49 protein-coding genes and 2 pseudogenes (2 of these 51 running past the window's edge) are annotated in these 57,154 nt (G+C 63.4%); 25 read left to right on the forward strand and 26 right to left on the reverse strand.

Annotated features, from left to right (window positions below; genetic code table 11):
* On the reverse strand, positions 1-1,703 hold the 5' portion of the coding sequence (locus AC0L2D_RS06750) for an ABC transporter ATP-binding protein (RefSeq protein ID WP_064995774.1). The gene continues 52 nt to the left of window position 1, outside the view; 1,703 of the gene's 1,755 nt are visible here — the first part of the coding sequence; it begins with the start codon at positions 1,701-1,703; its stop codon lies beyond the left edge, outside the window.
* A gap of 169 nt (positions 1,704-1,872) precedes the next feature.
* On the opposite strand from AC0L2D_RS06750, the gene AC0L2D_RS06755 reads away from it, so the two are divergent.
* Both AC0L2D_RS06755 and AC0L2D_RS06760 read left to right on the forward strand, forming a co-directional pair.
* Entirely contained in the window at positions 1,873-3,153 is a 1,281-nt protein-coding gene (locus AC0L2D_RS06755; protein ID WP_027161838.1) for an amidohydrolase family protein, read from the forward strand.
* A gap of 106 nt (positions 3,154-3,259) precedes the next feature.
* A complete protein-coding gene (locus tag AC0L2D_RS06760) occupies positions 3,260-4,183 on the forward strand; it encodes a DMT family transporter (protein WP_013528034.1) in 924 nt (307 codons plus the stop codon).
* 7 nt (positions 4,184-4,190) lie between these two features.
* Here AC0L2D_RS06760 and AC0L2D_RS06765 read toward each other — a convergent pair whose 3' ends face one another.
* Positions 4,191-5,093 (reverse strand): phosphotransferase family protein, encoded by a 903-nt coding sequence (locus tag AC0L2D_RS06765; protein ID WP_064995773.1) that lies wholly within the window; start codon positions 5,091-5,093, stop codon positions 4,191-4,193.
* A gap of 103 nt (positions 5,094-5,196) precedes the next feature.
* Between AC0L2D_RS06765 and AC0L2D_RS06770 the strand changes: the two genes are divergently transcribed.
* A complete protein-coding gene (locus AC0L2D_RS06770; RefSeq protein ID WP_064995790.1) occupies positions 5,197-5,829 on the forward strand; it encodes a class I SAM-dependent DNA methyltransferase in 633 nt (210 codons plus the stop codon).
* A gap of 1 nt (position 5,830) precedes the next feature.
* On the opposite strand, the gene AC0L2D_RS06775 is transcribed toward AC0L2D_RS06770, so the two are convergent.
* Positions 5,831-8,284, reverse strand: a complete 2,454-nt coding sequence (locus tag AC0L2D_RS06775; RefSeq protein WP_473540650.1) for a GcvT family protein — start codon at positions 8,282-8,284, stop codon at positions 5,831-5,833.
* Positions 8,281-9,168 carry a phosphotransferase gene (locus tag AC0L2D_RS06780; RefSeq protein ID WP_224618471.1) on the reverse strand — a complete coding sequence of 296 codons (888 nt, stop codon included), beginning with the start codon at positions 9,166-9,168 and terminating at the stop codon, positions 8,281-8,283. Before AC0L2D_RS06780 ends, AC0L2D_RS06775 begins: the two co-directional genes overlap by 4 nt.
* A 403-nt stretch (positions 9,169-9,571) precedes the next feature.
* On the opposite strand from AC0L2D_RS06780, the gene AC0L2D_RS06785 reads away from it, so the two are divergent.
* The gene (locus AC0L2D_RS06785; protein ID WP_013528029.1) at positions 9,572-10,348 is read left to right on the forward strand and encodes a DeoR/GlpR family DNA-binding transcription regulator; all 777 of its coding nucleotides are present in this window, start codon (positions 9,572-9,574) and stop codon (positions 10,346-10,348) included.
* On the opposite strand, the gene AC0L2D_RS06790 is transcribed toward AC0L2D_RS06785, so the two are convergent.
* Both AC0L2D_RS06790 and AC0L2D_RS06795 read right to left on the reverse strand, forming a co-directional pair.
* Entirely contained in the window at positions 10,345-11,244 is a 900-nt protein-coding gene (locus AC0L2D_RS06790) for an NAD(P)/FAD-dependent oxidoreductase (protein ID WP_473540651.1), read from the reverse strand. The two genes, AC0L2D_RS06785 and AC0L2D_RS06790, sit on opposite strands and share 4 nt — an antisense overlap.
* Positions 11,234-11,683: an RrF2 family transcriptional regulator gene (locus AC0L2D_RS06795; RefSeq protein ID WP_027161832.1), complete on the reverse strand. Its 450-nt coding sequence runs from the start codon at positions 11,681-11,683 to the stop codon at positions 11,234-11,236. The genes AC0L2D_RS06790 and AC0L2D_RS06795 overlap by 11 nt, the downstream gene beginning before the upstream one ends.
* A 263-nt stretch (positions 11,684-11,946) precedes the next feature.
* Here AC0L2D_RS06795 and AC0L2D_RS06800 point away from each other — a divergent pair, with 263 nt between their 5' ends.
* The 7 genes from AC0L2D_RS06800 (at position 11,947) to AC0L2D_RS06830 (ending at position 19,494) form a co-directional block, all read left to right on the forward strand.
* Positions 11,947-12,603: a DedA family protein gene (locus AC0L2D_RS06800; protein ID WP_473540652.1), complete on the forward strand. Its 657-nt coding sequence runs from the start codon at positions 11,947-11,949 to the stop codon at positions 12,601-12,603.
* 75 nt (positions 12,604-12,678) lie between these two features.
* On the forward strand, positions 12,679-13,590 hold the full coding sequence (locus AC0L2D_RS06805) for a LysR family transcriptional regulator (RefSeq protein WP_013528025.1): 912 nt from the start codon (positions 12,679-12,681) through the stop codon (positions 13,588-13,590).
* Between the two features lie 219 nt (positions 13,591-13,809).
* Complete coding sequence (locus AC0L2D_RS06810; RefSeq protein ID WP_013528024.1) at positions 13,810-14,964, forward strand: ABC transporter substrate-binding protein; 1,155 nt, start codon at positions 13,810-13,812, stop codon at positions 14,962-14,964.
* Between the two features lie 227 nt (positions 14,965-15,191).
* Positions 15,192-16,202 carry an ABC transporter ATP-binding protein gene (locus AC0L2D_RS06815; protein ID WP_013528023.1) on the forward strand — a complete coding sequence of 337 codons (1,011 nt, stop codon included), beginning with the start codon at positions 15,192-15,194 and terminating at the stop codon, positions 16,200-16,202.
* 14 nt (positions 16,203-16,216) lie between these two features.
* Positions 16,217-17,167 (forward strand): ABC transporter permease, encoded by a 951-nt coding sequence (locus AC0L2D_RS06820; protein ID WP_473540785.1) that lies wholly within the window; start codon positions 16,217-16,219, stop codon positions 17,165-17,167.
* Positions 17,157-17,972, forward strand: a complete 816-nt coding sequence (locus tag AC0L2D_RS06825) for an ABC transporter permease (RefSeq protein WP_024503371.1) — start codon at positions 17,157-17,159, stop codon at positions 17,970-17,972. Before AC0L2D_RS06820 ends, AC0L2D_RS06825 begins: the two co-directional genes overlap by 11 nt.
* Positions 17,973-18,066: 94 nt before the next feature.
* Positions 18,067-19,494: a gamma-aminobutyraldehyde dehydrogenase gene (locus AC0L2D_RS06830; protein ID WP_013528020.1), complete on the forward strand. Its 1,428-nt coding sequence runs from the start codon at positions 18,067-18,069 to the stop codon at positions 19,492-19,494.
* A gap of 170 nt (positions 19,495-19,664) precedes the next feature.
* Here the strand turns inward: AC0L2D_RS06830 and AC0L2D_RS06835 are convergent, their stop codons facing one another.
* From AC0L2D_RS06835 to AC0L2D_RS06885, 11 genes and pseudogenes are all read right to left on the reverse strand, one after another.
* Positions 19,665-19,979 (reverse strand): hypothetical protein, encoded by a 315-nt coding sequence (locus tag AC0L2D_RS06835; RefSeq protein WP_013528019.1) that lies wholly within the window; start codon positions 19,977-19,979, stop codon positions 19,665-19,667.
* Between the two features lie 54 nt (positions 19,980-20,033).
* The gene (locus AC0L2D_RS06840; RefSeq protein WP_024503372.1) at positions 20,034-20,396 is read right to left on the reverse strand and encodes a nuclear transport factor 2 family protein; all 363 of its coding nucleotides are present in this window, start codon (positions 20,394-20,396) and stop codon (positions 20,034-20,036) included.
* Between the two features lie 81 nt (positions 20,397-20,477).
* On the reverse strand, positions 20,478-20,957 hold the full coding sequence (locus AC0L2D_RS06845) for a carboxymuconolactone decarboxylase family protein (protein ID WP_063173537.1): 480 nt from the start codon (positions 20,955-20,957) through the stop codon (positions 20,478-20,480).
* Between the two features lie 110 nt (positions 20,958-21,067).
* Positions 21,068-22,621 (reverse strand): alpha/beta fold hydrolase, encoded by a 1,554-nt coding sequence (locus AC0L2D_RS06850; protein WP_473540654.1) that lies wholly within the window; start codon positions 22,619-22,621, stop codon positions 21,068-21,070.
* 113 nt (positions 22,622-22,734) lie between these two features.
* Positions 22,735-23,046 carry a formate dehydrogenase subunit delta gene (locus AC0L2D_RS06855; RefSeq protein ID WP_013528015.1) on the reverse strand — a complete coding sequence of 104 codons (312 nt, stop codon included), beginning with the start codon at positions 23,044-23,046 and terminating at the stop codon, positions 22,735-22,737.
* Positions 23,036-23,866: a formate dehydrogenase accessory sulfurtransferase FdhD gene (gene fdhD / locus AC0L2D_RS06860; RefSeq protein WP_127368387.1), complete on the reverse strand. Its 831-nt coding sequence runs from the start codon at positions 23,864-23,866 to the stop codon at positions 23,036-23,038. The genes AC0L2D_RS06855 and fdhD overlap by 11 nt, the downstream gene beginning before the upstream one ends.
* Before the next feature lie 2 nt (positions 23,867-23,868).
* Positions 23,869-26,358: pseudogene (fdhF, locus tag AC0L2D_RS06865) on the reverse strand (formate dehydrogenase subunit alpha); the annotation flags it as partial.
* A gap of 59 nt (positions 26,359-26,417) precedes the next feature.
* Positions 26,418-26,781 (reverse strand): annotated as a pseudogene (locus AC0L2D_RS06870) (2Fe-2S iron-sulfur cluster-binding protein); the annotation flags it as partial.
* Between the two features lie 10 nt (positions 26,782-26,791).
* The gene (locus tag AC0L2D_RS06875) at positions 26,792-28,348 is read right to left on the reverse strand and encodes a formate dehydrogenase beta subunit (RefSeq protein WP_013528012.1); all 1,557 of its coding nucleotides are present in this window, start codon (positions 28,346-28,348) and stop codon (positions 26,792-26,794) included.
* Positions 28,345-28,824 (reverse strand): formate dehydrogenase subunit gamma, encoded by a 480-nt coding sequence (locus AC0L2D_RS06880; RefSeq protein WP_023811689.1) that lies wholly within the window; start codon positions 28,822-28,824, stop codon positions 28,345-28,347. Before AC0L2D_RS06880 ends, AC0L2D_RS06875 begins: the two co-directional genes overlap by 4 nt.
* A 175-nt stretch (positions 28,825-28,999) precedes the next feature.
* Positions 29,000-29,914 (reverse strand): LysR family transcriptional regulator, encoded by a 915-nt coding sequence (locus AC0L2D_RS06885; RefSeq protein WP_013528010.1) that lies wholly within the window; start codon positions 29,912-29,914, stop codon positions 29,000-29,002.
* Between the two features lie 151 nt (positions 29,915-30,065).
* Between AC0L2D_RS06885 and AC0L2D_RS06890 the strand changes: the two genes are divergently transcribed.
* Positions 30,066-30,707, forward strand: a complete 642-nt coding sequence (locus AC0L2D_RS06890) for a DUF47 domain-containing protein (protein ID WP_013528009.1) — start codon at positions 30,066-30,068, stop codon at positions 30,705-30,707.
* Positions 30,708-30,710: 3 nt separating this feature from the next.
* Positions 30,711-31,715, forward strand: coding sequence for an anion permease (locus tag AC0L2D_RS06895; protein ID WP_473540657.1), 1,005 nt, complete (start codon positions 30,711-30,713; stop codon positions 31,713-31,715).
* A gap of 11 nt (positions 31,716-31,726) precedes the next feature.
* Here the strand turns inward: AC0L2D_RS06895 and AC0L2D_RS06900 are convergent, their stop codons facing one another.
* A complete protein-coding gene (locus tag AC0L2D_RS06900) occupies positions 31,727-32,104 on the reverse strand; it encodes a VOC family protein (protein WP_063169927.1) in 378 nt (125 codons plus the stop codon).
* Positions 32,105-32,373: 269 nt separating this feature from the next.
* Here AC0L2D_RS06900 and AC0L2D_RS06905 point away from each other — a divergent pair, with 269 nt between their 5' ends.
* The gene (locus AC0L2D_RS06905; RefSeq protein ID WP_013528006.1) at positions 32,374-33,555 is read left to right on the forward strand and encodes an Mrp/NBP35 family ATP-binding protein; all 1,182 of its coding nucleotides are present in this window, start codon (positions 32,374-32,376) and stop codon (positions 33,553-33,555) included.
* 30 nt (positions 33,556-33,585) lie between these two features.
* Here the strand turns inward: AC0L2D_RS06905 and AC0L2D_RS06910 are convergent, their stop codons facing one another.
* Positions 33,586-34,038, reverse strand: a complete 453-nt coding sequence (locus AC0L2D_RS06910; RefSeq protein ID WP_013528005.1) for an SRPBCC family protein — start codon at positions 34,036-34,038, stop codon at positions 33,586-33,588.
* A gap of 146 nt (positions 34,039-34,184) precedes the next feature.
* On the opposite strand from AC0L2D_RS06910, the gene AC0L2D_RS06915 reads away from it, so the two are divergent.
* The 4 genes from AC0L2D_RS06915 (at position 34,185) to AC0L2D_RS06930 (ending at position 38,872) form a co-directional block, all read left to right on the forward strand.
* Positions 34,185-35,990: an IlvD/Edd family dehydratase gene (locus tag AC0L2D_RS06915; protein WP_013528004.1), complete on the forward strand. Its 1,806-nt coding sequence runs from the start codon at positions 34,185-34,187 to the stop codon at positions 35,988-35,990.
* Positions 35,991-36,205: 215 nt separating this feature from the next.
* On the forward strand, positions 36,206-37,024 hold the full coding sequence (locus tag AC0L2D_RS06920; protein WP_027161822.1) for a chromate resistance protein ChrB domain-containing protein: 819 nt from the start codon (positions 36,206-36,208) through the stop codon (positions 37,022-37,024).
* On the forward strand, positions 37,021-38,409 hold the full coding sequence (gene chrA, locus AC0L2D_RS06925; RefSeq protein WP_473540659.1) for a chromate efflux transporter: 1,389 nt from the start codon (positions 37,021-37,023) through the stop codon (positions 38,407-38,409). Before AC0L2D_RS06920 ends, chrA begins: the two co-directional genes overlap by 4 nt.
* A gap of 64 nt (positions 38,410-38,473) precedes the next feature.
* Entirely contained in the window at positions 38,474-38,872 is a 399-nt protein-coding gene (locus AC0L2D_RS06930; protein WP_337122941.1) for a hypothetical protein, read from the forward strand.
* A gap of 145 nt (positions 38,873-39,017) precedes the next feature.
* Here the strand turns inward: AC0L2D_RS06930 and AC0L2D_RS06935 are convergent, their stop codons facing one another.
* The 3 genes from AC0L2D_RS06935 to pdxR form a co-directional block, all read right to left on the reverse strand.
* Complete coding sequence (locus tag AC0L2D_RS06935) at positions 39,018-40,247, reverse strand: aromatic ring-hydroxylating oxygenase subunit alpha (protein ID WP_063169932.1); 1,230 nt, start codon at positions 40,245-40,247, stop codon at positions 39,018-39,020.
* Positions 40,248-40,309: 62 nt separating this feature from the next.
* Positions 40,310-41,899: a trimethylamine methyltransferase family protein gene (locus tag AC0L2D_RS06940; protein ID WP_473540660.1), complete on the reverse strand. Its 1,590-nt coding sequence runs from the start codon at positions 41,897-41,899 to the stop codon at positions 40,310-40,312.
* 189 nt (positions 41,900-42,088) lie between these two features.
* The gene (gene pdxR, locus AC0L2D_RS06945; RefSeq protein WP_024503382.1) at positions 42,089-43,582 is read right to left on the reverse strand and encodes a MocR-like pyridoxine biosynthesis transcription factor PdxR; all 1,494 of its coding nucleotides are present in this window, start codon (positions 43,580-43,582) and stop codon (positions 42,089-42,091) included.
* A 323-nt stretch (positions 43,583-43,905) separates the two neighbouring features.
* Here pdxR and pgi point away from each other — a divergent pair, with 323 nt between their 5' ends.
* Positions 43,906-45,549, forward strand: coding sequence for a glucose-6-phosphate isomerase (pgi, locus tag AC0L2D_RS06950; RefSeq protein WP_337122936.1), 1,644 nt, complete (start codon positions 43,906-43,908; stop codon positions 45,547-45,549).
* A 5-nt stretch (positions 45,550-45,554) separates the two neighbouring features.
* The gene (locus AC0L2D_RS06955; protein WP_063169934.1) at positions 45,555-46,277 is read left to right on the forward strand and encodes an HAD family hydrolase; all 723 of its coding nucleotides are present in this window, start codon (positions 45,555-45,557) and stop codon (positions 46,275-46,277) included.
* Between the two features lie 359 nt (positions 46,278-46,636).
* Here AC0L2D_RS06955 and AC0L2D_RS06960 read toward each other — a convergent pair whose 3' ends face one another.
* Together AC0L2D_RS06960 and AC0L2D_RS06965 are read right to left on the reverse strand one after the other, a co-directional pair.
* A complete protein-coding gene (locus AC0L2D_RS06960; RefSeq protein ID WP_337122935.1) occupies positions 46,637-47,374 on the reverse strand; it encodes a class I SAM-dependent methyltransferase in 738 nt (245 codons plus the stop codon).
* Complete coding sequence (locus AC0L2D_RS06965) at positions 47,371-49,377, reverse strand: long-chain fatty acid--CoA ligase (RefSeq protein ID WP_063169935.1); 2,007 nt, start codon at positions 49,375-49,377, stop codon at positions 47,371-47,373. The genes AC0L2D_RS06960 and AC0L2D_RS06965 overlap by 4 nt, the downstream gene beginning before the upstream one ends.
* A 453-nt stretch (positions 49,378-49,830) precedes the next feature.
* On the opposite strand from AC0L2D_RS06965, the gene AC0L2D_RS06970 reads away from it, so the two are divergent.
* The 5 genes from AC0L2D_RS06970 (at position 49,831) to AC0L2D_RS06990 (ending at position 55,093) form a co-directional block, all read left to right on the forward strand.
* Positions 49,831-51,423 carry an ABC transporter substrate-binding protein gene (locus AC0L2D_RS06970; RefSeq protein ID WP_013527993.1) on the forward strand — a complete coding sequence of 531 codons (1,593 nt, stop codon included), beginning with the start codon at positions 49,831-49,833 and terminating at the stop codon, positions 51,421-51,423.
* A 50-nt stretch (positions 51,424-51,473) separates the two neighbouring features.
* Positions 51,474-52,481: an ABC transporter permease subunit gene (locus tag AC0L2D_RS06975; RefSeq protein WP_027161814.1), complete on the forward strand. Its 1,008-nt coding sequence runs from the start codon at positions 51,474-51,476 to the stop codon at positions 52,479-52,481.
* A gap of 70 nt (positions 52,482-52,551) precedes the next feature.
* Positions 52,552-53,406: an ABC transporter permease subunit gene (locus AC0L2D_RS06980; protein ID WP_224618710.1), complete on the forward strand. Its 855-nt coding sequence runs from the start codon at positions 52,552-52,554 to the stop codon at positions 53,404-53,406.
* Between the two features lie 2 nt (positions 53,407-53,408).
* The gene (locus AC0L2D_RS06985) at positions 53,409-54,263 is read left to right on the forward strand and encodes an ABC transporter ATP-binding protein (RefSeq protein ID WP_337123891.1); all 855 of its coding nucleotides are present in this window, start codon (positions 53,409-53,411) and stop codon (positions 54,261-54,263) included.
* Entirely contained in the window at positions 54,263-55,093 is an 831-nt protein-coding gene (locus AC0L2D_RS06990; protein ID WP_013527989.1) for a dipeptide ABC transporter ATP-binding protein, read from the forward strand. The genes AC0L2D_RS06985 and AC0L2D_RS06990 overlap by 1 nt, the downstream gene beginning before the upstream one ends.
* A gap of 85 nt (positions 55,094-55,178) precedes the next feature.
* Here AC0L2D_RS06990 and AC0L2D_RS06995 read toward each other — a convergent pair whose 3' ends face one another.
* A complete protein-coding gene (locus tag AC0L2D_RS06995) occupies positions 55,179-56,453 on the reverse strand; it encodes a cysteine desulfurase-like protein (RefSeq protein WP_337122934.1) in 1,275 nt (424 codons plus the stop codon).
* Between the two features lie 46 nt (positions 56,454-56,499).
* On the reverse strand, positions 56,500-57,154 hold the 3' portion of the coding sequence (locus tag AC0L2D_RS07000) for an amino acid ABC transporter permease (protein WP_013527987.1). The gene runs 20 nt beyond the window's last position; only the last 655 of its 675 coding nucleotides appear in the window; its start codon lies beyond the right edge, outside the window — the gene reads right to left on this strand; its stop codon occupies positions 56,500-56,502.

A 57,154-nucleotide genomic window follows, 5' to 3' on the forward strand; every position in this document is an offset into this window, starting at 1 on the left:
AGCAAGGCCTTGTGCGGGCCGCTTTCCACCACCTTGCCGGCTTCGAGCACCACGATTGTGTCGGCCTGATGCACGGTCGACAGACGGTGCGCGATGACGATCGTCGTGCGGCCTTCCGTCAATTGCTGCAGCGCGTCTCGGAACAGCGCTTCCGATTCGGCGTCGAGCGCGCTGGTCGCTTCGTCCAGCAGCAGGATCTCCGCATTGCGCAGCATGGCGCGTGCGATCGAGATCCGTTGGCGCTGGCCGCCCGACAGTAAGCCGCCATTCTCGCCGACATCCGTCTCGTAGCCTTTCGCCTGCGCGCTGATGAAGTCATGCGCGTTGGCCGCCTTGGCGGCGGCGATCACCTCATCGTCGGTCGCACCCTCGCGCCCAAGCCGGATGTTGTGCATGATGGTGCCGGCAAACAGGAACGTATCCTGGCTGACATAGGCGATCTTTTCCCGCAGCGATGCGAGCGTCGCATGGGAAATATCCTGACCGTCGAACAGCACCCTGCCGCTCTGCGGATCATACATGCGCATGATCAGGTTTAGAATCGTCGACTTGCCGCCGCCGGAAGGCCCGACCAGCGCCGTCATCTTGCCGGGCGCAAGCGTCAGATCGAACCTGTCCAGCACCGGCGGCCCTTTCTGATAAGCGAAGTCGACGGTGTCGAACCGGATCTCGCCCGGTCCGGCCAGAAGCGGCTTCGCGTCCGGCTTCTCGACCAGAGTGAGCGGCTGGTCGGCGAGCTCGAACATCATGCGCACGCCGACAATGCCGCTTTCCAGCGATATGCGCACGCGCGCAAGGCGCTTTGCCGGCTCATAGGCAAACAGGAGTGCCCCGATGAAGGCCATGATGTTTCCCGGCATCTGGCCGCCCTGCAAGACCAGGAAGCCGCTGACGAAGATGGCCCCGGCAATAGCCAGCCCGGCCAGCGTCTCCATCACCGGGCTTGTCGCAGCCTCCAGCGTCGCGATGTTATTGGCCCGGTTCTCGACGTCCGACACGGCCTTGTACATGCGGTTGCGCATCGCGCCTTCGAGGTTGAAGGATTTGACGACGCGCACGCCGATTGCCGTTTCCTGCATCACCTGCACGATCTGGCCGACCGAGCGAAACTCCATCGCGGCGAACTTGCGAACACGTTTCAGGATGCGGTTGACCCCGTAGATAGCCAAGGGGCCGACGACGAAGCAGATTATAGACAAGGCTGGCTGCTGCCAGACCATGACTCCTACCAGGACGACCAGCGACAACAGATCGCGCACATAGGACGTGACAACGAGGTCGAGCACGTTGCGTGCCGCCTGTGCATTGTTGGTCATGCGTGTGATCAGGTCGGACGACGAGGTCGAATGGTAGAATTCGATGCCTTGCGCCAGGATGCGGTCGTAGATCTTGCGCTGGCGGTCGGCGATGATGGCGTTGCCGACACGGCTCATGAAATAGGCCTGAATGAAGTTGGCGAGGCCCTTGAGGATGAAGATCGTGGCGACCCCGCCCGCAATCAGGTTGACCCGGTCAATCCGCTTGAAAACTACGAATTCGTCGGTGATCTCTTTGAGAATCCAGGCGCTGGCGCCGGTCGTGGCGGCCACCACAAGCATCGACAAGATCGCGGCGCCGTAGCCAAACCTGTGCTGATAAAAGGATTCCCGGATCAACCTCGCGACGAGGCGCTGGTTTTCCGTCGAGCGGAAGAAACGAAACAAACGGCGGATCCTTGAAACCGGGACAACGAAGGCGGCTTATAGAGGGAGTTGCGGCCGGATGAAACCATCCGCGGCCGCCGCGGACAAATCGCTGTTGCAAGCGGCATCGACGGGATGCGATTTTCAGCCTCGGCTATATCAGATGATTCTTTTGACGGGATGACGACGGATGGATTTCGACCTTATCGTTCGCGGCGGCACACTGCCTAATGGCAGGGTTGCCGACATCGGCATCAACGGTGAGACGATCGCGGCGATCGAGCCCGTTCTCCAGGGTTCCGCGCGGACGAAGGTCGACGCCCATGGCAATCTGGTCTCGCCGCCCTTCGTCGATCCGCATTTCCACATGGACGCGACGCTCTCCTACGGCATTCCGCGCATCAACGCGTCGGGTACGCTGCTCGAAGGCATTTCGCTGTGGGGCGAGTTGAAGCCGCTTTTGACGCATGAGGCGGTGCGTGATCGCGCGCTGGCCTATTGCGACTGGGCGGTGTCGATGGGCCTGCTCGCCATCCGCACCCATGTCGATGTCTGCGATGACCGCCTGCTGGCGGTCGAGGCGCTGCTCGAGGTCAAGAAGACGGTCGCTCCCTACATCGATCTGCAATTGGTCGCCTTCCCGCAGGACGGGTTTTATCGCTCTCCATCGGCGCGTGAAAACACCATCCGCGCGCTCGACATGGGCGTCGACATCGTCGGCGGCATCCCGCATTTCGAGCGCACCATGGCCGACGGCACGCGCTCGGTAACGGAGCTGTGCGAGATCGCGGCCAGCCGCGGCCTGATGGTCGACCTGCATTGCGACGAGACCGATGATCCGCTGTCGCGCCATATCGAGCAGTTGGCCTATGAAACGCAGCGTCTTGGTCTGCAGGGCAAGGTCGCCGGTTCGCACCTCACCTCGATGCATTCGATGGACAATTACTACGTCTCGAAGCTGCTGCCGCTGATCGCCGAGGCCGGCGTCTCGGTCATTCCCAATCCGCTGATCAACATCATGCTGCAGGGCCGCCACGACACCTTCCCGAAGCGCCGCGGCCTGACCCGGGTCAAGGAAATGCTGGCGCTCGGCATTCGCGTCGGCTGGGGCCAGGATTGCGTGCTCGATCCCTGGTATTCGCTGGGCACAGCCGACATGCTCGACGTCGCCTTCATGGGTCTGCACGTCGCTCAGATGTCGAGCCCGGCCGAGATGGCGCGCTGCTTCGACATGGTCACCAACGTCAATGCCGCGATCATGGGCCTCGATCATCTCGGCCTGGCGGTCGGCAAGCGCGCCAGCCTTGTCGTCCTCGATGCCGGCAATCCGGTCGAGGCCCTGCGGCTGCGCGCCGAGCGCCTGTGCGTCATTGCCAGGGGCAAGGTGGTGGCGGAGCGGACGAAGCAGGAAACCAGGCTGTCCATCGGCGGAAGGCCGGGAATGGTGAACCGGCGGCACATATCCAGCTAGATACAGCCGATTCCCGGCGCTGGTCTTACCCATTGCCCGAATTCTCCTCGTCAAGGCAGCCACTTCCGTCTACGACGCGGCTTACCAGGGAGGAATCGGGATCGGCATGACGCAGCCCGTGGCGCAGAATTCGACGATCAGGAATGTGCTTTTGGCCGGCATTCTGCTGATGCTGGCCGGCGATTTCCTGTTTGCGCTGAACGACGCCATGGGCAAATGGCTGGTCGCCAGCTTCTCCGTCGGCCAGGTGGTGCTGATCCGCTCCATCGGCGCCTTCTTCGTGCTCGGCCCGATGATCGCCAACCAGGGCCCGGCCAAGCTGTTTCGCATGGAACGCCTGGAGCTGCAGCTGCTGCGGGTGGTGATGACCACGCTCGACACCGCGCTCTTCTATGCCGCCGTGGTCTATCTGCCGCTGGCCGATGTGATGAGTTTCTACATGGCGGGGCCGATCTACGTCGCGGCACTCTCGCACCTCTTGCTTGGCGAAAAGGTCGGCTGGCGCCGCTGGATGGCGATCCTGCTCGGCTTCTGCGGTGTGCTGATCATGCTGAAACCGTCCTCGGCGGCCTTCTCGCTGTCATCGGGTTTTGCGCTGGTGGGCAGTATCTCCTTCGCCTTCGCCATCATCCTCAACCGCCGGCTGCGTGGCACCAGCGACACCAATCTAGTGACATGGCAGACCATCGGCACGCTGCTGGTCGGCGGCGTGCTGAGCATCGGCGCCTGGCAGACGCCGTCGGCGCTCGATCTCGGCGCCATGCTGCTGCTCGGCATCGTCTCCTGCGGCGCCCATCTGATGATCACCAGGGCGCTCAAGCTGGCGCCGGCCTCAACGCTGGCGCCGCTGCATTACACGCTGCTGCTGTGGGCGGTGGTGTTCGGACTGGTGTTCTTCGGCGACGTTCCCGGTCCGCGCATCCTGATCGGCTCGGGCATTGTCGTTCTCGCCGGCCTGTTCATCTTCCACCGCCAGAAAGTGGTCGAGACCACGGTGCCGCCCGAAAACGTGCCGAAGGGCGTGAATTAGTCCAGGCTCACCCCCGGCGGATCGCCGCCAGATGCCGTGAAAACTCGGACGTCTCCATCAGCGCCTTGCAGCGCGCGAACCGCCCGTCGGCATAGGCGCGAAAATCATCGACCGGGTTGTTGTTGGCGAGCTGGATCAGCCCCCACAGCGTCCACAACAGGTCGCACATCGCCTTGTAGATGACGATGCGGCCGCGCTGCGCCGGCCTCGCCTCGCCGCCGAAATAGGCGCGCATCATCTCTTCGTCTTGCGCCAGATCGAATTTGCCTTCCACGGAGAGGTCGCCAAGGTCCCAGAGCGGGTCGTTCATGCCCGAATATTCCCAGTCGACGATCCACATCCGCTCGCCGGTGTCGAGGAAGTTTTCGCACAGCGGATCGCAATGACAGGCGACGAGAGGCAGCGGATGGGCGGCCAGCGCCGACCGCACGCTCTCGGCGTCGCGCACCACGTCATGATAGCCGGCGGGCAGGGCGATCTCCTTGGTGGACAGCACCTTGAGATAGTCGTCGATCATCGCAAACAGCTCGAAGCGGAAGGGAAACACCGCGCCTGAATTGTGCAGCTTGCGAAAGGCCTCGCCGGCGCGGGCTGGACTGCCCGGCCGAACCTTGAATTTCTCCTCCGACATGGTTTCGGCGCCGGCGATGTAGCGTGTCACCATCAACCCGGTGCCGGCATCGACATGCAGCACCTCGGGACTGACCCCTGCTTTTGCCGCCTCGCGCGCTGCCACCGCTTCGTTGGCCCGGTTGATGTATTCCTCGGTGCCCTTGCCGGGAATGCGCAGGCAGAAGTCGCCGGCCTTGAAGACGAGGTTGGTGAGGCCGCCCAGCCGTTCCAGCGGCCCGCTGTAGCCGGCCAGCATGGGAATGGCGTCCAGTGCCGCACGCGCCTCGTCTGTAATCATGCCTGCGCCCCCACACACTGTTATTTGTCGCGGCAACGGTTCCACAATTTTCGCGCTTTGGCTATCATCACTGCGAGATCAAAAATTGGCGGACTGGATCAAAGTGGCGGACAGCAAACATCAGGGCACGCTTGGCGCGGCCTACGCGGCAAAGCGACCCGAAGAGGTCGCCGCACTTTATGATCGTTGGTCGCAGACCTACGACGCCGACATGTCGGCCGCCGGCTATCGCCATCCGACGATCTGCCTTGCGCTGCTGACCCGCCATCTGCCGCGCGGTTCAGCACCGCTGCTCGATGCCGGGGCCGGCACCGGTCTCATCGGCGAATGGCTTGATATTGCTGGTTACCCGCAAGTCGAGGCACTCGATATTTCGCAAGGCATGCTGGATCAGGCAGCCCGCAAGGGTGTCTATTCCGCGCTCCATTGCCTGGCGCTGGGCGGTCATCTGCCCTTTGCCGATGATGCCTATGCCGGAGTGATCTCGGCCGGCGTCTTCACATCAGGTCATGTTGGCGTCGAGGGGCTGGACGAACTGATCCGCATCTGCCGGCCGGGCGGCATCATCGTGCTGACGGTCAAGAACTCGCTGTGGGATCAGGGCTTCGCCACGCGCGTCGCTGAGCTCGAGGCGCAGGGCCTCGTCACCCGCGTCGAGGAAACGCGCCCTTATGTCTCGATGCCCGGCGAAGCCGACACCGTGCCCAGCCGCGGCCTCGCACTGCGCGTGACCTGACCTACGCTTTGACCCTCGCGCCTGCCGGGTCGTACATCGGCTCGAGGTGGATCTTGGCCGGCGTCCTCTCCATCGCAACCACCAGTTCGTAGTCGCCCGAGGCGAGAAAATCGTCGCTGACCCCGTCGGCGTTGCGCACGTAGCCGTAGCCGATGGTCTTGCCCAGCGTATAGCCATAACCGCCGCTGGTGAGATAACCGACAGGCTCGCCATTGCGCAGGATGGTTTCGCGGCCGAGCAGCACGATCTCGGGGTCGTCGACCGTGAAGCCGGCAAAGCGTTTCTTCATTGCCGTGCCGCTGGTCTTCTCCAGCGCGCGCCGTCCGATGAAATCCGTGTTCTTGCGCAGCTTGACCGCCCAGCCGAGCCCGGCTTCCTGCGGCGTGTCGTTGGGCGTGATGTCGGAGCCCCAGGCACGATAGCCCTTTTCCAGCCGCAGCGATTCCAGTGCCCGATAGCCGATCGGGCGGATGTCGTGCTTTTTGCCTGCCGCCATCAGCGCGTCGAAGACTTCGCCGGTGGCCGCGATGGGCACGTGCAGTTCCCAGCCCAGTTCGCCGACATAGGTGACGCGCAGCGCCCGAATTGTGTGGCCGGCGATGGCAATCTCACGCACATGGCCGAACGGGAAGCTCACGTTTGAGACGTCGGCTTCGGTCACGGCCGAAAGCACGTCGCGCGCCCGAGGACCCATCAGCGACAGCGTGCCGAAATCCTCGGTGACATCGACAAGCCTGGCATCGAGCCCTTCGCCGATATGATCGCCGATCCACGAGGAATCATGCGTGCGGAAGCCTGTGCCGGTGACGATGTAGAACTTCTCTTCGGCCAGCCGCGCCACCGTCAGATCGGCCTCGATGCCGCCGCGTGTGTTGAGAAGCTGCGTGTAGGTCAGCCGGCCGACCGGCTTGCTGACGTCGTTGGCGCAGACCCAGTCCAGCGCCTTCAGCGCATCGGGCCCGCTCAGCTCGTATTTGGCGAAGGAGGATTGATCGAATATGCCGACTTTTTCGCGCACATGCCGGTGTTCGTCGCCGACCGCCACAAACCAGTTCTGCCGGCCCATCGAATAGATGTCCTGCGGCTCGACGCCTTCGGGCGCGAACCAGTTAGGCCGTTCCCAGCCGAGCTTCGAGCCGAACACGGCATTTTGCTGTTTCAGCCTGTCGTAGAGCGGCGAGACGATGCGCGGCCTCCCGCTGGCATACTCCTCATGCGGAAAGCCGATCGTATAGTGTTTGCCATAGGCCTCCAGCGTGCGGTCGCAGACCCACTGACGGTCACGGTGCAAATTGGAAAAGCGCCTGATGTCGACCACCCACAGGTCGAGCGGTGCTTCGCCATCGACCACCCACTGCGCCAGCACCCAGCCGGCGCCGCCGCCCGAGGCGATGCCGAAGGCGTTGAAGCCGGCGCCGACAAACATGTTGGCGCATTCGGGCGCTGTGCCGAGAATGAAATTGCCGTCCGGTGTAAAACTCTCCGGCCCGTTGATCATCTGCTTGACGCCGACGGTTTCCAGTGCCGGCACGCGCGCGATCGCTTGGCTCATGTGCTGCTCGAAATGGTCGTAATCATCGTCGAACAGCCTGAATTCCCAATCATTGGGGACGTCGCCGCCGGGGAGACCAGTAGCCCAGGCCTGCGGGTTCGGCTCATAGCCGCCCATCACCAGCCCGCCGACCTCTTCCTTGAAATAGGTGCGCCGGTCTGGATCGCGGATGGTCGGCGCGTCGGTCGCCAGTCCGTCGATCTTCTCGGTGATGATGTACTGGTGCTTCACCGGCTGCAGCGGCACGTTGATGCCGGCCATGGCGCCGACCTGCCGCGCCCACTGGCCGGCGCAGTTGACCACCTTGTCACAAGCAATGTCGCCCTTGTTGGTCGTCACCGCCGTGATGCGGCCGTCCTTCATTTCGAAGCCGATGACGCGGACATCCTCGAACAGTTTGGCGCCATGCATGCGCGCGCCCTTGGCCAGCGACTGCGTGATGTCGGAGGGGCTCGCCTGGCCATCGGTCGGCAGCCAGGAGGCGCCGACAAGATCGCCGGTTTCCATGAGCGGCCACATTGCCTTGACTTCCGCCGGTGATAGCAATTGCATGTCCATGCCGAAGCTTTTCGCCGTCGTCGCCAGCCTTTTGTACTCGGTCCAGCGGTCGGCATTGGTGGCGAGCCTGAGGCAGCCGGTCATCTTCCAGCCGGTGGCAAGGCCGGTCTCGGCCTCGAGGCCCTTGTAGAGGTCGACGGAGTATTTCAGCACGCGGGTGATCGAAGCCGACGAGCGCAACTGGCCGACAAGGCCGGCGGCATGCCAGGTCGAGCCCGAGGTCAGCTTGCCTTGTTCGAGCAGAACGACATCGGCCTTGTGGTCGCGCGCCAGATGATAAGCCGTCGAACAGCCGATGATTCCACCGCCGATGACGACGATGGCGGCCTGGGTCGGCAATGTCATGATTTCTGCATCCCGTACTTCGTTCTGTAGTTTTCCAGCGCCGTGTCGAGCCGGGCGAGGTTTTCCTCGGTGTAGGCGACGTAGTCGATACCGGGCGCGTCGAGATAGAGCTCGGACACCATGCTCCACATCGCCTCGCGCAGCAGCGAGGCGCATTGCATGGCCGCGTGCGAACGGCGGATCGCTTCGTCCGGTTCCTTCATGAAATAGGCGGTCAGGAAGGCGAAGGATTCCTCGTCGCTCATGCCGGCGTTGGAGGCGGCGCCTGCGAGGTCGAACATCGCCGTGTTGAAGCCGGCATATTCGAAGTCGATCAGCCACAGCCTGTTGCCGTCGTCGAGAATGTTGGCCGGCAACAGATCATTGTGGCCAAAGACGATCGGCAGCAGTTTCTGCGCGCGCTCCAGTTCGTCGGCCAGCGTCAGCAGGCGCGGCAGGTCGCTGCGCTTGCGGCTGCCACCTTCTTCAAGCGTGCGCGCATAGTCGCGAATGACATGGAACACCCAGAACATGAAGCCGGCGCCGGAGACGTGACTGGGCATCTCCCGGTGAAAGGCGCGCATCAGGGCTGCGACGCGGCCAAGATTGGCGCGTACGTCCTCGGCGAGATAGGTCTTGGCGCCGAGAAACTCTGTGACCATGATGCCCGGTTCGGCATGGCGGACGGCCGGCGCGAAACCGGCGGCATGCGCCGCCCGCGCCGTCATCACCTCGCGCTCGCGAAAGACATGGTGGAACGGATAGTCCTTGCCGAAGCGCACGACGTGTCGTCCCGCCGCGTCCGTGACCACATAATTCGCGTTGCTCAGACCGCCGGGCAGCGGTGCGATCTCGATGCCACCGGTCCAGCAGGGCAGGGCGCGGATGCGATCTTCGGCGGTCACGGAATCATCCCTGGTTTGCTGGGCTTCGACAAGGCGCCGTGAACAGCGCAACGACGGCGGGGAGAAACGTAAATAATCTCGTCGGTGCGGGACGCCAGGATCGGTATCCCGCACCGCACCGACGAGCCCCTTGGCCAGGTTTTTGAGCCCGGCATCCGCCCCCGCGGATCCGAAAATTCCTTGTACAGGCACGTTCCAAACGGCCTGATCGCTGAGTTGCGGTTCTGCCCCCAGTCGCAGATCTGAAGCCTGTTAATGTCTTTGATTTCACGCCAGGGTTTCCCGCTTGTCAATAAAAAGCTGTGACTTTTTTCGGGTATTTTGCCTGAAAGCATAAGGTAGTTCCTTTAAAAGCAATTGAATTACCTTAGAATCGGTCAAGAGCATCAGTTCGGGAAACCAGATGGCCCAGTCCAAACGACACGGCGAGATCCTGCGGCTCCTGCAGGAAGAGGGCACCGTCACCATCGCCAGTCTGGCCGACCGGCTGGGCGTGTCGCTCGAGACGGTGCGCCGCGACGTCAAGCCGCTGACCGGTGATGGCTCTGTCCTCAAGATGCATGGCGCCATCGGCCTGCCGTCAATGATCGGCGAAGCGCCGTTCGAGCGGCGCATGCGTGAGAACGCCGACGCCAAGCGCGTCATTGCCCGCATGGTCGCCGCCACCATCCGCGACGGGGAATCCATCATGCTCGACACCGGAACGACGACCTCGTTCCTTGCGCGTGAACTGCTCGGCCACCGGCGCCTGACGGTCGTCACCAATTCCTCGGACATCGCCCGCACGCTGGCCACCATCAACGGCAACAAGGTCTATATGGCCGGCGGCGAGCTGCGCAGCGATTCCGGCGCTGCTTTCGGCGCCTCGGCGATCGATTTTGTCAGTCGCTTCTCGGTCAGTCACGCCATCATTTCCACCGGGGGCGTCGACGCGGTGATGGGCGTCATGGATTTTGATCTGGATGAGGCCGAGTTCGCCCGCATGGTGCTGTCGCGCGGCCAGCGGTCCCTCGTCATCACCGATCACTCGAAATTCGGCCGTCTTGGTCTGGTCCAGGTCTGCGGCTTCGACAGCTTTTCCGAACTCGCCACCGACCGCTCGCCGCCGCACGACCTGGCCGCCGCCCTTGCGCAGGCCGGCGCCCGGCTCAGCATCGCCGGCGCGGAAGCCGGGTTCTAGCCGAAGACCAGCGATTGGTGGGCGCAGACGCCCGCAAAGGTGCCACCCGATACTGCAAAGGCGATGTTGTGCATCGAACGTGCCGCGTCGCCGGCGGCGTAGACGCCGGGCACGGTCGTCTGCTGCCTGTCGTCGACTGATATCACCGTGCCGAGGAGGCCTTCGGTGAAGCCGCAGCCGAGCTGTTCGGCCAGCGGGCTGGCCATGATATTGCGCGGAGCGGTGAACATCGCCCTGACGCCGGCCTTTCTGCCGTCGTCGAGGTGGACGATCAATCCGCCGGAGCCGTCTTCCTCTAGCTCGGCAACGCTGGTGGGCTCAAACCGCACCTTTCGGCTCTCCAGCGCGCGCATCTGCTCTGTGTCAGGCTCGAACAGGCCATTGCCGAACAGCGTGACATCGCCCCAATCGGTGATCAGCTGTGCCTGATGCATGGACATCGGACCGGTTGCGAGCACGCCGAGCGGCCCGCCGGAAACTTCGTAGCCGTGGCAATAGGGGCAGTGCAGCACGCTCTTTCCCCAGAGCTCGGCAAGCCCGGCAACCTCCGGCAGGATATCGCGCACCCCAGTGGCCAGTACCAGCCGTGCCGCGCCGAATGTCTCGCCACCCTCGGTGGTGATTTCGAAATCGCTGCTGCCAGCGGCAAGGGCCTTGTCGGCGCGCCCGTCGACAACCCTGGCTGCCGGATAGGCCAGTAGTTGGCGCCTTGCGTCATCCAGGATTGCGCCGGGCGCGCGCCCGTCATGTCCGAGGAAGCCATGCGAATGCTCGGCAAAGCGGTTGCGCGGCCGGCCGGCGTCGATCACCAGCACCTTGCGTCCTGCCCGCGCCACCTGGATGGCGGCGGACAGGCCGGCAAAGCTGCCGCCGACGACGGCAAGATCACACTGCATGGCTGGAGACTCCAATGAGGTCAAAACGGCGGCGGAAATCGGCGGTCAGGTCAGCCAGCGTGATGCGGCTCAGCTTCTCCGCCAGCAGCCTTTCGGCGGCGATGCGAAAATCGTCGAGCACGGCGATCACCGCCTGCTCGACGAGGCAGCCGGGGCTTTCCGGATCGGTGCTGAACGGCAGCAGTGTCTCGCCAAGGGCGACGCTGATCTCGGCCAGGGATATTTTCTCGGGCGCCCGCCCGAGCAGCCAGCCGCCACCGTGCCCGCGCGACGAGGTGACGATGCCGGCGTCGCGCAAGCCTGCGATGGTGCGGCGGACCACCACCGGATTGGTGTGGATGAAGGTGGCAAGCTGCTCGGAGGTCAGCGCCTGTTCGGGCTTCTCGGCCATGTGGACGAGAATGTGCAAGGTCGAGGACAGCCGGCTGTTGCGTTTCATGTAACTTAGTTAGTTACGATTGGTGTCGATGTCAAACACGTCTCGTCCGCGCCGGGGCGCAATGTCCACGCAATCCATTCGCGGCAAACAGAACCAGTCGGTGCGCGATTCGCCTCGTATGCCGGCGCCAAGGCGTCGGACCCGACATATGCAACGGATTTCGGGTCCGACGCTCACTGCAGCAAACGCCACGTCGACCGATCGAAGCGTTGGATCCAGGATGGAGGTTGCCTGATGCTTTGTCTTTTCTCCAGAGATGGACCGTGGCACCGTTTGGTGTTGGCGTCACCATGTCGCTTCGCATGACGGGGCCGCTGGCAGCCATCCTCGGCTTCGGTCTGTTCGGCGTCTTCTGCCTCGCCTTCACCGAAAAGATCCTGCCAATCCCGCCCTCGCATGTGCTGCTGCTGTTCCTCGGCATGACGGCGGCGCCGGATGCTTCGACGCTGGCGATCCTGCTGATGGTGACGACGCTTGCGTCCGCCAGCGGCTGCCTTGTCTGGTTTGCGGTCGGCCGCCGGGTTGGACCTCACCGCGCCGACAGGCTGGTCGAGCGTTTCGGCAAGTACGTGTTCCTGCGCCACGCGACCTACCGCAGGCTCGGCCAGGCCTATCGGCGCAATCACGTCCGGGTGTCCTTGCTGGCGCAGTTCATCCCGACTGTGCGCAATTACCTGCCGATCGCCGCCGGCGCACTCTGCCTGCCCGCTTTGCCCTTCGCGGCCGCGACGCTGCTCGGCGCCACGTTCTGGAACGCGGGCTTTCTCACCACCGGCTATCTGCTGCGCGGCAGCGGCCGGGACTCCTTCACGGTGGGCCTGCGCATCATTGTCATCGTCGTGGCTCTGGAGACGGCATTCATGCTTGCGCTGCGCTATGGCCCCGCATGCCGGCGGCGCATCAAGTTGGCGCTCGGTTGAGCGCCAGCTCTCAGGTCATGGGATAAGCTCTGCAGTCGGCTTTCCTTCGTTCGGCCGCCGGTGTTTAGTCCGGGCATGGCTTTCACCATCCGCCAGCTGCAGTTCTTCATCGCCGTTGCCGAGCAAGGCACGGTCTCGGGCGCCGCCCAGAACCTCTCCATCTCGCAATCGTCGGTCACCGAAGCGATCAAGGAACTCGAAAGCGATCTCGGCGTCGAACTGTTCGAACGCCACCCGCGCGGCCTCAACATCACCCACAAGGGTCACCAGTTCCTGCGCCATGCGACGAAAATCCTCGCCGATGTTTCCGACGCGCGTCGCTCTTTCTCCGGCGAGCAGGCGGTGGCGGCCGGCCGGCTGCAGCTCGGCGTCACCTCGCTGGTCGCCGGCTATGTGCTGTCGGATCTGCTCGCCCGCTACCGCCGTGCCTATCCCGGCGTCGAGGTCTCTGCCATCGAGGACAATGGCGATTATCTCGAACACCTCCTGATCGGCGGCAAGCTCGACATTGCCGTCATGGTCACCTCCAATTTGCGCGACCGCACCGCGTTGCAGTCGGAAATCCTCGAAGTCTCGGCCTATCGGCTGTGGCTGCCGCTCGGTCATCCGCTCGTCGGCGCCGACATCATCAGCATTGGCGACATTGCCTCCGAAACGCTGATCATGCTGACCGTCGACGAGATCGAGGAGAATACCGGCAAGCTGCTGACGGCGATCGGCGCCAAGCCGCATGTCGCCTTCCGCACCCGTTCCGTGGAGGCCGTGCGCAGTCTGGTCGCCACCGGTGCCGGCGTGGCGCTGCTGCCCGATCTCGTCTACCGGCCCTGGTCGCTGGAAGGCGACCGCATCGAATCGCGCGATATTTCCGGCTCCTTGCCGGTGGTTCAGGTCGGCATGGTCTGGCGGCGCGGCTCCGGTCTGCCGCAGGCCGCGCGCGATTTCATCGGTCTTGCCCAGTCGCAACGGACGGTCCGCCAGCGTCCCTGAGAGACCGGCTGCACATCTATCGGAAAAACCGATATCGCCCTTCTGATAAATGAATTTGCGAAACCGGAATTTTCAAAGCACTTTCGGTTCAGGGACCAAAGCCGCCATCAGAGCGGCATCAAGCCCAACGGACGAACTGACAGTTTTCAGTCCGCGCGTGACCCCTAACGAAGACCGAAACCGGCTTTCAGGGTCAGGCGCCTAAATGGGAGATCGACAATGAATTCATTCCTGAAGTCATGCACTGCTCTGACGGTCGCGCTGACCTTTTCCGGTCAGGCCGTCGCCCAGGTCAAGGAACTTGGCAAGGGCGAAGGCCAGGTCAACATCGTTGCCTGGCCGGGCTACATCGAGCGCGGCGAAACCGACAAGGGCTATGACTGGGTGACTTCCTTCGAGAAGGAGACCGGCTGCAAGGTCAACGTCAAGACCGCCAACACCTCCGACGAGATGGTCTCGCTGATGAATGAGGGCGGCTTCGACCTCGTCACCGCTTCGGGCGATGCCTCGTTGCGCCTCGTTGCCGGCAAGCGCGTGCAGCCGATCAACACCGATCTCATCCCGAGCTGGAAGACGGTCGACGAGCGCCTCAAGGACGCGCCGTGGTTCACCGTCGGCGGCGCCCACTACGGCGTTCCCTACCAGTGGGGTCCCAACGTCCTGATGTACAACACCGACGTGTTCAAGGAGGCTCCCAAGAGCTGGAACATCGTCTTTGAGGAAATGAAGCTGCCGGACGGCAAGTCCAACAAGGGCCGCGTCCAGGCCTATGACGGGCCGATCCACATTGCGGATGCGGCCAACTATCTGATGTTCCACAAACCGGAACTCGGCATCAAGGATCCCTATGAACTCAACGAGGACCAGTACAAGGCGGCGCTCGAATTGCTGCGCGTCCAACGCACACTGGTTGGCCGCTATTGGCACGACGCCGCCATCCAGGTCGACGATTTCCAGAACGAAGGCGTCGTCGCTTCCGGCTCGTGGCCGTATCAGGTCAACACGCTGGTCGCCGCCAAGAAGCCGGTCGCGTCCACCATCCCGGAGGAGGGCGCCACCGGTTGGGCCGACACCACCATGATGGAGGCCGACGCCGCCAACCCCAACTGTGCCTATATGTGGATGGAACATTCGCTGTCGCCGAAGGTGCAGGGCGATGTCTCAGCCTGGTTCGGCTCACTGCCCGTCGTGCCCGCCGCCTGCAAGGGCAATGAGCTTTTGACCGACGAGGGTTGCAAGACCAATGGCTACGAGAACTTCGACAAGATCAAGTTCTGGAAGACGCCGGTGTCGAAATGCGCCACCCAGAACGATCAGTGCGTGCCCTACTATCGCTGGGTGTCGGACTATATCGGCGTCATCGGCGGACGATGAGCATCCTTACCTCCCCTTGTGGGGAGGGTCGACGCATAGCATCGGGGCGGGGTCTGCTCGGCAGTTCGTGGCAGTGCCTGGCCCTTCGCAAGGCTCAGGCGTTCGAAGCTCGAAAAGCCAAGCAATTGGCTTTTCCTCTGCTATGCGGACCACCTCTCACCCCCACAAGGGGGAGATAGGATGTCGCGCGACATCAACACATCAAACCGGCAACGGACTGACAGCCCATGACCTCCGCCGTCTCCTTCCAGAAAGCCTCGCGCCATTTCGGCAGCGTGCGCGCGGTCGACGCGGTCGATCTCGACATCGCGCCGGGCGAGTTCTTCGCCATGCTCGGGCCGTCTGGTTCCGGCAAGACCACTTGCCTGCGCCTCATCGCCGGCTTCGAGCAGCCGACATCGGGCTCGATCTCGATCTTCGGCGACCGCGCCGAGGGCGTTCCGCCCTATCGCCGCAACGTCAACACCGTGTTCCAGGACTATGCGCTGTTCCCGCATCTGAACGTGCTCGACAATGTTGCCTACGGGCTGATGGTCAAGGGCGTCGGCAAGGCTGAGCGGCACAAGGCGGCGGAAGAGGCGCTGTCACTGGTGCGGCTGCCCGGCTATGGCGCCCGCCGGCCCGGCCAGCTTTCCGGTGGCCAGCGCCAGCGCGTGGCACTGGCCCGCGCGCTGGTCAACCAGCCAAAGGTGCTGCTGCTCGACGAGCCGCTCGGCGCGCTCGACCTCAAATTGCGCGAGAACATGCAGGAGGAGTTGAAGTCGCTGCAGAAGGCGCTCGGCATCACCTTCGTCTTCGTCACTCACGACCAGGGCGAAGCGCTGTCGATGGCCGACCGCGTCGCCGTCTTCAACGATGGCAAGATCATGCAGATCGGCACTCCGGAAGATATCTACCAGCGGCCGAGGACCCGCTTCGTCGCCGATTTCGTCGGCTCCTCCAACGTGCTGCCGCCGGATTTCGTGCAGCGCTATTCCGGCCAGCATCGCTGGGGGAGTCTCCGCCCCGAATCCATTCGCGTCGGCCGCGCGGCCAAGGGGGTCACAAGTGGTGAAGGCGTGTCGGCCCGCCTCGTCTCGACCAATTATCTCGGCGCCACGACAAAGCTGGCGCTCGACGCCGACGGGCTGCGGCTGCACGCCATCGTGCCGGCCGGCATCGCCTTGCCGGCAGAAGGCGAGGCGGTTGTGCTGACCTTCAACCGCGAGCACCTGCATCTGATGGACGAGCCGGCATGAGCCTCGACGCCGCCATGGTGCGTGCAACGGCCCCCGCCATCCTGCCGGGTAGCGGCGGTCTGCGCGGCGCTCTGTCGGACCTTTTCTGGCGCAAGCCGAAGGTCCTGTTGCTGCTCATGCTGCTGCCTCCGGTTTTGTGGCTGGGCATCGTCTATATCGGCTCGCTGTTTGCGCTGCTGGCGCAGAGCTTTTTCTCCATCGACGAGTTTTCCGGCCTCATCAACCGCGAGTTCACGCTCAAGACCTATGGCGATCTGTTCCAGGCTGCCAATCTCGACATCATCCTGCGCACGGTGACGATGGCGGCTCTGGTCACGCTGGCCTCGGCCGTCATCGCCTTCCCCATCGCCTACTACGCGGCGCGCTATGCGCGCGGCCGCTGGAAGGCCTTATTCTATCTCGGCATCATGCTGCCACTGTGGTCCAGCTATCTGGTCAAGATCTACGCCTGGAAGCTGATCCTGGCCAAGGAAGGCATCCTCACCTGGCTGCTCGCCAAGCTGCATTTGTTGTGGGTTCTCGACGCTTGGCTGTCGCTGCCGGTCGTCGGCGGCAATTCCCTGTCGGTATCGTTCACCGGCACCTTCATCGTCTTCGTCTATGTCTGGCTGCCGTTCATGATCCTCCCCGTTCAGGCGGCGCTCGAGCGCGTGCCCGGCAATCTGGTCGAGGCCTCGTCCGACCTCGGCGCTTCACCGGGACAGACCTTCCGCAACGTGCTGTTTCCGCTGGCGCTGCCGGGCATCGTCGCCGGTTCGATCTTCACCTTCTCTCTGACGCTCGGCGATTACATCATCCCGCAGATCATCGGCACCTCGCGTCTGTTCATCGGCCAGGCGGTCTATTCGCAGCAAGGCACCGCCGGCAACATCCCGCTCGCCGCCGCCTTCACCGTGGTGCCGATCGTCATCATGGGCTTCTATCTCTGGGGCGCCAAGCGCATGGGGGCCTTCGATGCGCTCTGATGGTTCCCAGTCGGCTCCGCTCGGCCTGAAGATTGCCGCCGCCTGCGGGCTGCTGTTCCTGCACCTGCCGATCCTGCTGATCTTCGTCTATGCCTTCACCACCGAAGAGAAGAGTTTCGTCTGGCCGCCGCCAGGGCTGACGACGCAGTGGTTCGCCGTGACCTGGAACCGGCCAGATGTCTGGCAGGCGCTGTCGCTGTCGGTCAGGGTGGCCGCGATTTCGACGGCGATCGCGCTCATCCTCGGCACGCTCTGTTCGGCGGCGGTGTCGCGGACAAGATTCTTCGGCCGCGAAACCATCTCGCTGCTGGTCATCCTGCCGATCGCGCTGCCCGGCATCATCACCGGCATTGCGCTGCGCTCGGCCTTTTCGCTGGCCGACATCCCGTTCTCGTTCTGGACGATCGTGCTTGGCCACGCCACCTTCTGCGTGGTCGTCGTCTACAACAACGCCGTCGCCCGTTTCCGCCGCACTTCCGGTTCGATGATCGAGGCCTCGATGGATCTCGGCGCCGACGGTTTTCAGACCTTCCGCCATGTCGTGCTGCCCAACATCGCCACGGCGCTGCTTGCCGGCGGCATGCTGGCCTTCGCGCTGTCCTTCGACGAGGTCATCGTCACCACCTTCACCGCCGGCCAGCAGCAGACGCTGCCGATCTGGATGCTGGAAGAACTGATCCGTCCGCGCCAGCGCCCGGTCACCAATGTCGTTGCCATGGTCGTCATGCTGGTGACGTTGCTGCCGATCCTTGCCGCTTATTACCTCACCCGTGACGGCGACCAGATCGCTGGAAGCGGGAAATGAAAAACAGCGAATAGGGAGTAGCGAATAGGGATCATCGACGGTCAAACCCTACTCGCTTTCAGCTACTCGCTACTTCTGTAAAGGGAGAAACCTTATGGACACCCAGATGCTGATCGGCTCGAAATTCGAGAAGGGCACCGAGACCGAGGAGCCGATCCTCAATCCAAAGACCGGGGCGACCATCCTCAACCTGCCCGAGGCCAGCCAGGCGCAGATCGAGGCGGCGGTCACTGCTGCCGAACAGGCGTTCGTCTTGTGGTCGCGCACCACGCCGGCGCAGCGCTCCGGCTATTTGCTGAAGATCGCCGACCGCATCGAAGCCGACGCGAAGGAGTTCGCCACGCTCGAGGCGCTCAACTGCGGCAAGCCGATCAACGCCGTGCTCAATGACGAAATCCCGGCGATCGTCGATTGCTACCGCTTCTTCGCCGGCGCCGTCCGTTCGATGCCGGGCGTCGTCGCTGGCGAATACATTCCCGGCCACACCTCGATGGTCCGTCGCGATGCCATTGGCATCGTCGCTTCCATCGCGCCGTGGAACTATCCGCTGATGATGATGGCCTGGAAGCTGGCGCCGGCGATCGCCGGCGGCAACACCGTCGTCTTCAAACCGTCCGAGCAGACACCGCTGACGGCGCTGAAGCTGGCAAAAATCCTTGCGGACATCCTGCCCGAAGGCGTCGTCAATGTCGTGCTCGGCCGCGGCGACAGCGTCGGCAACACGCTGATCAATCATCCCAAGGTCAACATGATCTCGATCACCGGCGATGTCGCCACCGGCAAGAAGGTGCTGCAGGCGGCCGCCAAGTCGGTCAAGCGCACGCATCTCGAGCTCGGCGGCAAGGCGCCGGTCATCGTCTTCGACGACGCCGACCTCGGCGCCGTGGTCAACGGCCTGCGTGCCTTCGGCTATTACAATGCCGGCCAGGACTGCACCGCCGCCTGCCGCATCTACGCCGGCAAGAAGATCTACGACAAGCTCGTCGCCGATCTCTCCTCGGCCGTCTCGACCATCAAGTACGACCGCCCCGACGATACCGAAAACGAAATCGGCCCGCTGATCTCGCGCCGCCAGCGCGACCGCGTCTCGAGCTTCGTCGAGCGCGCCTCGGAACTGAAACACATCGAGATCACCACCGGCGGCAAGCCGGGCGAGGGCTCCGGCTTCTACTACCAGCCGACCGTCGTCGCCGGCGCGCTGCAGGAAGATGAGATCGTGCGCCGCGAAGTGTTCGGCCCGGTCGTCTCGGTTACTCGTTTTTCGGAAGTCGACGAGGCGGTGAACTGGGCCAATGACAGCGACTACGGCCTGGCGTCATCCGTATGGACCAAGGATGTCTCGCGCGCCATGGCGACGGCCGCCCGCCTGCAATATGGCTGCACCTGGATCAACACCCACTTCATGCTGACCAACGAGATGCCGCATGGCGGGTTGAAGCAGTCCGGCTACGGCAAGGACATGTCGCTCTACGCACTGGAGGATTACACCGCCGTGCGGCATGTGATGGTTGCGCATGGCTAGTTGTGCCTTCTCCCCTTCTTGTGGGAGAAGGTGGATCGGCGCGAGACGGATGAGGGGGTGTTCCAGCTTGACGCCAGCTTACCCCTCACCCGGGTTGCCAACCGATTTGTGAAGGACAAATCGGGGCAATCTTACCTCTCCCACAAGGGGAGAGGTAAGACCGCAGACCACTACTCCACGATGCGATAGATATTCCACAGGCTGGTGCCAGACACGACATAGGGCTCGATCTCCTTGCCCCATTTCGCGTGCGCGTCGATCTTGCCGATCTTGGCGAAGAACGCCTCCAACTGGGCCAGGCTTTCGACCTGGTGATGGGACTCGACCGTCGCCTCCCGCGCGCCGATCGAACCGGTCATGATCTGGAATTCCAGCTCGTCGAGGCCGACCTGTGACCCGATCTCGCGTTCCCATTTCTTCAACAGATCGAGCACGGTCTGCTTGTGTCCGAACTTGGCGTCGATCTGCCATCTGGCGCTGAACATCGTCTTCTCCTCCAGGTTTGCGGCCCAGGCCGCGGTTGATCCACGGTTGTTGATCTACTCGTCCCAGGCCTGCACGACGGTCTGTCTTGCGATCCGACCGTTCTTCAGCTCCAGCATCGCTGCGCAGAACACCTTGGTGCCGTCCGGATAGGCGCAGGCCTGGGTGAAGGCGAGGCTGTCGCCGTCGGCGATGGTGGTGTCGACCTTGTGGGTCATCGCCCGGCTGCAGATGTCGTCCCAGAATGTGGTGATCGCGGCGCGCCCGCGGATTTCACGCGGCTTGCTCGGCGGGTTGTTGCGGTCGATCACCCGCACCAGCGCGTCTTCGGCATAGAAGCTCGACAGCATCTTGCCGTCACGGGTTTCGATCGCCTTCTTGATCGCGGCGCCGTCCACTGTTTGGGTCTTGGTCAGCATTTCATCCTCCATTGGCCCGTCTTCCGACCGGGCGGTTGATGGTCGATGTGCCGTCCGGCGCTCATCGCCGGGCAGTGGTTCTTACTGCGACTTCGCCTTGACGGCCGCGAATACGTCGTCGGTCTGCTTCTTGAAGGTCGTCAGATCGACCTGGCTGCCGTTGAGCATCGTCGACCAATGGCGCACGATGGCGGACATCGCCACCGCCTCCTTGATCTCCTCGTCGCTGGCGCCGTTGAGCTTGGCCGCCTCGGTGTGGAAATAAATGCAGTACTGGCATGGGATCTGCGCCGCGACGGCGAGGCCCAACAGTTCCTTGGTCTTGCCGTCAAGCGCCGTCTTCGGATTGAGCTGCACGCCCTTAATCTCGGCCCAGGCGCCGGCGACGGCCACATCCGGCAGGGTCTTGAACATGTCCGGCACCGAGCCGAGCGTTGCCTCGATGTCCTTGTAGGCGGCCGCCGCGGACGCGTCCTCGGCCTTTGCGGGAGCGATGGCGAACAACGCGCCGACGCTTGCAGCGATCACAAGCAATTTGAGTGTCCGGTTCGACTTCAGCATTTCCTCCTCCGTTCGCAGCACCTTTCCCAGCGACATCCGCCTAGCCTGCGTGGAGAGAATTGATAGCGCTTACCCGCCCATGGCCGCTTCGCCCGAAAGCGCCATGGCTCTCATGGCCCGTGCGGGCCAGGGTGCCTGGCCGAAAACGCCGCCGCCGCCGCCCGCGACGGCAGATCCAGCTTGAGCAGTATGTTGGCGACATGGCGCTTGACCGTGTGTTCGCTCAGCCGCAATTCGGCGGCGATCGCGGCATTGCTCTTGCCGTCGGCGACGAGGCTCACCACCTCGCTTTCGCGCGCCGTCAATGCGGCCGGCTCGGCGGTCTTGGGTTTGGGCCGGCAGGCGGGTTCCAGATGCTGTTCGGACGTCGCATGGACCAGCGCCAGCGGCTGTTCCAGCTCGTCGACACTGATGCGCCCGGCGTCGGTGAAATGCAGGCCCGACCCAGCCGCCAGATCGGCGATCAGACGCGACGCGATAATGTCGCCGCGGCCGGCATGGGCGGCCAGTTGCATTGCCACCCGCGCCGTCGTCCCAACGGGCGGACCGCGCACTTCGATCTCGCCGACATGCGCCCCTTGCGCGCTTGCCACGCCGATTTCCTGCGCCGCCTCGCGCAGCGCTGCCGCGCAGCGTATGGCGCGTGCCGGGCCGTCGAAGCGCGAAATCATCAACTCGCCATGCAGGCCCACAGAGCGCCCGCCATGGCGCCCGACCAGCAGCCGCCAGGTTTCCTGGAAGCGTTGGCTGCGTTCGCTCCACATCCGGTCGCCGAGCCGTGCCGTGTCGTAGATGCGTGTCACCAGCAGTGCGGCCAGCACGCGGTCTACTTCGCCCACGGCGCGTTCGCCGGTCAGGAATTCCTCGATCAGGTCGGCCACCCCATCGACATCGCCGGTCCAGATCGGATGGTCGCGCCCGGGAATCTCGACCAGCCGGGCGCCGGGGATCTTCTGTGCAAGGAAGCGGCTGGCGTCGGGGTCGACCCGCGCATCGTTGCGGCGATGGATTACAAGCGTCGGCGCGCTGATCACGCTCAGGATATGGCGGATGTCGACGTCGGCGTTCATGCGCGCCAGCGCCGCCGCCGCCGTCGGGCTCGCCGACAATCGTTCGAAACGTGCCCACCACTGGGCGAAATGCGCGTCGTCGACCCGGCTCGGCGCGAAATGGGGCAGCATGGCGCCAGTGCCCCAGGCTGTCTCCGCCATCTCGATGAAAGCGTCGAGGCGTTCGGGCGACATCACCCATTTGTGGAAATGCGCATAGCCGCCATAGAGCGCCAGCGCCCGTGTCCGCTCCGGATAGGTGGCGGCGAACAGCATCGCCATCGGCGCGCCTTCGGAGGAGCCGAGCAGCGCCGCACGGCCGCTGCCGGCGGCGTCCATTACCGCGCGCACATCGTCCATCCGCGTCTCGAGACTGGGCAGGTTATGCGCGTCGACACGGTCGGACAGGCCGGTGCCGCGCTTGTCGAACAGGATCAGCCGAGAGAACGCCGAAAGCCGCTTCAAGAGCCTGGTGTAGCCCTCGTCTTCCCAGTGCAGGTCGAGGTTGGAAATGAAGCCCGGCACGAAGACGAGATCGAATGATCCCTGCCCGACCACCTGATAGGCGATCCGCACATCGCCGCTACAGGCGTATCGCGTCTCGATCGGCCTCACGAGATTTCCACCCCGGCCTGACGATTTCTGGTCGTCAAACCATAGCAGAACAGCGCAGATTGCGGCAGCTTAAACTTTAGCGATTGTGAATGTAAGCTGGCGCGGCTTGGCGGCTATTCCTGCGAGGCGGCGACGTCGGCAGGGGAGGGCTTGAGCCCGAGTTTGAGGTCGGCCGCAGCCGGCGTGATCGGTCGCTTGATCCTGGCGGAGGCGGCCACCACCAACTCGTTGAAGTTCCCGGTGCCGTCGTCCAGCATTTCGAAGAACTGCCGCCGCATCCTCGGCTCCCAGAACTTGTTGATGTGCTCGGCGACGCCGGCAATGCCTTCCTCGCGCGGCTTGGAATGGAAGAAGTCGGCGATCTGGTTTGCCATGCGCACCAGCTTCTCGGCAGTGCTCATAATGTGTTCTTCGTCATGCGACATGCTTGGCAACTCCGCAAACCACCCGGTCGGGGTGGGTGAAAATATCAAAATCGTCGCCGCGAACCAGCGCCACCAGCGTCATGCCGGACTCTTGCGCCGTGCGGATGGCAAGGGCGGTCGGCGCCGAGACGGCGATGATGAAGGCCGAACCGATAGAAGCCGTCTTCTGCACCATTTCGACCGAAACCCTGGATGTCACCACGACAGCACCGGATGCGCCCTCGATGCCGGCTTTGGCCAGCGCACCCGCCAGCTTGTCGAGCGCATTGTGACGGCCGACATCTTCGCGCGCCATGACGATGCCCTTACCAGGCACATAGAAGCCGGCGGCGTGCACGGCTCCGGTCTCGGTGTGCAGCGGCTGCACTTTCGACAAAAGCTTGACCGAACGGACAATATCGTTGGCATCAAGCGTAAGCTTTGACACACCAACCGCATCCACCGAACGCATCGCTTCCTCGATCGATTCGATGCCGCAGAGCCCGCAGCCGACCGGACCCGCGAGCCTTCGCCGCCGCGCTTCGAAGCGCGTGTTGGCTCGGTCCTTCAGCCGGATCTGGATGTCGATGCCGGCGCCATGGTCCTCGACCTCGATGGCTTCGATCTCCTCCGGCGCAGCTACAATGCCCTCGGTCAGCGAGAAGCCAAGCGCGAAATCCTCGAAATCGGCCGGGCTTGCCATCATCACCGCATGCGTGGTGCCGGCAAAGGAGAACGCCACCGGCGTCTCTTCCGGCACCATGCGGTTCGCCGTAGCAGTGCCGCTGGCGCGGTGCGCCAGCCGCGATACCTGCGTCGTGGCTTTGCGCCGCGCGCTCAAGACTACTCCGCCGCCTGCAAAGACGCGATGCGCCGGCTCTGCTTGGCTTGCTCGTCATAGTCGCGCTGCCATTCCGACGGCCCATTGGAGGCGCCGACCTGCACCGCCGTCACCTTGTATTCCGGGCAGTTGGTCGCCCAGTCGGAGAAGTCGGTGGTGATCACGTTGGCCTGCGTGTCCGGATGGTGGAACGTCGTGTAGACCACGCCGGGCGACACCCGGTCGGTGATCAGCGCGCGCAGCGTCGTCTCGCCCGAGCGGCTGGTCAGCCGGACCCAGTCGCCGTCGCGCAAGCCGCGGTTCTCGGCATCGTGCGGATGAATCTCCAGCCGGTCCTCCGAGTGCCACATGCTGTTGTCGGTGCGCCTGGTCTGCGCGCCGACATTGTACTGCGACAGGATGCGGCCGGTGGTGAGCAGCAGCGGGAAGCGCGGCCCCGTCCTTTCGTCCGTCGCCACATATTCGGTACGGATGAACTTGCCCTTGCCGCGCACGAACCCGTCGATATGCATGATCGGGGTGCCGAGCGGCGCCTTCTCGTTGCAGGGCCATTGCACGGACCCGACACGGTCGAGCAGCTCGAAGGAGACGCCGGCGAAGCTCGGCGTGGTCATCGCGATCTCGTCCATGATTTCGGAGGGATGCTGATAGTTCCAGTCCAGCCCGATCGCGCGGGCAAGCTCCTGCGTCGCCTCCCAATCGGCGTAGCGCGCCTTCGGCTCAAGAACCTTGCGCACCATGTTGATGCGGCGCTCGGCGTTGGTGAAGGTGCCGTCCTTCTCCAGGAAGGTCGAGCCCGGCAGGAAGACATGGGCGTAGTTCGCCGTCTCGTTGAGGAAGAGGTCGTGCACGACGACGCATTCCATCGCGGCAAGGCCGGCTGCGACATGCTTGGTGTCGGGATCGGACTGCAGAATGTCTTCGCCCTGGATGTAGATGCCCTTGAAGCTGCCGTCGACGGCGGCGTCCAGCATATTGGGGATGCGCAGGCCGGGTTCGTCGTCCAGCTTCACGCCCCACAAGGTCTCGTAGATATCGCGCACGGCTTCGCCGGAGATGTGGCGATAACCGGGCAGCTCGTGCGGGAAGGAACCCATGTCGCAGGAGCCCTGCACGTTGTTCTGGCCGCGCAGCGGGTTCACGCCGACGCCGGGCCGGCCGATGTTGCCGGTGGCCATGGCGAGATTGGCGATTGCCATCACAGTGGTCGAACCCTGGCTGTGTTCCGTCACGCCCAGGCCGTAATAGATGGCACCGTTGCCGCCGGTGGCGTAGAGACGCGCAGCACCGCGGATCAGCTCGGGATCGACGCCGGACAATTTGCCGACGGTTTCGGGGCTGTTTTCCGGCAAGGCGACGAACGATGCCCAATCCTGGAACTCCGTCCAGTCGCAACGTTCGCGGATGAAGGCTTCGTCGAACAAGCCTTCGGTGACGATCACATGCGCCAGCGCCGTCAGCACGGCCACATTGGTGCCGGGCTTCAGCGGCAGGTGGTAATCCGCTTCGATATGGGCCGACTTGACCATCTCGGTGCGGCGCGGATCGAGCACGATCAGCTTGGCGCCCTGGCGCAGCCGCTTCTTGAGCCGCGAGGCGAACACCGGGTGAGCGGAAGCCGGATTGGCGCCGATGATGACGGCGACATCGGTGAAGTCGACGGAATCGAAATCCTGCGTGCCGGCAGACGTGCCATATGTCTGGCCGAGCCCGTAGCCCGTCGGCGAATGGCAGACGCGTGCGCAGGTGTCGACATTGTTGTTGCGGAAACCCTGCCGCACCATCTTCTGGACGAGGTAGGTTTCCTCATTGGTGCAGCGCGACGAGGTGATGCCGCCGATCGCGGTGCGTCCGTACTGGTATTGGATGCGGCGGAATTCCTTGGCGGTATGGGCGATCGCCTCTTCCCAGCTTACTTCGCGCCACGGATCGGTGACCTTTCCGCGGATCATCGGCGACAGGATGCGGTCCTTGTGGGTGGCGTAGCCATAGGCGAAACGGCCCTTCACGCAGGAATGGCCGTGGTTCGCCTTGCCCTCCTTGTAGGGCATCATGCGAACGACTTCGTCACCCTTCACCTCGGCCTTGAACGAGCAGCCGACGCCGCAATAGGCGCAGGTGGTGACGGCCGAGCGCTCCGGCAGGCCCTTGGCAAGCACCGTCTTCTCACGCAGCGCATCGGTCGGGCAGGCCTGGACGCAGGCGCCGCAGGACACGCATTCCGAATCGATGAACGCCTCGTGCATTCCCGCCGAAACCCGGGATTCGAAGCCGCGTCCCTCGATGGTCAGCGCAAACGTGCCCTGCACTTCTTCGCACGCCCGCACGCAGCGCGAGCAGACGATGCATTGCGAGGCATCATAGGTGAAATAGGGGTTGGATTCGTCGCGGGCGATGTAATCGACTGCCAGCGAGCCATGGCCGGGCGCCACGCCACCTTCCGGCTTGACGTGGTTGCGGCCCTCGATGCCGTAGCGGTTCTCGGTCAGGCCGATCGACTTCGCCACCGCGTCGAACTCGCTGGCGCCGGTTCCGGCCTGTTCGTTCCAGCCGGTCGGATGGTCGGAGACATAGAGCTCCATGACGCCACGGCGAATGGCATTGAGCCGCTCGGTCTGCGTGCGCACGATCATGCCTTCGCCGACAGGCGTCGTGCAGGATGCCGGCGTGCCGCCGCGTCCTTCGATCTCCACAAGGCAGACACGGCACGAACCGAAGGAGTCCAGCATGTCGGTGGCGCAGAGCTTCGGGATTTCGACCCCGCCCTCCATCGCGGCACGCATGATCGAGGTGCCTTCCGGCACGGTGATGCTGCGCCCGTCGACGTTCAGCGTGACCTGCTTCTGCGCCTTCGATTGCGGGGTTCCGTAGTCAATCTCTTCGACGAGGGATGGGAAGTCGGCCTTGATGTTCATCTGCCAGCTCCTATTCGGCAGCCACGCGCACGGGCGCGGGCTTGAAGTCGTCGGGGAAATGGGTGATCGAGCTCATCACAGGGTAGGGCGTGAAGCCGCCCAGCGCGCAGAGCGAGCCGAATTTCATGGTGTTGCAGAGGTCGGTGACCAGAGCGAGGTTCTTCTCCGGCTCGATGCCCGCGGCGAGTTTGTCGATGGTCTCGACACCGCGCGTCGAGCCGATGCGGCAGGGCGTGCACTTGCCGCAGCTTTCGATGGCGCAGAACTCCATGGCGAAGCGCGCCTGTTTCAGCATGTCGGCGGTGTCGTCGAACACCACGATACCGGCATGGCCGATCAGCCCGTCCTTGGCCGCGAAGGCTTCATAGTCGAATGGCGTGTCGAACAGCGCGCGCGGGAAATAGGCGCCGAGCGGTCCGCCGACCTGCACTGCCTTGACCGGCCGGCCGGTGGCCGTGCCGCCGCCGATCTCGTCGACGATCTCGCCAAGCGTCATGCCGAAAGCGGCTTCGAACAGCCCCGCAAATTTGACATTGCCGGCGATCTGGACCGGGATCGTGCCGCGCGAGCGGCCCATGCCGAAATCCTTGTAGAAGGCCGCACCCTTGTCCATGATGACAGGCACAGAGGCTAGGCTGATGACGTTGTTGATCACCGTCGGCTTGCCGAACAGCCCCTTATGCGCAGGCAGAGGCGGCTTTGCCCGCACCATGCCGCGCTTGCCCTCGAGCGAATCGAGCAGCGCCGTCTCCTCGCCGCAGACATAGGCGCCGGCGCCGACCCGGATCTCCATGTCGAACGCGTGAGGGGAACCCAGCACGCTGGCGCCAAGAACGCCGGCCTTGCGGGCGATCTCGACGGCCTTGTTCATCGCCGCCACCGCATGCGGATATTCCGAGCGGACATAGACGAAGCCCTTGGTCGCGCCCGTGGCTATACCGGCGATCGTCATGCCTTCGATCAGCACGAAGGGATCGCCCTCCATGATCATGCGGTCGGCGAAGGTGCCGGAGTCGCCTTCATCGGCGTTGCAGACGATGTATTTGCGGTCGCCTGCTGTATCGAGCACCGTCTTCCATTTGATGCCGGTCGGGAAGCCGGCGCCGCCGCGTCCGCGCAGGCCCGATTCGGTCACCTCTGCGACGATGGCGGCAGGCGTCAGCGCCAGCGCGTTCATCAGTCCATTCAACCCGCCATGTTTTTTGTAGGATTCGAGCGACAGCGGATCCGTGACGCCGCAGCGCGCGAAAGTCAGCCGCGTCTGTTTGGCCAGGAAGGGGATCTTGTCCGGCGCGCCCAGCCAGCGTTTATGATGGCCGCCGGTAAGGAAGCCGCTGTCGAACAGGCTTTTGACGTCGGACGGTTTGACCGGCCCGTAGGCGATGCGGCCGTTGGCTGTAGCGACTTCGACCATCGGTTCGAGGAAATAGGCGCCGCGCGAACCATTGCGCACGATCTTGGCTTCGATGCCGCGCTCGGCGAGTTCGCCGGCGATCGCCTTGGCGACCTTTTCGGCGCCAAGCGCCAGCGCACCGGAATCGCCGGGAATGTAGATACGCGGGATCATGAGCGCACCTCTGCAACGATCTCGTCGAGCTTCTCGTCATCGAGCCGTCCGATCACCTCGCCATCGAGCATGGCGGCGGGCGAACAGGCGCACAGGCCGAGACAGTAGACCGGCTCCAGCGTCACCGAACCGTCGCGGGTCGTTTCATGAAAGCCGATGCCCAGCAGTTGCTTCAGCTTGGCGGCGATGGCATCCGACCCCATGGACTGGCAGGATTCCGCCTGGCAGAGCTTCAACACATGCCGGCCTGCCGGATGGCTTCGGTAATCGTGATAGAAGCTGACGACGCCGTGCACCTCGGCCCTGGAAATGTTCAGCGCCTCGGCGATGACCGGCAGCGCATCCTTGGGCACATGGCCGAACTCTTCCTGGATGCCGTGGAGGATCGGCAGCAAAGGGCCTTCGAGCCCCTTCATCTCCTGGATGATCGCGGCCGTGCGCGACGTAATCTCGGTACTTGCAGGCTGCATTGTCATGCAGCGCCCTCCCTATCGTAGCGACCCACGCATATCGGCCAAAGCATCAAGCTGTTTTGGAACAACGACATGCGCGTGCCGCTTTATCGCTAAGTGCTTAAGAAACCAGAGAAAACCTCTGAAATCAATAAAGCGGTTTCGTTGTACGATAGAAATCTTCTATCGTTCCGTGTGACTAACCCTGTCTAGCGGAACGGTTGGCATGGAAATCGTCCGCCAGCGCCATTGCCTCGTCCAGCAGCGCCGAGACCAAAGGTGTGTGCGGTTCGCGCGGTGTCGCCACCAGGCCGACCGTGTGGCTGGCGTCAGGTTCGATGATTGGAATGGCCCGGATCGGTTCGGAAAAGCCGAATGTTTCCGCAAGGTTGAGCGGCATGATCGACGACCATTTGCCGGTGCGGATGTGCGAAAACAGCACGATCATCGAATTGGATTCCAGCGTCGGTCGCACCTGCACGCCGGCTTCGGCCAGATGCTGGTCGATGATGCGGCGGTTCTGCATGTCCGGCGTCAACAGGCACAGCGGCAGGCTTGAGAGCTCCGCCCATGTCACTTTGTCGCGGTCGGAATAGGGATTTCCCATCGCGGTGATCAGTTGGTAGCGCTCGTCATAGAGCGGCACGCTGGTCACCCGCCCCAGCGGCTCGTTGTCGAGATAGGTGATGCCGGCATCGATGTCGAAATTGCCGAGCAGCGACAGCACCTCGATCGAAGTCCGCGACAGCACCGAAAAAGTGACGCCGGGATGCTTTTCGCGAAATGGCGTCGTCAGCCGCGGCAGCATGGCGAGCGCCGTCGGGATGGCGGCGATGCGGATACGGCCCGAAAGTCCGTGGCGCGCCGCGCGCATTTCCTCGCGCATGGTCCTGGTGTCGCCGACGATGCGGCGTGCCCACACCAGCACCTGTTTTCCCTCCGGCGTCAGCCCCTGGAAGCGTGAGCCGCGCAGAACCAGCATGACGCCAAGCTGGCCTTCCAACTGCTTGATGCCGGCCGACAGCGTCGGCTGCGTGACGCCGCACACCTCCGCCGCCCGGCCGAAATGCTCCTCCCTGGCGAGCGCGATGAAGAATTCCAGCTTGTCGATCATGTGATCTTTCCGGTCGTTCGCTGCAAGGTCGGGGAAATTGTGCTCTACCGCAAGCGCCACGCACAATTGCCCTGCATCCACACCTTTAAGCCGGCTACCTGTTTCCCGCGGCTGAATGCGGCGCTATGTGGATGAAACTGGGAGATCGACCATGCTGGGCTGGTTCCGCAAGCTTTTGCCGCGCGAAGATCGCTTCTTCGACCTGTTCGAACGACATTCCCGCACCGTGGTCGGCGGCGCCGAGGCGCTGGAGCAGCTTCTCCAGGGCAGGGATATCGATCTCTGGTGCCAGAAAATCATCGATCTCGAAGATGAGGCCGACCACATCACCGCGGAAGTCCTGCTGGCTGTACGGCGCTCCTTCATCACGCCTTTCGATCGCGGCGACATCAAGGACTTGATCCAGTCGATGGATGACGCCATCGATATGATGCACAAGACGGTCAAGACGGTGAAGCTGTTCGAGCGCAAGGAGTTCGATCCGCTGATGCAGGAAATGGGTGGTGTCATCGTCGCCGCCGCCAAGCTGGTGGCCGAGGCGATCCCGCTGCTCAACAAGGTCGCAACGCATACTGTGCGCCTCAACGCCATCGCCGAAGAGGTGATGCGCGTCGAAAGCCGGGCCGACGACCTGCACGAGCAAGGGCTGAAGGATCTCTTCAGGAAGCACGGCAGCAGCGATCCGATGGCCTATATGATCGGCAGCGAGATTTATGGCCAACTGGAAAAGGTGGTCGACCGCTTCGAGGACGTCGCCAACGAGATCAGCGGCATCGTCATTGAGAATGTTTAGGTGATGCAAGCAACCATTGCCTTTCCCGTGCTGGCCGGCCTCGTCGCCGTCGCACTGTTCTTCGACTTTCTCAACGGCCTGCACGACGCCGCCAATTCCATCGCCACCATCGTTTCCACCCGCGTGCTGCGGCCGCAATATGCGGTGCTGTGGGCGGCATTCTTCAATTTCATCGCCTTCATGTTCTTCGGCCTCCACGTTGCCGAGACCGTAGGCAAAGGCATCGTCGACGTCAGCATCGTCACCCCGGCGGTGATCTTTGCAGCCCTGGTCGGCGCCATCGTCTGGAACATCGTCACCTGGATCGCCGGCATCCCTTCGAGCAGCTCGCATGCGCTGATCGGCGGCCTGGTCGGCGCCGGTGTTGCGAAGGCAGGCGTGGGCGCCATCGTTTGGACCGGGCTTGGCAAGACGGTCGCGGCAATCGTCTTGTCGCCAGCGACGGGCTTTATCCTGGCGCTCGTCCTGGTTCTCGTCGTCTCGTGGCTCTTCGTGCGCCAGACGCCGTTTGCGGTCGACAGCACCTTCCGCGTCATGCAGTTCTTTTCCGCCTCGCTCTATTCCCTCGGGCACGGCGGCAATGACGCCCAGAAGACCATGGGCATCATCGCCGTGCTGCTCTATTCGCAAGGCATGCTCGGCGCGACTTTCTACGTGCCGCTGTGGGTGGTCCTCACTTGCCAGTCGGCACTGGCGCTCGGCACCCTGTTCGGCGGCTGGCGCATCGTCCACACCATGGGCTCGAAGATCACTCGGCTGAACCCGATGCAGGGTTTTTGCGCCGAAACCGGTGGGGCGATCACGCTGTTTGCGGCGACCTGGCTCGGCGTTCCCGTATCGACCACCCACACCATCACCGGCGCCATCATCGGCGTCGGCGCCGCCCGCCGCGCCTCGGCCGTGCGCTGGGGCATTGCCGGCAACATCGTCATCGCCTGGATCGTTACCTTGCCGGCCACCGCTTTGATTTCGGCGCTCACCTACCTCGCGGTTGGGCTGGCGAGGTGAGGTGAAGAAATCTACCTGTCCACAAGGTTCAGGATGTTGCCGTCTGGATCCTTGAACCAGGCAACTTTCATTCCGTAACCGACGTGGAGATCGCCCTCCAGCGTCAAGCCCGGCATCTGATAGTGCTCGAAGGCGACGCCCTTCGACTTCAGCTCCTTGACGATGTTGCCGATCTCGTCGCCAACCATCCAGGTCACCGCTGTCGCCTTGTTGGTTCCGGCAAATTGGGAATGATAGACGTTGAGGGTGGTATCGCCGCTTTTGTACACGATCAGTTCGCCCCCCTCATCCTGCACCTGTTTCAGGCCAAGCGTTCCTTCGTAGAAAGCCTTGGCCTTTGCCAGATCGCTTACCGCCAGATTTGCCGTTGCGTTGCTGTTTGCGAGCATAATCGCCTCCTTCTCGGCTTGTCGGTCCCGTGCTGGTCGTTGAAATAGGTCGCTGCGATCGTTTGGCGACTGTCGGCTGGATTGATTGCTGGCCGCATCGGCGCTCGCTTATCTGGAGGACGTTTGGCGCGGATGAAATCCGGCAGGACCCGCCGGTTTTTCAGGCACGCCAAGACAGCCATTGCTCCACGGCTTGGTTCTGTCCGGAAACTGCATTATCTCAGGTGCAAGCTGCATCTCAGGCGCAAGCTGCGTAAGGAAAAACTGCCATGTCCGTCACCAAGGAAATCGTCACCGAGCGTCTGAAGACGGTCAACGGGCCGGATTTCACCGGCAACATCGTCGACCTCGGCATGGTTTCGGAAATTTTCATCGCCGACGGGAAGGTCTTCTTCTCGATTACCGTTCCCGCCGCCCGCGCCCAGGAAATGGAGCCGCTGCGCGCCGCTGCCGAGCGTGTCGTCAAGGCGATCCCCGGTGTCGCCGGCGCCGTCGTCGCGCTGACGGCGGAGAAGAAGGGCGGCGGCATGGAGGCGCCGGTTCCATCGCGCCCCGCACCCAGGCCCGTTCCGCCGGCTGCGCCCGCCGCCGCCGCGCCGCGTGCGGCTCCGCACGCGCCGGCCTCGCACAGCTCGGGCAAGCGTGGCGTGCCCGGTATCGAAGCGATCATTGCCGTTGCTTCCGGCAAGGGCGGCGTCGGCAAGTCGACCACCGCCGTCAACATCGCGCTCGGCCTCGCCGCCAACGGCCTGCGCGTCGGCGTGCTCGATGCCGACATCTACGGCCCGTCCATGCCAAGGCTGCTCAACATCCACGGCCGGCCGCAGACCGTCGACGGCAAGATACTGAAACCGATGGAGAATTACGGCCTGAAGGTGATGTCGATGGGTTTCCTCGTCGACGAGGAAACGCCGATGATCTGGCGTGGCCCGATGGTGATGTCGGCACTGACGCAGATGCTGCGTGAAGTCGAATGGGGTCGGCTCGACGTGCTCGTCGTCGACATGCCGCCCGGCACCGGCGACGCGCAGCTGACCATGGCCCAGCAGGTGCCGCTGGCTGGCGCCGTCATCGTCTCGACGCCGCAGGACCTGGCCCTGATCGACGCGCGAAAAGGCCTCAACATGTTCAAGAAGGTCGACGTGCCGCTGCTCGGCATCGTCGAGAACATGAGCTATTTCATCGCCCCGGACACCGGCAAGCGCTACGACATCTTCGGTCATGGCGGGGCGCGGCGCGAGGCCGAGCGCCTTGGCGTCACCTTCCTCGGCGAGGTGCCGCTCGAGATGGGCATTCGCGAAAGCTCGGATGCCGGCACGCCGGTTGTCGTCTCCAAGCCCGACGGCGCCGAGGCGAAAATCTACCGCGACATCGCCTCGAAGGTCTGGGACCGGGTTAACGAAGAGCGTGGTGCTGCGGCAGCGGCGGTGCCGAGTATTGTTTTCGAGTAGCTTGTTCGGCAGCCGCCGCCGCTCTGCAGCCTAGGCCGCGCCGACCTTCTCGCCGAAGCTGGAAAAAAACTGTCCGGCCAGTTTCTTCGAGGTCGATTCGATCAGCCGGCTGCCGAGCTGGGCGATCTTGCCGCCGACATCGGCCTTGGCCGCGTAGTTCAATATCGTGGCGTCGGGTCCATCTGCCGTCAGCGTCACGTCGGCGCCACCCTTGGCGAAGCCTGCAATGCCGCCCTTGCCTTCGCCCTGGATGGTGTAGGAGTGTGGCGGCTTCAGGTTCTTCAGCGTCACTTCGCCGTTGAACGTCGCCTTGATCGGTCCGATCTTCACCACCACGGTTGCCGCCATCTCGGTCGGCGACTTCATCTCCAGGCTCTGGCAACCGGGAATGGTCGCCTTCAAGACCTCGGGATCGTTCAGCGCTTCCCACACTTTTTGCAGCGGTGCGGCAATGCGCTCCTCGCCTTCGATCACCAAAGCCATGAAAACCTCCCGGACAAGACTGTCCGAACCCGTAACGCACGGCTTGGTGCGTGTCTATCGCACCAAAGTCCGGTTGCGACCGCACGCCCTCTTGCCTGCTCCCGCGCGTTGCCATATCGATTTGTCTTACAAATACGGAGACCATGATGGCAGGCGCCCCCACCCATAAGAAAAAATTTCGCTCGCAGGAGTGGTTCGACAATCCCGACAATCCGGGCATGACGGCTCTCTATCTCGAGCGCTATCTCAATTACGGCCTGACGCGCGCCGAACTGATGTCCGGCAAGCCGCTGATCGGCATCGCCCAGACCGGCTCGGATCTGTCGCCCTGCAACCGTCATCATATCGAACTGGCCAAGCGTGTGCGCGAAGGCATCGTCTCGATGGGCGGTATTCCGTTCGAGTTCCCCTGCCATCCGATCCAGGAGACCGGCAAGCGCCCGACCGCAGCGCTCGACCGCAACCTTGCCTATCTCAGCCTGGTCGAGGTGCTTTACGGCTACCCGCTCGATGGCGTCGTGCTGACCATCGGTTGCGACAAGACGACGCCGGCGCTGCTGATGGCAGCGGCCACCGTCAACATTCCGGCGATCGCGCTGTCGGTCGGGCCGATGCTCAATGGCTGGCACAAGGGCAAGCGCACCGGCTCCGGTACCATCGTCTGGGAATCACGCCAGCGCCTGTCGGCCGGCGAGATCGATTATGACGAGTTCATGGACATCGTCGCCTCGTCGGCGCCGTCCACCGGCTATTGCAACACCATGGGCACCGCCACCACGATGAACTCGCTGGCCGAGGCGCTTGGCATGCAGTTGCCGGGCTCGGCCGCCATTCCCGCGCCCTACCGCGAGCGTGGCCAGATTTCCTATGAGACCGGAAAACGCATCGTCGAGATGGTGCATGAGGATCTGAAGCCGTCCGACATCATGACGAGAGAGGCTTTCGAGAACGCCATCGTCGTCAATTCGGCCATTGGCGGCTCGACCAACGCGCCGATCCACCTCAATGCCATCGCCCGCCACCTTGGTGTCAAGCTCGACAATGACGACTGGCAGACGGTCGGCCTCAATGTGCCGCTGCTGGTCAATTTGCAGCCGACGGGCGAATATCTTGGCGAGGACTACCATCATGCCGGCGGCGTGCCGGCGGTCATTGCCGAACTGATGAAGGGCGACCTGTTGCCGCATCCCGGCGCACGCACCGTCAACGGCAAGTCGATCGGCGAGAATAGCGAGGGCGTCGCCAACGAAAACCCCGACGTCATCCGCTCTGTCGCCAAGCCGCTGAAGGCCAATGCCGGCTTCATCAACCTCAGGGGCAATCTGTTCGATTCGGCGATCATGAAGACCAGCGGCATCTCGCCCGAGTTTCGCGAGCGCTATCTGTCCAATCCTAGGGATCCCGAGGCTTTCGAAGGCAACGCTATGGTTTTCGACGGGCCGGAGGATTACCACGCCCGCATCGACGACCCGGCGCAAGGCATCGACGAACACACCATCCTGTTCATGCGCGGCGCCGGCCCGGTCGGCTATCCCGGCGGTGCCGAGGTCGTCAACATGCAGCCGCCGGCCTATCTCATCAAGAAGGGCATCCACGCGCTCGCCTGCATCGGGGACGGCCGCCAGTCGGGCACGTCGGGTTCGCCGTCGATCCTCAACGCCTCGCCGGAAGCGGCGATCGGCGGCGGACTGGCGCTGCTCAAGACGGGCGACCGGGTCCGCATCGACTTGCGCAAGGGCACGGCCGACATCCTCGTCACCGACGACGAGATCACCCGGCGCCGCGCCGAACTGCAGAACAATGGCGGCTTCCACTATCCCGAGCACCAGACGCCCTGGCAGGAGATCCAGCGCGGTATGGTCGCGCAGTTTTCGGAGGGAATGGTGCTGAAGCCGGCGGTGAAATACCAGGATGTCGCGCACACCAGCGGTGTCCCCAGGGACAATCATTGATTCTGGATCGACGGATGGCGGCTTGATCAAATCAGGCCGCCGTCGGTTTTCCGGTCAGCGTGTTGCATCGCGGCCGGGTAGGTCGAGAACGGCCACCGTCCTTGACAAGCGCGCCCAACAAATCCACCATCATGACAAGGGGTGCATCGCGACGACCCCGTGAGGCGTCAGCCCAACGTTCGCGTCCAAGCTTCTCTTTTCAGGAGGTGGACGCCATGCCGTCAACAACCGCTATCACCGTACCGCAATTGTCCCGGCTCATAGGTCTGCCGGGCGCCCCAGTCATTGTCGATGTTCGCATAGATGAAGATTTCGACGCCGATCCGCGGCTGTTGCCGGCGTCGTGCCGTCGCGATTTCAAAACCGTTTCAAGCTGGGCGGCCACGTTCGCCGGCAAGCCAGTGGCCGTCGTTTGCCAGAGGGGGCAAAAGCTCTCGCAAGGCGTGGCCGCATGGCTGCGCCATGAGGGGATATCAGCTGAATCTCTCGAAGGCGGCTTTGAAGCCTGGCGCGATGCCGGCGGGCTTCTGGCCCGCACCGCCAAGATGCCGCCACGCAATGAAAAGGGCGCCACCGTCTGGGTGACGCGATCGCGCCCGAAGGTCGACCGCATCGCTTGCCCGTGGCTGATCCGGCGTTTCGTCGACCCCGACGCGGTGTTCCTGTTCGTCGAACCCGCTGAAGTGTTGGCTGTTGCCGACCGCTTTCAGGCCGTGCCGTTCGACATCGACAATGTGTTTTGGAGCCATCGCGGCGAGCGCTGCACCTTCGACACGATGATCGAGGAGTTCGGGCTGGAATCCGCGGCGCTCGATCGCCTCGCTGCAATCGTGCGGGCGGCCGACACTGCAAGCCTCGACCTGGTGCCTCAGGCGGCCGGCTTTCTGGCTGCCTCGCTTGGTTTGTCGCGTATGTACCGCGACGATCTGGAACAACTGGAAGCAGGCATGCTGCTCTACGACGCGTTCTTCCGCTGGTGTCGCGACGCCACCGAAGAAACGCACAACTGGCCGGCTGCGGGTAAGCCGTCGTGACCGCTCTTGTCCCGGACAATAAGGCGGGAACCGTCCCGGTGCCGGCTGCACCGACCTTCACCGAGGCCGTGAAGGTCTGGGCGAAAATCGGATTGCTCAGCTTTGGCGGTCCGGCCGGGCAGATCGCGCTGATGCACAAGGAACTGGTCGAGGAGCGGCGCTGGATCGGTGAGCGGCGTTTCCTGCACGCGCTGAACTACTGCATGCTGCTGCCTGGCCCGGAAGCCCAGCAACTCGCCATCTACATCGGTTGGCTGCTGCACAGGACGGCCGGCGGCCTTGTCGCCGGCATCCTGTTCGTCTTGCCGGGCGCGCTCGTCATGCTCGCCTTGAGCAGCCTCTACGTCCTCTATGGCGACGTGCCGCTTGTCGCGGCGCTGTTTTTCGGGGTCAAGGCGGCTGTGCTTGCCATTGTCGTCGAGGCGGTGGTCCGGATCAGCCGGCGTGCCCTCAAGAACCGGGTCATGGTGTCGATCGCGGTCGCGGCGTTCATCGCCATCTATGCGTTGAATGTGCCCTTTCCGCTCATCGTCCTGCTAGCCGGCCTGACGGGATGGCTGGGGGATCGCATTGCTCCCGCCCTGTTTTCCGGCTCGGCCCATGGCAAGGACGATGTTGCCGACTTCAAGGGAGCGGTCGACCTGATGTTCGAGCGTGGCGAACTGGCCCATGTCAAACCGACCAGATGGCATGCACCGCGCACCGTCGCGATCTGGCTGCCGCTCTGGCTCGGGCCTGTTCTTTTGATCTGGTGGTTCACCGGCTCTGCAAGCGTCTGGACCGAGATAGGCCGGTTCTTCAGTCTCATGGCTGTCGTCACCTTCGGTGGCGCCTATGCGGTCCTCGCTTATGTCGCACAGGCAGCCGTCCAGTCCTTCGGCTGGTTGGCGCCGGGTGAAATGGTCGATGGCCTTGGGCTCGCCGAAACGACGCCAGGGCCGCTCATCCTGGTGCTGCAGTTCGTCGGCTTCATCGCCGCGTTCCGCCATTCCGGCTCGCTGGACCCGTTGGTTGCCGGATCGCTGGGGGCTTTGCTCACTCTGTGGGTGACGTTCACGCCTTGCTTCTTCTGGATATTCCTCGGTGCGCCCTACATCGAGGCCTTGCGCGGCAACAAGGCACTGTCGGCCGCACTGGGCGCGATCACCGCCGCCGTTGTCGGGGTAATTATGAATCTGGCCCTATGGTTTGCCTTGCACGTCATCTTCCGTGAGGTGCGCGCGACGGGCCTTGGCATGAACGTGCCTGTGCTTTCGTCGATCGACTGGCGCGCGGCCTTGCTTTCCGTGGCCGCCATGGTCGCCATCCTGAAGCTGAAAGTCGGCATGCTGCCGACACTCGGGCTATCCGCCCTTGCAGGGATCTTGCTGGCGGCGGCTGGTTAGACAGCACCGCCTTTGCAATCCGCTTGCCCACCACCTAAGTGGGCTGGAAATGGAAGGAAACATCATGGCCGGACGGCGATCTTCCCTCGGCTTCCTCGGAATGTTCGGCCGTTCGGGCGACTTGAGGCAGCTCGACGATGCATTGCGCGGCGCCGATCTGCATCCAGCCCTTGTGCCGGAGGGCGTGAAGCTTACCCTCGTCAATCTCATGAAGGATCGCTGGCCCGACGAGCCGCCACCGGGCACCTATGCGTCGGTGGCACAATTATGCAGCTATTGCATCGTGGGTCCCGAAACCTTCGAGCAAGCCAATGGCCATGAGCGGACGCTGGGAGCCGAGCGCCGCATCGAGGCGGCGCTTGAAGCCGGTGACAGCCTCGACGCGCAGATCGTGCTGATGACGCTGCATGCCAAGCTCATCAACCCCGAAGTCGTCGACCGATACGGGCTCAGCGCGGAATGACGCGAAAGGCAAGATCTACCTGATTCTCCTAGAGCAATTCTAGGAAAAGTGTGAGCGGTTTTCCGTCTAGAATTGCGTCAAAACAAAGAGTTAGAGCAGATCGCCGTTTCCGTGAAACGGTGAATGCTCTAAGGAGCCGAGCCGTTCAGGCCCGGCTGATCTCCTCAAGATACCAGCCGATGTAGCGCAGTTCGTTGTATTCCATCGGCGCGATAGGTCCGGGCACGAAATAGTGCGAGCGCACGCCGCGCGCAGTGTGCTCGATGATCTTCTTGTCCTCTTCGGTGGTGATCTTCCACAGCCAGGTCAGCTTCTCCAGATCGTAATCCTGGCCCTCGACCGCGTCGCCGCGCACCAGCCAGATCAGTTCCATCTCGCAGGTGCCAGCCGTTTTCGGGATGAAGCGGTAGATCATGCCGTGATCGGGATAGCATACGAGGAAGGTCGTGCCGCCGAGATGGATGGAAGTGACGCCACCGTCATAGTCGGAGAAGCGTCCCATCAGCGGGGCCACCGGCGATCCATCCTGGCTGCCGCTCGAAACGCCGTCATAGAGCGCATAGCGGAAGGTGTGGATTGCTTCCTGACCGGCCGCCGAGTTCTGCCAGCGGTTGGCGCTGCCGATCTCGATGCCGAGCGCGCAGGTGCGTTGCTCCATCGCCGCATTGAGCTGCTCGATCATTTCTGCCGGCTTTTCCAGCGCATGCGTCTGCGAATATTCCGGATGCGCCGGCCCGCAATGGTAACATTCGACATAGTTCTCGACGGCGAGCTTCCAGTTGGCGTCGAGCGGATAGGACTGACGATACGCAACCTTGGCGTCGCCCCAGCCATACTGGCCGCAGCTCGTTCGCAGCGACTGTTCGATCGGATCGAAATCGAGCGGCGTCTCGGCGAAGGAAATGAAGACCAGACCGGATGCGACGCGGACATGAAGCTTCTTCAGCCCGTGCGCCGTGCGGTCGAAATCCTTCGGCATCAGGCGGGCAGCGCGCAACGATCCGTCATTGGAATAGGCCCAGGCGTGGTAGGGGCACACGAACATCTTCGCGTTGCCCTTCTGCTTGGTGCAGACCTCGGCGCCGCGGTGGCGACAGACGTTGAGCATGGCATGCACGGTGCCATCCATGCCGCGTGTCAGGATGACCGCCTCGTCGCCCAGTTTGAACAGCTCGAAATCGCCGGGGTTCGGGATAACGCTGGCGTGGGCCAGGCAATGCCAGTGGCGGCGAAAGACCCGTTCCATGTCGCGCTCGAAGATCGCCGGGTCATGATAGAAGGCACGCACCAGGCCGTGGCCTGGCCGATGAGATGCCACCAGCCGATCGATCGCGTCGCCGTCGGTGGGGGCTTGCTGGATAGGATGCACACTCATTTGTCGTTCTGCCCGATGGTTGGTCGTGTATGGCTGTATGGCTGCACGAGACTTGTCTCCGGTCAGCCGCCCATATGCGTGCGCGGCAGGTGGATCAGGTTGCCGAAACGGGCACGCAATCTGTCGTCGACCTGTTTTGGCACATGGCGCGGAAATCGTTCGGCAAGAATGCGCTTCTTCTCGGTGATCGCACGCAGCAATATATCAGGCCGGCCTTTTTCGTTCCATTCCTTCGGCGAGGAACGATCGCCGAGGGCAGGATAGAAGTGCTCGGTCTGCATCAGCTTGAGCGTTTGTTCGTTGTCGAGATAGTGGCCCGGACCCTTGAGGCAGACCTCCGCGATGCTGTCGATCGACAGGGCTTCGTCAGTCACGTCGATGCCACGCGCGCAGCCCAGGCAATGACCGAGCATGTCGTTGTCGATGACCAGGCTCTCCAGGCAGAAGCCGAGCAGCGAGGCATGCATGCCGGCCGCCTCATAGACGAGGTTGAGGCCGGAGAGGCCGGCCATCACATTGGTGATGCCCTTTTCGTAGCCGGACTGAATGTCGGGCAATTTCGAATCCGTCATGCCGGCGGCGGAGCCACCGGGCAGGTCGTAGAATTGCGCCATCTGGGCACAGGCCGCCGTTGCCACCGACTGCTCGGCCGACCCGCCGGCCATGGCGCCGGTGCGCAGGTCGGACATGAACGGCCATGCGCCGAAGATCGCCGGATGGCCGGGCTTGAGCGCGTTGACATAGACCAGGCCGGCCAGCACTTCGGCCACTGCCTGCACGACGGCGCCGGCCATCGCCGCGGGTGCCGTCGTGCCGGACTGGCCGGTCGACAGCAGCAGGATCGGGATGCCGCCTTCGACGCAGGCCTCAAGCACGCCGCAGGCATCCTCGGCGAACTTCATCGGCGGCACGACGAATGAATTGGAGTTGGAAACGAATGGCCGGGCGCGGAAATTCTCCTCGCCTCCGGCGATGGCGTACAGCATTTCAAGTGCAGGCTTCACGTTCTCACGCACCGTGAAGGATGTTCCGACGTGCTTCGATGTTCCCATCACACAGGCATAAAGCGTGTTGAAATCCATCTCGAGCGGATCGGCGATGTCGCGCGCCACCATCGGCCGCTGGAAGAAATGAATGTTGTCCAGCCCGTCAACGATGCGGGCGGCATCATAAATATCCTGCAGCTTGGACTCGCGGTACTCGCGTTTCTCGATATCCACCAGGTGCACGGCGATGCCTGCCGTGCCGTAGTGCACGCGCTTGCCCTGGACCACCATGTCGTGCCTGGGCTCCTGGCCATGAAGCGTGAAATGTCGTGCCGCCCGCTTGATGGTGTCGAGCACGAGCGCGCGCGGAAAGCGGACCCGGCCATCGTCGCCATGGATCGCCCCCACCTTGGTCAGCACCTTTATGCAGGAAGGAATGGCGTTGGCGAAACCCACTGTCTCCAGAAGCGTCAGCACGCCTTCGTGGATACGCTCGCGGTCATCCCCGCGAAGCGGCCCGTAGCCGCCGCCCTCGATGGCCTTGTGCTGTGGTCTGGTATCCTCCACCAGGGGAGATGATCGCATGGCATGTCCTGTTTCGCGAAGACCGGAGCGTTGTGGACGACGGTTCGCCGGCGTGTCCTGCTGTTCGACAGCCACTGGCATGGAGCACTCCAACTTCGTCGGCAGGAACTCGTGGCGGTTGGTCCACCATCGGCCTGCTTCTTCCCCTGATCGCCGACTATGCCGCCGGCACTGGCCCATCCTATGGGCCAGCTGGCTCAGTTCCATGTGCCAGAACTAAAATACCGGAGCCGCTGCGAGCGGCTCCGGTCACGAGAGGTCGATGATGGATCAGGCGGCCGCGGGTCTGCGTCCGGCGGCCGTGGCCAGTTCGCGGATGCCTGGCTCGATGTGCTGTAGCGCGATCGACGAGATGCCCAGCCGCATGAAACGCGAAGGCTTTTCAGTGCGATCGAAGAAGCGGTCGCCTGGCTCGATGATGACGCTGCGCGAGGCCGCTGCCTCGGCAAGGCCGCGCGAATCGGTGCCGCGCGGCCCTTCGAGCCACAGCGACGTACCGCCGGCCGAATCGGTCGAGCGCCATTCCGGCAGGAAGGCGGAAATCGCATGGACCAGCCGCTTGCGCCGCTCGTCGAAGGCTGACGACAGCCGCCGCACCAGCGCCTCGTGGTGGCCGAGCGACAGGAACAGTGCGACGGCGCGCTGATTGTTGGCCGGCGGATGACGCAGCATGAAGCGGCGCAGCGCCCGGAGCTCCGCGATCAGTCCGGCGGACGCCACGATGTAGCCGAGCCGCAGGCCGGGAGCCAGCGTCTTGGACATCGAGCCGACATAGACCACGCGGCCGGAACGATCGAGGCTCTTCAGCGCTTGCTGCGGTGCCTCGTCGAGAAGCTGGCTGTCATAGCCGTCCTCGATGATGATCTGGTTGTAGCGGTTGGCGCGCGCCAGAAGATCCTGCCGCCGTTCCGCCGACAACGGTACCATGGTCGGGCAATGATGGCTGGGCGTGACGAAGACGAAGCCGGAATCATTGGGAATAGAAGCAGTTACGATGCCGGACTGGTCGACCGGCACCGGCTGTATCTCTGCGCCCGCAAGGCGGAAGATCGAGCGCGCGTCGGGGTAACCGGGGTCCTCCATCGCCACCTTGGAGCCTTTGGACATTAGCAGCGTCGCCAGCATGTAGAGCGCGTTCTGGGCGCCCAGCGTGACGATGATCTCGTCGGGATTGGCGAAGATGCCACGCCGGGGCAGGAGCCGCGCCTGGATCTGCTCGATCAGCAGCGGATCGTCACGGTCGACCATATCGGACGCCCAGTTGCGGATTTCCAGCACGGCAAGCGCCATGCGGTTGCACTCGCGCCATTCAGCGGTCGGGAACAGCGCCGGGTCGAACTGCCCGTAGACGAAAGGATAGGACGACTTGATCCAGTTCTCGTGCTTGGCCGGCGGCGGCATGTCGCTTGCGGCGATCTTGCGGCGTGCCTTCCAGTCGATCTCATTGGCCTGGTCGGGCGCCTTCTGGTGCGGCTTGGCCGGTGTCGCCAGCACATCGGGATTGACGAAATGGCCGCGCCGTTCGCGCGCCACCAGGAAACCCTGGTCGACGAGCTGCTGGAACGCCAGCACCACGGTTCCGCGCGCCACGCCGAGTTTTTCGGCCAGGATGCGGCAGGAAGGGAGCGGCATCGAAGCGGCGATCTGGCGGTCGAGAATGGCGGCTACGATGGCCTGGCGGATCTGCGCCTGCAGGGTTTGGCCGGATTCGGCCGAAATCCGGAACAGGCCGGACCATATCGCCGTGTCGTTTCGCTGTGGCATGGGAGATTTCCTCGATGGCCAGCCTTTTTCGTTTGGCTGGACCAGCCGAACGTAACCGTGGCACAAGGGGTTGCGCCAATCAATTTTTCTGATCGTTGGGATTTATGCCAGTGATCCTTCACGTCCTTTTGATGCCGCGTTGCGGCATCGTGGGGTGACGCGGCGCTTCATCCCGGCGATGACATCGTGCGTCATGGCGGCGTGTGGGTGTGCGTCATCGCTGCGCATTGATACGGGTGGAGTTCGGCCCGATAGATTGTCGCGACGACACGCGCCGGAAACATCCGGTCCGTAATGATGGCTCGAGGTCTCGGAGTTTGGCAGTGGATCAATCGTCCTTTCAAAAACAGCTCGCCGCCTTGCGCGACCACCGCGCGGCGGCGCCCGCCAGCATGCGCCAGGCCTTCGCCGCCGATCCCAAGCGGTTCGTGGAATTCTCCGCCACCGACGGCGATCTGCTGCTCGACTGGTCGAAATGCGCGGTCGACGCGACCACCATGGAGCTGCTGGAAAAGCTCGCGCAGGCCGCCGATCTCGAAGGCCGCCGCGCCGCCATGTTCGCGGGCAAGAAGATCAACGTCACCGAGGACCGTGCCGTGCTGCACACGGCGCTGCGCAACCTGACCGGCAAGGGCGTCACCGTCGATGGCCAGGACGTCAAGGCGGACGTCATCGCCGTGCTCGACGCCATGGGCGCCTTTGCCGATGCCGTGCGCTCGGGCAAGGCGGCCGGCGCCACCGGCAAGAAGATCACCGACATCGTCAACATCGGCATCGGCGGTTCCGATCTCGGCCCGGCCATGGCGACGCTGGCACTGGCGCCCTATCATGACGGGCCGCGCGCGCATTACGTCTCCAACATAGACGGCGCCCATATCCACGACACGCTGAAGGGCCTCTCCGCCGAGACCACGCTTTTCATCATCGCTTCCAAGACCTTCACCACCGTCGAGACGATGACCAATGCGCAGACGGCGCGCGACTGGGTGCAGAAGGCGCTCGGCAAGGAAGCGGTCGGCAAGCATTTCGCCGCCGTCTCGACCGCGCTCGACCTGGTGGCCAAGTTCGGCATCGCGCCCGATCGCGTCTTCGGCTTCTGGGACTGGGTCGGTGGCCGCTATTCGCTCTGGGGCGCCATCGGCCTGCCGGTGATGATCGCTGTCGGCCCGCGGAATTTTCGCGCCTTCCTTGATGGCGCGCATGAGATGGACGAGCATTTCCGCACCGCGCCGGTGCAGGAGAACCTGCCGGCGCTGCTGGGACTGGTCGGCTGGTGGCATCGCGTGATCTGCGGTTACCCGGCGCGCGCCGTCATCCCTTACGACCAGCGCCTGTCCAGGCTGCCGGCCTATTTGCAGCAGCTTGACATGGAATCGAACGGCAAGAGCGTCACCCTCGAAGGCACGGCGGTGACGACGCCGACCGGACCGCTGGTCTGGGGTGAGCCCGGCACCAACGGCCAGCATGCCTTCTTCCAGCTGCTGCACCAGGGCACCGATTTCATTCCGGTCGAGTTCCTTGCCGCGGCCATCGGTCACGAGCCCGATCTCAAGCACCAGCACGATCTGCTGCTCGCCAACTGCCTGGCGCAGTCGGAAGCGCTGATGAAGGGCCGCACGCTGGAGGAGGCGCGCGCCCAGATGCTGGCCAAGGGCATGAAGCCGGCCGAGGTCGACAAGATCGCGCCGCACCGCGTCTTCTCGGGTAACCGTCCCTCGATCACCATCCTCTACAGAAAGCTCGACCCGCGCACCTTCGGCCGGCTGATCGCGCTCTACGAGCACCGCGTCTTCGTCGAGGGCACGCTGTTCAACATCAACTCCTTCGACCAATGGGGCGTCGAACTCGGCAAGGAACTGGCCACCGGCCTGTTGCCTGTCGTGGAGGGCAAGGAAAGTGCCGCCAATCGGGATGCATCGACCGCTGGCCTTGTGGGATTCATCCAGCATTTGCGTGGCTCGGAGTGAAAAGCTTGGCAGACATCAAGGGAATATTGTTCGACAAGGACGGCACGCTTGTCGACTTCAACGCCACCTGGCTCGGCGTTGCCGACTTCATGGCCATGGATGCGTCGGAAGGCGATCGCTGGAAAGCCGACAGGCTGCTGGCCGCTGCCGGCTTCGATTTCGCCAACAAGCGTTTCAAGCCGGACTCCATCTTTGCCTCCGGCACCAATCTCGACGTCGTCGAATTGTGGTTCCCACGCCTGTCCAACGAGGATCAGATGCTTGCGGTTGCCCGCTTCAACGAGATCACCTCCGTACAAGGCTCGGCGATGGCCGTGGCGCTGCCGGGCATCGTCGATACGCTGACGGCACTGCACAGGAAATCCTACCGGCTTGGCGTCGCCACCAACGATTCGACCAGCGGCGCGGAAAAGACGCTGGTCACGCTCGGCGTCGCTCAATTGTTCGACGCGGCCTATGGCTACGACGCGGTGGCCAATCCGAAGCCGGCGCCCGACACCATCCAGGCCTTTAGCGATCTCACCGGCCTCAAGCCGGCGGAAATCGCCATGGTCGGCGACAACCGGCACGACCTCGAAATGGCACGTGCCGGCGGCTGCGGGCTGGCGGTCGGCGTGCTCTCCGGCACCGGCACCCGCGAATCGCTGGCCGGCATTGCCGATGTGGTTCTGGATTCGGTCGCCGACCTGCCGGATTTTCTCTCGGCGCGGGTCAGGGAGACGATCTGACGGGAAAGGCTAGGTCAAACTCGATTCACCTCGGGATTTTCTGCCAATGGCCGAGATGGGGGAGCAGTCCATGGAAACTATCGAGCTTCTGGTTTGTTTTCAGACACAATGGGCCACTCATCAGCAGAACAAACGTACCCGCATTTGCCGCACCTGATCTTGGCGCTTTGCGCTGTCGATGTCTTCGCCTGGCTGAAGATCGAAGCCCCGATTTTCGCATTTTGGGCAAACTGTGAAACCGATACGTTGAACAACTTTAATCCACGCCACTCGACTTCTCCGATCAACGGCCAGTCGAATCTATCTTCTGCCCTCAATGTTTGTCCACAATGAGTAGAATTTAGGCTTGCCCCGTGGCGTTAGCGCTCTTCCGCCTCAAACGAAAAGACACCGCTCGGCTTAGTCGCAGCCCCCTTCGCGTCGCCGAAATCCGGCACCCGGTATTCGGCGAGCAATCGCAGCCGGGACAGCGGCAGGTCGTTGCGGCGGGGATCTCCGACCAGCACCTCGATGCCGGCCGCCAGGCAGCGGTCGAGGAACGGGATAACCCGCAGAGCAACCTCAGGGCCGTAGAACACGTCGCCGGCAAGCACGAGCTCGACCGCCGGCGGGGGACCCGTGGTAATGTCCTTGTAGACAATGATGATCTCGACGCCGTTGGCCGCGGCATTGAGGCCGATCGCGGCAACGCCGTTACGGTCGATCTCGGCGGCGATCACTTCGCGCGAACCGGCCTTGGCTGCGGCGATGCCGACAAGGCCGGAGCCGGCACCAAGGTCGAGCACGCGGCGACCGGCTACCGTTTGCGGATGATCCAGTATATGGCGCGCAAGCACCGCGCCGCCGGCCCACACGTAAGCCCAGTAAGGCGGCTGCGGCTCAGGTCCATTGTTGTCCGCCTCGATCGTGTCGTCATCGTCGTCAGCGCTTTGGTGCGTATAGGTAAGCCGTCTCAGGCCACTGGCCGGGTGCGGTGTAAAAAGCTGGATCTCAGGCACCGACGGCACCGGGGCGAGGCGCATGTTCGTCCTGATGAACTCTGCCGGGTCAGGACGGCAAGGTGCATCTACGGCATCCGCGCCGACGGCTGCAATCATTCGCGCAGCGCTCGCCGCAGGATCTTGCCGACCGGCGTCTTCGGCAGTTCGGTGCGGAATTCGATGTATCTGGGCCGCTTGTAGCCGGTCAGGTTCTCGCGGCAAAAGGCGGTCAGTGCCTCGGCGGTCAGCGCCGGATCCTTCCTGACCACGAACAGTTTCGGCACCTCGCCCGAATGCTCGTCCGGCACGCCGATCGCCGCCACTTCGAGCACACCCGGATGCATCGCCACGACTTCCTCGAGCTCGTTGGGATAGACGTTGAAGCCCGAGACCAGGATCATGTCCTTCTTGCGGTCGACGATCTTGGTGTAGCCGCGTTCGTCCATGAAGCCCATGTCGCCGGATTTGAAGTAGCCGTCCTTGGTCATCACCTTGGCGGTCTCATCCGGCCGGTTCCAGTAGCCCGCCATCACTTGCGGCCCCCGGATGCAGACTTCGCCGACCTCGCCGAGCGGCAAATTGTTGCCGTCTTCGTCGCGGATGGCGATCTCCGTCGAGGGCAGCGGCAAGCCGATGGTGCCGGTGAAGTCGCCGGCGGTGAACTTGTTGGCGGTGGCCACCGGCGAGGTTTCCGAGAGGCCGTAGCCTTCGGTGACCGAACATCCGGTCAGCGCCTTCCAGCGTTCGGCGACGCCCTTCTGCACCGCCATGCCGCCGCCCAGCGTCAGCACCAGCGGCTTGAAGTCGAGCTTGCGGAAATCCTCATTGTTGAGCAGCGCGTTGAACAGCGTGTTGAGGCCGGGAAAGATGTGCACCGGATATTTCTGCAATTCCTTGACGAAGCCTGGGATGTCGCGCGGATTGGGAATGAGCACATTGCGGGCGCCCTGCTGCATGCCCATCAGCGCGTTCACCGTCAGCGCGAAGATATGATAGAGCGGCAGCGCGCAGATGAAGTTGGGGTGCGCGGGTTTCGGCTTGATCGTGTAGGCGTCCTCCATCCACTGCGCGTTCTGCGCGACGTTGGCGAGCACGTTGCTGTGCAGCAGCGTGGCGCCCTTCGAGACGCCCGTGGTGCCGCCCGTATATTGCAGGAAGGCGACATCGTCGGCTGCCACCTTGGCCGGCCTGAAGCCCATACCGGCGCCGGCCTTCATGGCGGCATTGAACTTGACATGGCCGGGCAGCGACCATGCCGGCACCATCTTCTTCACGCGGCGCACGACGAAATTGACGATTGTGCCCTTCAGCCCGCCAAGCATGTCGCCCATCGCGGCGACCACCACATGCTTGACCGCGGTCCTGGCGATCACCGCCTGCAAGGTGTTGGCGAAGTTCTCCAGGATGACGATGGCTTGCGCCCCGGAATCCTTCAGCTGGTGTTCGAGCTCGCGCGGCGTGTAGAGCGGATTGATGTTCACCACCACATAACCCGCTCGCAAGATCGCCATCATCGCCACCGGATATTGCAGCACGTTGGGCATCATCAGCGCGACGCGCGCGCCTTTCTGCAGGCCCTTCGATTGCAGGTAGGCGCCGAAGGCCGCCGACAGCCGCTCGACATCGGTGTAGCTGATGGACTTGTCCATGCAGGTGAAGGCCGGCTGCGCGGAAAACTGCTTGCAGGCGGCGACGAGGAAATCGCCGATCGAGCTGTAGGGCAGGGCGCCGATCTCCGCCTGCACGTTTTTCGGATAGCTCTTGAGCCACGGCTTTTCCGGCAAGCCGGCGGCCAACGCCGTCAGCGCTTTCGGCAATCGGTTGGCGGTAGCGTCGGCCGGCTTTGCCGCCGGTGGGGCCTTCACCGCTGCCGCGGCCTTCGACGCCGGCCTGGCAGCGGGCTTTGCCGCACCCGCTTTACGCCCCGGCGCCGTCTTTCCGGCCGCAGCCTTGGCCGGGGCTTTCACCGCCGGCTTTGTGCTTGCCCTTACAGGTGCCGCGGCCGCCTTCGGCTTGGCGGCTTTGGCAACGGGTGCTTTCGGCTTGGCAGTACCGGCTGCTTTCGACGGCGCCTTGGCTCCCGCTTTCACCGGCGCCGTCGTCCTTGATGCTTTTGCCAACCGTTCCTCCCTGGACAAGTCTTGTTCATCCGTGCCGCACTCGCCCCTGAATTGGCAAGGGCGCCCTCCGCTGCGGCCGCTACACCCTATGTATTGCCTCCCTTGGTGAGCGTGCAAGTCTTGCCCTTGCGGCAACGCGGCGAAAGATTTGCCGTCGAAAGTCTTTGCCGCCGCCAGCGCTCCAGGCGGTGTCCTGACGCATCCCACGGCCGCTCGGAAGCGCCGGGAACATTTATATCGTCAGCCTGGCGATCAATAAAAAAATTCGGCTGTTAATAATCTCGTGAACGGAAGAAACGGCTAATTTTTTCTGCAATTTGGCAAAGTTGCGGATTTTTTTCCTGCTTCCCGCGGGGTAAGCAAACGGGGTGTTCCAAAGCCGGAAAAACGGTGCTTATATGCGCGCTTCGCGAGCCTGATAGAGGGGCTTGGAAGAACATCAGGGAGTGCTCAATGAATAAGAAGCTGACTTTTGCAGCCGCGTTGCTGGCTGCAAGCGTCCTGGGCGGCATGGCCAATGCGAAAACTCTGGTCTACTGCGCGGAAGCTTCGCCGGAAGGTTTCGATCCGGCGCCGTATACCGCAGGCCAGACGTTCGACGCGTCCTCGCGCACCGTCTTCAACCGCCTCGTCGAATTCGATCACGGCAAGACGACGACCTCGCCGGGCCTGGCCGAAAGCTGGACGATCTCCGACGATGGCAAGGAATATGTCTTCAAGCTGCGCAAGGGCGTCAAATTCGCCGCCACCGACTATTTCACCCCGACGCGCGACTTCAACGCCGACGATGTGGTGTTCTCGTTCGAACGTCAGGTCGACAAGAACGGTCCCTGGTTCCAGTACATTCCGGGCATTGCCTACCAGTATTACAATGACCAGTTCGGCGACAACATCACCAAGGTCGAGAAGGTCGATGACCTGACGGTGAAGTTCACCCTCAAGGAGCCGGCGATCACCTTCATTCCGACGCTGGGCATGGATTTTGCGTCCGTCGTCTCCAAGGAATATGCCGACAAGCTGCAGGCCGACAAGACGCCTGAGCTGTTCAACCAGAAGCCGATCGGCACCGGCCCGTTCATCTTCGTCGACTACCAGACCGACGCCGCCATCCGCTACAAGGCCAACCCGGACTATTGGGGCGGCAAGCAGAAGATCGACGATCTGGTCTTCGCCATCACCACCGATCCGGCCGTGCGCGCACAGAAGCTCAAGGCCGGCGAATGCAACATCATGTCGTACCCGGCACCGGCCGACATCGCCGGCCTGCAGGCCGATGCGAACCTGAAGGTCGAGGAGCAGGAAGGCCTCAATGTCGGCGCGCTAATGTACAACACCCAGCAGAAGCCGTTCGACGACGTGCGCGTGCGCAAGGCGCTCAACATGGCCATCAACAAGAAGGCCATCATCGACGCGGTCTTCCAGGGTGCCGGCCAGGTGGCGGTCAACCCGATCCCGCCGACCATGTGGTCCTACAACAAGGAAGTGAAGGACGATCCGTACGATCCGGATGCAGCCAAGAAGCTGCTTGAAGAGGCCGGCGTCAAGGACCTCAAGATGAACGTCTGGGCCATGCCAGTGTCGCGCCCCTACATGCCGAACGCGCGCCGCACCGCCGAATTGATCCAGGCGGACTTCGCCAAGGTCGGCGTCACCGTCGAGATCGTCAGCTACGATTGGGGTGAATACCTCAAGCGCGCTTCCGCGGTCGATCACGACGGCGCCGTCATCGTCGGCTGGACCGGCGACAATGGCGATCCGGACAACTTCCTCGGCGTGCTCCTGAGCTGCGCTTCCGTCGGTTCGAACAACCGCGCGGAATGGTGCAACAAGGACTTCGATGCGCTCATCAACAAGGCCAAGACCGTTTCGGACCAGGCCGAGCGCACCAAGCTCTATGAACAGGCACAGGTCATCTTCAAGGAACAGGCACCCTGGGCGACGCTCGCTCACTCCAAGGTGTTCATGCCGATGCAGAAGACCGTCACCGGCTTTGCGATGGATCCGCTCGGTATCCACCGCTTCGACGGCGTCGATATCGCCGAATAAGGTTGCGAAACGGGGGCGCCTCCATGTGGTGACGCCCCCACTCGCCCGCCATGCTGCGTTATATCCTCGGCAAGCTCGCCCTCATCATCCCGACCTTCATCGGGATAACCATCCTCGCCTTTGGCTTCGTGCGCATCCTGCCCGGTGATCCGGTGCTGGTGCTTGCGGGCGAACGCGGCCTGTCGCCCGAACGCCACACGGCGCTCATGCACCAGTTCGGTTTCGACCTGCCGATCTGGCAACAATATCTGACCTATCTGACCAACATCCTCAGCGGTGATTTCGGCACCTCGTTTTCCACCAAGACGCCGGTGCTCAAGGATTTCCTGGTGCGCTTCCCGGCAACGGTCGAGCTCGCCATCTTCGCCATGATCTTTGCCATTGTCCTAGGTGTCGCCGCCGGCATCTTCGCCGCCATCCGCCGCGGCTCCTGGTTCGACCAATTGACCATGGGCACGGCGCTGGCCGGCTATTCCATGCCGATCTTCTGGTGGGGTCTCCTGCTGATCATCGTGTTCTCCGGCATGCTGCACTGGACGCCGGTTTCAGGCCGCATCGACCTCCTCTACTTCTTCAAGCCGGTGACCGGCTTCATGACCATCGATTCCCTGATCTCGGGCCAGAAGGGCGCCTTCCGTTCGGCGCTGTCGCACCTGATCTTGCCGACCATCGTGCTCGGCACCATTCCGCTTGCCGTCATCGCGAGGCAGACGCGCTCGGCGATGCTCGAGGTGCTGGGTGAGGACTATGTCCGCACCGCGCGCGCCAAGGGCCTGGCGCCGCGTAGGGTCATCGGCCTGCACGCCTTCCGCAACGCGCTGATCCCGGTCGTCACCACCATCGGCCTGCAGGTCGGCACGCTGCTCACCGGCGCCATCCTGACCGAGAGCATCTTCTCCTGGCCCGGCATCGGCAAATGGATGATCGACGCCATTTCCAAGCGCGACTATTTCACCGTGCAGGGCGGGTTGCTTTTGATCGCGCTGATCGTCATGTCGGTGAACCTCATCGTCGACGTGCTCTACGCCGTCATCAACCCACGCATCCGGGCCAACTGACATGAGCAATGAAGGCCCCGCCACCATCGAAGCCGCGACCGTCGTCAAGCCGCAGGACGCCAGGTTGCAGATGTTCGGCGAGTTCTGGCATTACTTCTCCGTCAACAAGGGCGCGGTGATCGGGCTCTTCGTCTTCGCGCTGCTGATCCTGATCGCCATTTTCGCGCCGCTGCTGGCGCCGCATTCGCCGGACGATCAGTTCCGCGACTTCTTCCTGACGCCGCCGGCCTGGCAGGAGGGCGGCAATGCGCAGTTCCTGCTCGGCACCGACGCCGTCGGCCGCGATATGCTGTCGCGCCTGATCTACGGCTCGCGCTTCTCGCTCGCCATCGGCTTCGTCGTTGTCACGTCAGCGCTGATTTCAGGCGTCATCCTCGGCCTGCTCGCCGGCTACTGCCGCGGCTGGGTCGACACGCTGATCATGCGCATCATGGACATCATCCTGGCCTTCCCGTCGCTGCTCTTGGCCCTGGTGCTGGTCGCGGTGCTTGGCCCCGGCCTCGTCAACGCCATGATCGCCATCGCCTTCGTGCTGCAGCCGCATTTCGCCCGGCTCACCCGCGCCGCCGTGATGGCCGAAAAGACCCGCGAATATGTCGTCTCGGCCAAGGTCGCCGGCGCCAGCCATCTCAGGCTGATGCTGGTCACCATCCTGCCAAACTGCATCGCGCCGTTGATCGTGCAGGCGACGCTGTCCTTCTCCAACGCCATCCTCGAGGCGGCGGCCCTTGGCTTCCTCGGCATGGGCGCGCAGCCGCCGACGCCGGAATGGGGCACCATGCTGGCCGAGGCGCGCGAATTCATCCTGCGCGCCTGGTGGGTGGTGACCTTCCCGGGTCTCGCCATCCTGATCACCGTCTTCGCTATCAACCTGATCGGCGACGGCCTGCGCGACGCGCTCGACCCCAAGCTGAAGAGGTCGTGAGCATGTCTCTGCTCGAGATCACGAACCTCACCGTTTCCTTCGACACCGCGGCCGGACCGTTCATGGCCGTGCAAGGTATCGACCTGTCGATCGAGCCGCGCGAAGTGCTGGCGATCGTCGGCGAGTCCGGCTCCGGCAAGTCGGTGGCGATGCTGGCGGTGATGGGGCTGTTGCCCAACACGGCAACCGTCAAGGCCGACCGCATGGCCTTCGACGGCGTCGATCTGCTGAAGCTCAGCCCGTCCGAACGCCGCAAGATCGTCGGCAAGGACATCTCGATGATCTTCCAGGAGCCGATCGCCAGCCTCAATCCGTGCTTCACCGTCGGGTTCCAGATCGAGGAGGTGTTGCGCTTCCACATGGGCATGGACCGCGCCCAGCGCCGGGCGCGTGCCATCGAACTGATGAAGCTGGTCGGCATCGCCGACCCTGAAGAGCGGCTGAGTTCCTTCCCGCACCAGATGTCGGGCGGCCAGTGCCAGCGCGTCATGATCGCCATCGCCATTGCCTGCAATCCGAAACTGCTGATCGCCGACGAGCCGACCACGGCGCTCGACGTCACCATCCAGAAGCAGATCCTCGATCTGCTGGTTTCGCTGCAGGCCAAATACGGCATGGGCCTGATCATGATCACCCACAATATGGGCGTGGTGGCCGAGACCGCCGACCGCGTCATCGTCCAGTACAAGGGCCGCAAGATGGAAGAGGCCGACGTGCTGTCGCTGTTTGAATCGCCAAAGAGCAACTACACGCGGGCGCTTTTGTCGGCGCTGCCGGAAAACGCCGTCGGCGACCGGCTGCCGACCGTTTCCGACATGATGTTCGAGCCGGCCCCCTCTGCTGCGGGAGCCGCCTGATGAGCACGACGGTTCTCGAAGGCAAGAACATCGTCCGCGACTACCACATCGGCGGCGGCCTGTTCACCGGGCCGCGTACCGTGCACGCGGTCAAGGGGGTCTCGTTCAAGGTCGACAAGGGCAAGACGCTGGCCATTGTCGGCGAAAGCGGCTGCGGCAAGTCAACGCTTGCCCGCATCATCACGCTGATCGATCCGGCGACATCGGGCGAATTGTTCATCGACGGCAACAAGGTCGACATCGCCAAGGGCGGATTGACCAAGGAGATGCGCCGCAAGGTGCAGATCGTCTTCCAGAACCCCTACGGATCGCTCAATCCGCGCCAGAAGATCGGCGACGTGCTGGGCGAGCCGCTTTTGATCAACACCGACAAGCCGGCGTCCGAGCGGCGCGACCTTGCGATGAAGATGCTGAAGAAGGTTGGCCTCGGCCACGAGCACTACAATCGCTATCCGCATATGTTTTCCGGCGGCCAGCGTCAGCGCATCGCCATTGCCCGCGCGCTGATGCTGAACCCGAGCCTGCTGGTGCTCGACGAGCCGGTCTCGGCGCTCGATCTGTCGGTGCAGGCGCAGGTGCTCAACCTGCTTGCCGACCTGCAGGATGAGTTCCAGCTGACCTATGTCTTCATCAGCCACGATCTGTCCGTGGTGCGTTACATCGCCGACGATGTGATGGTGATGTATTTCGGCGAAGCGGTCGAATACGGCTCGCGCGACGAGGTCTTCGCCGATCCCAAGCACAGCTACACCCGGACGCTGTTCGCGGCGACACCGCGCGCCGACGTCGCGTCGATCAAGGCGAGGCTGGCGAAGAAGAAAGCGGCCTGACGTCTCTTCGTCATCCTCGGGTCTGCACTGCGTCGCTACGCTCCCTTGTTCCGCCCATGGATGACGACGCTGGAGAGGCCGCCTCTCACGACAGCTTGGCGATGATGGCGCGCAGCGCCTCGCCGAATTTATGGATCTCCTCGACTGTATTGTAATGCACCAGCGAGGCGCGGATGGCGCCGCTGTCCATCGAGAGATTGAGTCGCTTCATCAGCCGTGGCGCGTACATGTGGCCGTCGCGGATGCCGATCTGCATCTCGGCCATTTCCTCGACGACGCGCTGCGGCGATAGTTTGCCGATGTTGAAGCAGAAGGTCGGCACGCGCTCGGTGATCCGCGCCTCGTCGGCAACGCCGTAGATGGTTGCCCCGCAATCCTTCAGCACGGCCAGCATCTCGCGCGCCAGCACCAGCTCGTAGTCGCGGATGGCGCCCATGCCGGCAACGATGTTTTCGCGTCGGGAGCGGTTGTTGGACGGCGCCAGATTGCGGCCGATCAGTTCCAGATACTGCACCGCCGCATCCATGCCGGAGACGTTCTCGTAGATGAAGGTGCCGGCCTCGACCTTGTAGGGCGGCTCGTCGGGGATGAAGTCCTCGCGGAAGGTCGGCAGCCGCTTCAGCGTTTCGAAGCGGCCCCACAGGAAGCCCATATGCGGCGAGAAATTCTTGTAGCCGGAGCAGACGAGATAGTCGCAGTCCCAGGCCTGCACGTCGATCAGTCCATGCGGCCCGTAATGCACGCAGTCGAGGAACACTTCGGCGCCGGCCGCATGCGCGATCTCAGCCACCGCAGCGACATCGACGATCGAGCCGATCGAGTGCGCTGTCACCGTGCAGGCGACCAGGCGGGTGCGGTCCGAAACCAGCGGACGCAGATCGTCGACATGCAGATTGCCGTCCTCACGCATCCGCCACCATTTGAATTTCGCACCGGCCGACTCCAGCGCCAGCCAAGTCGCGATGTTGGCGTCATGATCCATGTCGGTGACGACGATCTCGTCGCGCTCTTGCAGCATCTGGCCGATGCCGAGGCTGACCAGGCGGATGAACGAGGTGGCATTCATGCCGAAGCAGATTTCCGCCGGGCTGTAGGCGTTGATGAGCAGAGCGACGCTTGTCCGCGCATCGGCGACCGATTGGTCGACGGTGACGCTGCGGCCATAGCGGCCGCCACGCTGCACATTGTGCGAAACCAGATGATTGGTCACCGCGTCGAGCACGCTCTGCGGGATCTGCGCGCCGGCGGCGTTGTCCAAAAAGATGAAATCGCCGGCCCGCTGCAAGGCTGGAAACATGGCGCGGATGGTGTCGACGGGGAACGCGGTGGCATTCGCATTGTCGGTTTGATGCTTATTCACGGGTAGGCTCCTGCGGAGGGCTTGGACGGGGATCAGGTGGCGGAGGTCAGCGCTTCTTTTCGGTCTTGAAGCGCTCTTCAAGCAGGCTGACGAGGCGGACCATCGGCCAGAGGAAGATGAGATAGACGAGGGCGGCGCCGATCAGCGGCGAGGGGTTGGCGTAGAGCGACTGCGCGTTGGTCGCCTCCTTCAAGAGTTCCGGCAGCGCCACGGTGGAGGCGAGCGAGGTGTCCTTGAACATCGAGACGCAGTTGCTGGTCATCGGCGGGATGACGACGCGGATCGCTTGTGGCAGCACCACCTTGCGCAAGGTCAGGAGGAACGGCAGGCCAAGCGCCTGCGACGCCTCGAACTGCCCGCGCGGAATGCTTTCGATGCCGGAGCGGAACACCTCGGCCGAGTAGGCCGACATGATGAAGGCGAAGGCTGTCACCGCCGATGCCCAGGACGACAGGCGTATGCCGAGGAAGGGCAGCGCATAGTAGATCAGGATCAGCACGACCAGCACCGGCAGGGCGCGGAAGATGTCGGTGTAGCCGACCGCGAGCCAGCGCAGCGGCTTCGGCGCATAGAGCCGCACCAGACTGATCCCCAGGCCGATGGGGATGCCGATGCCGATGCTCAAAATGCCGAGCAGCAGCGTGTTCAGGAAGCCGCGCAGCAGCGCCGGCAGGCTGGACATGATGACGTCGGGGTTGAAG

The organism is Mesorhizobium sp. WSM4833 (assembly GCF_055811095.1).

What these genes read in the sequence shown, in the direction of transcription:
- AC0L2D_RS06755 (WP_027161838.1), top strand. Translation starts at nt 1,873, where the DNA reads ATGGATTTCGACCTTATCGTTCGCGGCGGCACACTGCCTAATGGCAGG.
- AC0L2D_RS06760 (WP_013528034.1), top strand. Translation starts at nt 3,260, where the DNA reads ATGACGCAGCCCGTGGCGCAGAATTCGACGATCAGGAATGTGCTTTTG.
- AC0L2D_RS06765 (WP_064995773.1), bottom strand. Translation starts at nt 5,093, where the DNA reads ATGATTACAGACGAGGCGCGTGCGGCACTGGACGCCATTCCCATGCTG.
- AC0L2D_RS06775 (WP_473540650.1), bottom strand. Translation starts at nt 8,284, where the DNA reads ATGACATTGCCGACCCAGGCCGCCATCGTCGTCATCGGCGGTGGAATC.
- AC0L2D_RS06785 (WP_013528029.1), top strand. Translation starts at nt 9,572, where the DNA reads ATGGCCCAGTCCAAACGACACGGCGAGATCCTGCGGCTCCTGCAGGAA.
- AC0L2D_RS06790 (WP_473540651.1), bottom strand. Translation starts at nt 11,244, where the DNA reads ATGCAGTGTGATCTTGCCGTCGTCGGCGGCAGCTTTGCCGGCCTGTCC.
- AC0L2D_RS06795 (WP_027161832.1), bottom strand. Translation starts at nt 11,683, where the DNA reads ATGAAACGCAACAGCCGGCTGTCCTCGACCTTGCACATTCTCGTCCAC.
- AC0L2D_RS06805 (WP_013528025.1), top strand. Translation starts at nt 12,679, where the DNA reads ATGGCTTTCACCATCCGCCAGCTGCAGTTCTTCATCGCCGTTGCCGAG.
- AC0L2D_RS06810 (WP_013528024.1), top strand. Translation starts at nt 13,810, where the DNA reads ATGAATTCATTCCTGAAGTCATGCACTGCTCTGACGGTCGCGCTGACC.
- AC0L2D_RS06815 (WP_013528023.1), top strand. Translation starts at nt 15,192, where the DNA reads ATGACCTCCGCCGTCTCCTTCCAGAAAGCCTCGCGCCATTTCGGCAGC.
- AC0L2D_RS06820 (WP_473540785.1), top strand. Translation starts at nt 16,217, where the DNA reads ATGGTGCGTGCAACGGCCCCCGCCATCCTGCCGGGTAGCGGCGGTCTG.
- AC0L2D_RS06825 (WP_024503371.1), top strand. Translation starts at nt 17,157, where the DNA reads ATGCGCTCTGATGGTTCCCAGTCGGCTCCGCTCGGCCTGAAGATTGCC.
- AC0L2D_RS06830 (WP_013528020.1), top strand. Translation starts at nt 18,067, where the DNA reads ATGGACACCCAGATGCTGATCGGCTCGAAATTCGAGAAGGGCACCGAG.
- AC0L2D_RS06835 (WP_013528019.1), bottom strand. Translation starts at nt 19,979, where the DNA reads ATGTTCAGCGCCAGATGGCAGATCGACGCCAAGTTCGGACACAAGCAG.
- AC0L2D_RS06840 (WP_024503372.1), bottom strand. Translation starts at nt 20,396, where the DNA reads ATGCTGACCAAGACCCAAACAGTGGACGGCGCCGCGATCAAGAAGGCG.
- AC0L2D_RS06845 (WP_063173537.1), bottom strand. Translation starts at nt 20,957, where the DNA reads ATGCTGAAGTCGAACCGGACACTCAAATTGCTTGTGATCGCTGCAAGC.
- AC0L2D_RS06855 (WP_013528015.1), bottom strand. Translation starts at nt 23,046, where the DNA reads ATGTCGCATGACGAAGAACACATTATGAGCACTGCCGAGAAGCTGGTG.
- AC0L2D_RS06875 (WP_013528012.1), bottom strand. Translation starts at nt 28,348, where the DNA reads ATGATCCCGCGTATCTACATTCCCGGCGATTCCGGTGCGCTGGCGCTT.
- AC0L2D_RS06880 (WP_023811689.1), bottom strand. Translation starts at nt 28,824, where the DNA reads ATGACAATGCAGCCTGCAAGTACCGAGATTACGTCGCGCACGGCCGCG.
- AC0L2D_RS06885 (WP_013528010.1), bottom strand. Translation starts at nt 29,914, where the DNA reads ATGATCGACAAGCTGGAATTCTTCATCGCGCTCGCCAGGGAGGAGCAT.
- AC0L2D_RS06890 (WP_013528009.1), top strand. Translation starts at nt 30,066, where the DNA reads ATGCTGGGCTGGTTCCGCAAGCTTTTGCCGCGCGAAGATCGCTTCTTC.
- AC0L2D_RS06895 (WP_473540657.1), top strand. Translation starts at nt 30,711, where the DNA reads ATGCAAGCAACCATTGCCTTTCCCGTGCTGGCCGGCCTCGTCGCCGTC.
- AC0L2D_RS06900 (WP_063169927.1), bottom strand. Translation starts at nt 32,104, where the DNA reads ATGCTCGCAAACAGCAACGCAACGGCAAATCTGGCGGTAAGCGATCTG.
- AC0L2D_RS06905 (WP_013528006.1), top strand. Translation starts at nt 32,374, where the DNA reads ATGTCCGTCACCAAGGAAATCGTCACCGAGCGTCTGAAGACGGTCAAC.
- AC0L2D_RS06910 (WP_013528005.1), bottom strand. Translation starts at nt 34,038, where the DNA reads ATGGCTTTGGTGATCGAAGGCGAGGAGCGCATTGCCGCACCGCTGCAA.
- AC0L2D_RS06915 (WP_013528004.1), top strand. Translation starts at nt 34,185, where the DNA reads ATGGCAGGCGCCCCCACCCATAAGAAAAAATTTCGCTCGCAGGAGTGG.
- AC0L2D_RS06920 (WP_027161822.1), top strand. Translation starts at nt 36,206, where the DNA reads ATGCCGTCAACAACCGCTATCACCGTACCGCAATTGTCCCGGCTCATA.
- AC0L2D_RS06930 (WP_337122941.1), top strand. Translation starts at nt 38,474, where the DNA reads ATGGCCGGACGGCGATCTTCCCTCGGCTTCCTCGGAATGTTCGGCCGT.
- AC0L2D_RS06935 (WP_063169932.1), bottom strand. Translation starts at nt 40,247, where the DNA reads ATGAGTGTGCATCCTATCCAGCAAGCCCCCACCGACGGCGACGCGATC.
- AC0L2D_RS06940 (WP_473540660.1), bottom strand. Translation starts at nt 41,899, where the DNA reads ATGCCAGTGGCTGTCGAACAGCAGGACACGCCGGCGAACCGTCGTCCA.
- pdxR (WP_024503382.1), bottom strand. Translation starts at nt 43,582, where the DNA reads ATGCCACAGCGAAACGACACGGCGATATGGTCCGGCCTGTTCCGGATT.
- AC0L2D_RS06960 (WP_337122935.1), bottom strand. Translation starts at nt 47,374, where the DNA reads ATGATTGCAGCCGTCGGCGCGGATGCCGTAGATGCACCTTGCCGTCCT.
- AC0L2D_RS06970 (WP_013527993.1), top strand. Translation starts at nt 49,831, where the DNA reads ATGAATAAGAAGCTGACTTTTGCAGCCGCGTTGCTGGCTGCAAGCGTC.
- AC0L2D_RS06975 (WP_027161814.1), top strand. Translation starts at nt 51,474, where the DNA reads ATGCTGCGTTATATCCTCGGCAAGCTCGCCCTCATCATCCCGACCTTC.
- AC0L2D_RS06980 (WP_224618710.1), top strand. Translation starts at nt 52,552, where the DNA reads ATGTTCGGCGAGTTCTGGCATTACTTCTCCGTCAACAAGGGCGCGGTG.
- AC0L2D_RS06985 (WP_337123891.1), top strand. Translation starts at nt 53,409, where the DNA reads ATGTCTCTGCTCGAGATCACGAACCTCACCGTTTCCTTCGACACCGCG.
- AC0L2D_RS06990 (WP_013527989.1), top strand. Translation starts at nt 54,263, where the DNA reads ATGAGCACGACGGTTCTCGAAGGCAAGAACATCGTCCGCGACTACCAC.